Consider the following 57,671-nt stretch of genomic DNA (forward strand, 5'->3'; position numbering starts at 1 on the left):
TTAACATTCAATCGAGTGTTTCACCAAGACATTTGTCAGAAGACACAGCAAATCAAGTTCTTTACTACGTTGGTGAAGACTTCAGTTCAGAAGAAATAACACATCTGCCTGACCTTCAGTTTGGCTTCACAGAGATTACAAAAGGGAACCGAAACATCGCACTTGATTTTATTCGAGGGAATTTGGTTATCCCAAACAAAATGGTATTCCTGCCTAATACTGATCCTGAAAATTCTGAAGACAACAATCCAGACAATGATCTTTATGATAAGGTAACTTCCTACATTGAAGAAGCCAAACAGAAGAACGCTACTCTGTACGTATTCGGAGAACCTTGGGGACCCGAAAAAAACAAACCCGATAAATATTTTGATTTTGAACCTGGGCGTGGAATTCATAATATTCATATGAATCAAGGTAATGCAGGAAAATATGCTAAAGAAAATGGATCATGGCAAGACGGCGGAGTTTTAATTCATCACGAAAATGAAAACAGATGGGTGGCTATTTTCTTAGCATTCCAATCCCAATCTTGGTGTACTAACGACAAGGGAGATGCAACAAAGCCAGTAAGCGAGTGTGATCATATCAGTTGTGAGGCGAATAAAGAAAAGGCAGAAGTTTCGTGCTAAATTATTCTCTGAAATAAAAATCAGTAAAATAATGACGGCAACCTAAGAATATCGCTTTCTTAGGTTGCCGTTTTACATTTAGAACTCTGCGTCGTCTTGCTCGAAAAAACCGATAAGTTTCAAGGTATTTGCGACACTCTCCAATCCCTCATCGATTTTGCGCTTGATCGTGCTGTCACTGAGGGCTCGTCAGAAGAGAAGAGTAGCGTTTCCTTGCGTGAATAACCTTGAATGTATCTGTAATCAATCGCCTTGCGGGCATCCTCGTCTTTGATTAACCTCAGAGCTCTTTCCAACTGGTGTGTGTAAAAGTCATATCTTTTGTACACCCAACGCTGTTTCTCTATAAGAATCGTAGCGTTTGCCGTCTTGCCCGCAGCAGATCTGTTTTATTGAAGATACAAGTTACTTTATAATCACCCTCCCTCTTAATATGATTTCAAAGTTTCTTGTTATCTTTTTATTGATACACTTCCTATTGTTGGAGTCATTATAGACTGTGGTGCTCCCATCAAATATTCACCGAAGGTGAGAACATATGCGTCAGCTCTGTCCGGTGATTTTAATCATCGTTTCTTCATGTCCTTCTTACTTTCAAGTAGTATCTTACCCTTGCTCGTCATTGGCCATTTTCTTGTTGTCAATTGGGAAGTAAGTACATCGTCATCGGGTAATTGTAAAACCAATGAGTCGTTGTTCATATGATTGCTCATGTTTTGTTCCACCTGGCCTTTAATATACGCCCACATCTCAGCTCCTAGGTCCCCATAGTATCTTTCATAAAATGGTGATGTTGCCCAAGTAATACGTGAATAATATCAGCGTATTCGAATTCTCATTTTAACCAAAATAAGGAACATTACATTTATTAATTCTTCTCTTTTAAAGTAAACTTCTCAAAATTACAGATACAAAGCAACAAACCCTAAACAATACTTTTACCTTAGTAGTTACAGTCGGTATTCATGATTTATAATTTCGATTATTCGATGCCCTTCCATAAAATGCACCATTTCACCTCTGGCCATTTTAGCCCAGGTTGCCTTTTCAACAATCTTCCCGTCAACCATTTGTCCGAAATTACAGGAATGGTTAACTGAATCCAATGTCAAAGCCCAAAGTCCAAAGTCCATCCATTCACGTCGTGGTCCTTTGAAAAGAACTAAAAAACGAACAAACCCGCCCACTAATGGCCTGGCTTGTTCGTTACAACTCGAAAGATGAATTCATTTTTTAATACGGATCAGGAATAAGTAGATCAATGATTCCTTTAGAAAATTCATCTCTATTCTCCCTGACGTTATCCTATTTCCTGAAATCATTAATACGCTCAATCTTTTGAGCAAAATCACAAGCATGTTGAAAGTCTTCTTTCGTGTAAAGTTCAGTTAAAGTATTCGCCTCTTCCTGCCAATCGGGACCAAACTGTAAAAGATAATCCGTAAACCATTCATAGTAGGACCGGTTGGTTGGATTCAACAGGATCAATCTTTGATACATCTTCATCACACAGGGGATCGGCAGAAAGAAATGTGTAAGCTCAACATTGATCGCTTCTAGTAAATGATCAGAGTCGTTCGTATGATCTATCTCGGATATGAGTTAATTGGACAGAGAGTCTACGGCTTCCCGCTTCGTTATTAACTCTGCCTGATCTAACTTCGACCAATCTTGATTAATTAACTGATGTAGTTCACTCACTGTCTTTGTACAGTCAAGGTTATCGTCCGTTCTCTTCATTAAATTCAGTCTATTTCTCACGACATCTAATAAATTGACAATTCCCTCTTTTTCCTGTGGGTGCTCCTGAAGGTAATTCTCGCTGTAAATGACTAAATAGTTATAAAATTCATCATATTCCATGACTGCCATTACATCTTCAATATGCTGGAGGCCCTCCAATAAAACACACTTTCTGATCACCAATATACTCTTCCTCTTCTGGCATGTGATAGGATGACAATTGTACCTCCAGTGGACCTTAACCATAACCATGTCTCTCATGATCTCCGAAGTATGTTAAAGCTCTTGGAAAATCAATAATCCAGAAATAAGATTCGACTAATCTATCTATTTCAGCTTTTGTTGTCAATAATTTATACATCATCTATCTCTTCCTAAATATTAATCGGAATGCAGAATCAATATGCTTTATGTTTTCTTTGTCGTCATTTAGAAGTTAGTCTTTGGGGTTTTTATAACACCAATCCGGGTCATACGGTAAAGATTTCAGTTTTTGTATGTCCTCCCGGCTGTATACCCAATCATTGTCTGCAATCCAAAAATAATCATCAGGATTCAGGATGAGATATTCATAAATAAAATGAAGTATCAACTCTTGATTACCATAGATATCCTCAATGTGCCCGACTTGGCATAGTGATACATTAGGATCTAAACCCAAATCTTCGTGATAATAAAATTCAGTGCTTGGGCTACTAATGCTGTGAATATGGAAAATCAACGAGGATTCATTGTCCCAAGTAAATGACTTATGATTAATATTCAGCGTTGTATACAGGAACTCTCCTTCATTTGTATACGTCTTATTGTTATAAAAATAGAGAGCTACGTCCGAATGAAAAGCTGCAACAATAGTATCAGCTAGAAGCTGCTCTGGAGAATATTTATCTTTTTTCGTTAAAATAACTGCTGAAGTCCCCATTTTATTTAGCTTTCTCCCTACTTCCAAAGTGTAGCCTATCGAGTGAGACCACGTCCCATGCAAATTTGAATCTAAAGTCTATTCCCCACTTGAAATTTTATCTTGCAACCACTTTATAGCTTCTCCACCCACCAGAATATTTGGCTGTTCTGGCGTGCCGATATTGATGCTTTTTAATTGAATGATGGACTCATTCCATACTGGGTAGCCCCATGAGTTTCTGTAAAGAGATTACGCAACAATCGTTACATACCTTATACAATCGCGTTAAAAGGTGCATGACCTGTTTCAGCATTCCTTAATAAGGTTGGTTTTCTAAAACGTAAACTAGTTTCCAATTTGAATATAGCGGTATCTCCTTCAATTTCCACAAAAGATACATTAATCCATATGGGGGCTTTTGGAAAAAGCCCTCCTAAAACCCCAACAACATCTTCTAACAATAGTTTTTTACCACCAATATTCTCTTTAGATAACACAAGACGTTTCATCATTTCATCACCACCATCTAACATTTTCCCACGTTCCTCGACAGGCTCTATGACAAATTTAACCATATCGCTCGAAATGTTTCTAGCCTGTTTTATCTCATCAACTGCTTTAGATAAATTTGTTGAAAAAATCTCTTCATTCATTTGAGTAATCAAAATATTTCCTCCCACTATTTCAATTTAGTTGACTGCACTTTCTTTAATTTCCCTAAATCAACATAACCGTTGCTCGTTACTTCTAATTGATATCTCTCTAACCAAGCGTTTTCTGTCTTTATTCCAGCACTATTAAATATTTGCTCATATTTTTTTGGCTTGCTCAGTTGTTGGAGTATAGTGTCCTGATTCATTTGTTATTCTTCTAACATTTCCATTTGCGTCGACTTTTAGTTTTCCAGCAGCTTGAACATCAGCTCCATTAGCTAAATGAGAATGTCCTCGTCCAACCTTTAAGTTACCATTTACATCTATGACGAAGTCAACCTCTTTAATTCCATCTCGAATCTTAACTTGACCATTCTCCAAAACATATTCAAAACTCTTTCCTTGCTGAATCTCATTTGGATATCTGTTTTCAATTATTTGGGCAGGTCTAACATCTCCCGTCCCCTTAATACTACTAGTTTTCCTCACTTCAGCCGCTTCCAAATTCTTTTTAATCTTCGCCACAGCTGGATGAGAAGAAGGCAAACGAAACGGCCCTTTGCCACCCGGCATACTCCCGCGAACCATCTGAAATGCCATAAATAGCTGGCTGAACTTTAGAGAAGTCAACATGATCTGAGCATACTTATCGGATACAGGCTCACCTGTGAAGGGATGAATTCCATTTTCAAAGGCTTTGATCTGCATCGCATAAATATCTTCCCCTGGCGCTTCAGAATCCGTAGCTTGCATCCGATTGATATCCAAATGCCCCTGATCCTTCTTATATGCCTGGAGCGCAGCCTGATCCGTAACACCATTCTCGTTCACAGGCATCCACATCAGCTTCCCATACACATTGACTTGTGCCATCCGGTAGCCTTTATCCTCCAGACCCTCATCATTTCCCAAGGTCTTCATCATTGCTCCCGCACCCACAGCGCCAACAGCACTTCCAAGACTCACCTTTTCAGCATCGACATTCTCAAATCGCGTAGCGATCTCCTTGAGTTCCTTGGAGATGCCCACCATACTCTCCAGTGCTTTATCCAATATAGTACGCGACTGTTCAAACTCATAGTAGAATCGCTCCTGCGTCGCCCCCATCCACATCATCTGAACGAACATGATCTGTCTCGTCAGTTCACTGCGAATATGCTCCAACTGTTGTCTGGCCTGATCCACCTGATTGGATACATGATGTAGTTGCTCAGGATTCACCTTAATCGTACTCATCCGTTTTCACCGCTCATCTGATATATGATTAACCTATGTTAGCAGAAGTACTAGTACAATACATCCGCCTAACCTCCTGATTTCACTGCATGAACCTACGCTCAGAATGATCTATATCCGTCCTTCAGCCCCATACGATCTCTATGCAGGTGTATACATGTTCTTGAGGGTTGTCATTCAATTTGACGACTACAGGATACTGTAGCATTTTGCTGCGATGAGAAGTCAACTTTAACAATTAGTAGTATTAATGAATAAACTTGACTTTAACTAGAGATCGGAGTTACTATATGTTTATATAAATGGAATATATTTCATTTATATATTTATTTTGGAGTCTTATATTTTCAAGATTGGTAACAGGGTCTACCATTGCTAAGATAACTATGCGAAAAATTGAGTTTCACATTTTGTCTGCAACACATAATCATTGGCAGGCATTCATTTTACATATACATTCCTACTTCATAGAGTTTTCTAGCCTGTAGATTTCCACCATTTTCATAAGAGAGGAGGGCAAGAGGCTTTAAGCTGCAAGCAGGTCTATTTGTCGTAACCGCATGTTTTGTAAAAAAATACCCATAACAAGAAAGGTGGAATTTATTGCTATGAGAAAATTATTTAGTTTAGCTCTTATTCTTGTTTTAGTGCTTTCATTTAATGTTGCTGCTTATGCAGACGGTGACGTGAGTCAAGCCAAACCGTTGACAAAGGAAGAAATTATTAATTCCAAAGAATTCCGTGAAGCTGTGAAAGCGGCTAAGGCTGAATTTGAATCGCAGAAGGCTGATAATGCGGGTGGTCCAGTCCTATTTGCCCCTGCTCCGAAAGTATCTCACATTAATGTATACGGTGTCGTATCTCCAAATGGCGGTCAAGAAATTTACGGCTTTAATAACAACCCGCTCTCCACGACCAATGATCATGGTGGGGCTTGGATTCAGTGTATTACTTTCCAGATCGGTTATGACAGCAGTCACTACGGCAAACTCGCCGGCAATACAATGACAAACAACTGGTCTGAAGCTATTGATCTGGACGGTGATCGTGTCGTTGATGCTTTTGCCCATTCTTGGGTTTATGAATCCCCTAATACAACAGGCGGACAATTTGTAGGTACGGTCTATTCCATTAACATTCCAACACAGTGGACCGCTTGGATTAATGTTCGTTAACAGGAAAGATGTAATCTGAATATTGGAGGAATTGCTATCCTGGTTCTATCATGAGGAATACGGGGGGTAAGCCCAAAAGCTCATCAGCTTCGGACACGGATTAGATTCTTGATCAGGCGCAGGGATTTATCTCCCTGCGTCTTATTCTCATTGTGACCTTAAAAGGGCCGACTTTGTATAAAAACCCACCGTTGCACAACAGGCTACTTTCCCTCTGCTTGTATGAATACATACGTACTCTCGTCGGATCGTTCTTCTGAAAAGGCAAAGTTTAACCGATCAAAGTTTCTTACGTCCTTCACCTCTGCAATCTTATGCTCTGCCATATAACGTACCATTTCACCTCTGGCCATTTTAGCCCAGGTTGCCTTTTCAACAAGCTTCCCATTGACCATTTGTCCGAATACACAAGTAATGAACCGGGTTTCCTCACTAAGAAAAGGTAAAATATTTTTGCTATACTCTTTTGAAGCCAGATTTAGGATGTGGTTGCTTTCTGATTGAAGCTGCTCTGCGAGTTTGCTACCCCAGAATTGATAGAGCGATTTGAAGCCCGGACCTTGCAGCTTGCCCTGCATCTCCAACCGATAAGGGGTAACCCCATCCAAAGGCCGCAACATGCCATATAAACCGGATAATATACGTAAATGCTGTTGAAGATACTCTAATTCCTCATTTTGAAAAACACCCGGTGCCATATATTGATACTGAATGCCCTCGTAGGAATATATGGCTGGTGTCAGATTTGCTTTAATATTCATATTCTGAATCCGCTCCACGTTCTGTTCGGCGATTGCATCGTTACACTTCCACATCGCTTTGAGTTCGTCATAGGATAACTCTTGAAGCAGACTCAATAGCTGTTCTGACTCGTTTATAAATTGCGGCATCTGCGCGATAGCCATAAGGTCTGTATCAATCTTCATCTTTTTAGCTGGTGATATAATAATTCTCATCGTACTGATCCATCCTTAATCTACCGTTGTTTTTGTCGTTATCCATTGTACAGGATTGGACAGGTGAATCCAATGCCAAGGCTTAACTAAATCCCTCATGGTACCTTTGAAAAGACTCAAAATGAACAAGTCAGCCCACGATTGGACCGGCTTGTTCATTCGAATTCAACACATTCAATTGGTGAGAAAGCAAGGCGTGCATTTCAAACCGCTATTAGGGAGATACGCTACCCGCGCCACTATTTTGCTCTGTTTTTGTAGTTGGCAATTGAATCATTGGCGTATTTGATCCACTTACATATGGAAGGGCTCCATCCCATTTCTTGATGGTTTCATATTCAACGAGTTGACTCGATAAGGATTGTTGAAGCTCTTTGTTGGCTTTAGCTTGACCCTCTGCTTCGATCAATAGTTTGTCTGCATTACCTTGTGCTTCCACGCGCTTGCGCTCTGCTTCTTTCTTGGCGATCTCAAGTTCAGTCGTTTTACGTTCCAGTTCTTGAGATGCTTCGACACGTTTATCGATTGCTTCCTGAGTCTTGGCATCAGGTTGAGGAACACCTACAGTAACGTTCGATACAATAAATCCTAACTCTTTAACGTCATCAGAAAAACGTTGTTGCACATCCACTCCGGCTTCGGATGACTTTTCACCATAAACATCAATGACTGTAAACTTGGAGATACCCTTACGAGCTGCGTCACGGAAACGTGTTTTGAGATATGTATCCTCAATTTCTTGAATGCTAATTGGCCCAAATGTATTAAATATAGAAGATACTTTACTTGGTTCTACTTGGTAGTTGTAAGCAAAATCGATGGTGATATTTTTCCCGTCAGAAGTAGCAATCTGAATGTCTCTGTATTCCACCGTTTGAATTCGGATCGGATATTTCGTCACTTTATCAAACGCTCCAACGAGTTTCCACCCTTGACTCAGTGTACTATCTTTTACGCCTCCATTGGGTGAATACACGACCCCAACATATCCATTAGGAATTCGTGTTAAAAAGAAGGTCACCAGCAATACTCCCACAATAATAACTAATGCCACCGCAATTGCCCCTACCCTAAACGTCTTTGAATTTTTCATCACCATTCTCCTCTTGTTTGAATTTATTGTATTTCTTCAAAATTCTACTACCTATTTTATTGAATAGCGGGATCATTAATGCCCATAGAATAAATGCTAGGATAAAGATTAAAATGATTCCCCCAATAAATGGCATATTCGTCCTCCCCTCTATGGATGTAACCGAGTACAACCTCATCTGCACGGTAGGATCCACATAGTTATTTAACTTTATATACGCTTAATCGCATCCCATGCTAAACCCTCGTGGCCAAATTCTACTTTGCAAAATGCTGTGGTTCCATCTACATCTGTTAAATGTTACTTCTCCGTTCATCCAAATTTATAACCAACTAATTATATCCTCCTTTATATATACTTTGTAAATTCGTATTCGGTTTCAAGGATATTCAACGCTTGAAGTACTATTAGGTTAAGTAGTGAAGAAAATGGTGAGTGAGTAACGTCCAGTACCCGGTTATTCCTAATCCGAAAGTGATCATCATTTCATCTGGATATTATGAATCAGGAGTGAGTTGTCGCCCTTGCTCTTCTCTGTAGGTGTATGCAAATGATATAATATGGCACTCTTTATCCGTATGTATTTTTATAAAAAGCTTATTCCTATTGCTATAGAATATACAAATCAAAATCAAACTCTGCTTTCAAGTCATAGGCTATACTGATTGCCTTTTGCTCGATAGAAATCGCAGGGCTTTCATTATTCATGACCCTGATCGAGAAGCTAAACAGAAAATTCAAATTATGCTTCATTCTCAAGGTTTTCAACTTTTCAATATGTGGCTCCAAAAGATTCAGTAAGTAGTTCAATTGCTGATTGACATCAAAAGATTCCTGATAGTCCGTTTCCAAGAACCAACAGGTTTCTTTTCTGTACAAATCTCTATCATCAATCTTTTCTCCTTTTATATAGGTTCCTGATGGTTCGATTCCAATCTGTTCTGTGATTAACTTCGGTTCGAAATGATCTCCGGTAATGATAAATTCAGCCATCATATTCGTTTTCTCCATATACGATCCTCCTAACTTGTTCATATTGATTTATCAGAAACCACTGGAAGTATATCCCTTGTGACATCCAGCGGACTACAGTTGCCTCTTGACCCCTTCTGACTTGGTGATGACCTTTCCGTTTTGAATATTCACCCAGTTAGCATTCTGTGTACAGTAATAATCCTAAGTTAGAGTAGTTTTAACAAGATGGTCAGCTTGTCTAGTGGTTTCAGGCAACCGATACTTAGGTGAAAGTTCCAGTATCCAATTACATGAAGTTTCTAAAGAGATACGGTGACCAATTGACACGAAAATAGGCTTAACATTGTTTTGAGTTCTCAGTACCTTGCCAATTACTTCACTGTTATCGATTAAAGGTGAATAACTACCGCGTTGGGATTCGGGTTCTACAAATGTTCCTATCAATCTTGTTTTCCCACATCCGATCGTTGGTGTATCTAAAAGTACTCCTAAGTGGCAAGCCAAGCCAAACCTTCTTGGATGAGCGATGCCCTGTCCATCACAAACAATTAGATCTGGCTTAATTTTTATTCGCTTAAACGCCTTAACAATTGGAGGTAACTCTCTGAATGAGAATAATCCAGGGACATATGGAAATCTAACTTTATCTTCAATTACTACTGATTCTACTGGTTTTAGCGAATTAACATCCAAAATAACTACTGCAGCAATTAAACTATCACTTCGTTTACTATATGCTACATCAACTCCAGCAACATAATTCACCTCTGTAAATTCATCTTGTTTAATGACTTTTTCAGCTAAACTATATTGAAGGACAATGGCCTCTTTCTCGCTTATTTCCCATGGATGATTTAATATTTGCTCCATTATAATCACCTTTCAATTTGTTATCCTGTTATTGATTTATTGTTCAAGTAATCATTTATTCCCTTAGATGAGTAACCACAAGTAAATAGTATGTAGTGAAGTGGGCCAGAATGAATTTACTCACAGTTCCTATTTTCCATTTTTGAAAGTAACTTTAAAACCATCAAGAAACTGATGTTGATCTAATTTCACCATTCTTGAACCAAGAAATAGACTTTCCAGCAATTGCTCCATTACGCATACGTTTAAATCCTTCTATTTTACCATCTGCGTAATACGTGACATAAGCACCATCAGGAACTCCATCCACATAGTAACAATAGTGAGCCAAATTCCCATTTCTATATTTTTCGTAAACTAATCCTGTAACTGGATTTCCTCCATCTTCGATAGACTTATCAAAAATTTGATCCCCGTAATCTCCATCAAAACAAACATCTCCTGTAAATTCTAAACCGTTTAAAAGAACTTCTTCCTTCGATAGTATATTTATTTCCTCCATTATTGTGCACTCCCCTCTACTGAATAAAATTACTATAAGTCAGAAAGAACATAATTACAGTGCAGACATGTTTTGGTCTTGTCGTACTTCTATTGGATGATCGATCGGGTTACCTCTTTACTCAAGTTTAATTATAATATTACCCGTCCACTAAGTTTTTTCATCCCTGGCCTTAATTCCATCTTTATCTTTAGGTTTAGGTGCATTCTTCGCCTTAGTCAGTTTAACATTTGAAGACATAGAGGAATCTTTAGAAGCTGTTCCTTTCCACGGCATACTGGTCTCTTTCGAATCCACTTGAGAAGTGTGCGTCTATCTCTTCGAACTTCCAGTGGCCACTGTATTTTCTATGATTTCCACTTGTATCAGAGAACATATGACTGTCAATCTTCACAATTATCGGTACGGTACATCGTCTACTAACTTCATCCGCTGTACTTGCCAAGGAACACTGGATATTGCGCCTGCGCTCATATTGCCCAAGACCTGGTTGATTCGCTCTCCCAATTCCACTAGAGATGAAGGCATTATTGCTGAATTGTCTTGAGCTTGCCATCCTTCATAGCACTGCCCGTGGCTCTATCTGACCCATCTGCATGGCCGATCTTTTTACCGCTACCCACTTTTAACGATTAGGATGTATATCGCTTGTTGGCACAGGCGGAACAGAACCTAACGGCCTCTAGATTTTCTGTTTTTAAATTTTTCTTGCGGGTAATTCCCATTTTGATTGGTTTAACAGTAGGATGATAGTAAAAGTTTCACCTTCTCATCGGGTTTAGGTATAACAAAAAACAGGTCAATCGTAGTGGTCTCTGACCATACTTTACCTGTTTAATGTAATGCTATAACGTTATTTAGGACGACCATAACTTAACTTAACTTAACTATTTATCAGGCGTAATCACTTAGATGCCACTTAGGGAAGTGGTGGTTTTATAATACGTTATATTAAATGGAATTTCTACTTCGGTTTTAACTTATACAGACTTCTTTATCATTATTTTAAAATCCTTATCCATTATGACAAATTCATCACTAATTCTAACTAATAAATCAGAATAGTTCTCTTCTAACTTGTACTTAAGTTCAGTAATAGAGACCGAGAAATTAATAATTAAATAAAGCTCTGTAATCCTGTAACTTTCAGTATCAAGAAACATTGTAACCTTAGTGATATCATTATCTTTTCGCTCCACCTGATTTATACTGTAGGTTATGTTTTTGTTGTTATCTTCTTTCATATTTTTAGAACCGAATAAGCTGCCTAGATTGATATAATTTGGATTCCCTTTTCTAAATATTGAAACTAAATCAACTACCAAGTTATTAAAAGATTTTTCATAGAATTCTTTTTGTAAGGCATTCCATTCATGATCTATAAAAGTAAACCAATCTGGACTAATCGCCGAATTATCGATAACGCCAGGTATTGATTGCCTATATAGATCTGTCTTTAAGCCGAAAAATTCGTCATTACTTGTAGACATTATAAATACCTCCAATTTTATCAGCTATTGTTTCCATTAACATATCATTTACTTTGGCACTATGGCCTTCTTTCCAAAGTTGCATCATCTTAGGATCGTTTCTAAATAAATTCATAGTTTCTTTAAATATTTTTTCTACATCATAATACGGTACATTCCAGCCTGTTTCTCCCCTTTTCATACTGAATGTAAGGCCATTAGGAAGTGTTGCACGAATTTCAGCTGCATTATATGCTACGGCAGTTTCAATATCATTAAAACTGAGCATACCATTCGTTGGATGATTATGTGTGATTATAGCATCCGTGATAAGATCTTTATAGGGAGCAAAGTTAATTTTAGTGGGATGTTCATCTGTTATTAATTTGCTTAGTACGTTACCATTTTTTTTAAAAATTGCCCCGTATTCAAAGCCTTCGTTTTTAATCATATCCTCCAAATACTTAATAGTCGATGTAGTACCGTCTGAATTACCATTTGTCGAACCTTTATATCGTTCTCCTTCAGAAGCTTTCCCCGTTGCAGAAGCTTTACTTCTAGAATTATACGTAGGCTCCCTTTTCGAATCTGCTCCTGCCCTAGTTAGATCATCTTGTTGAACCTGCTGCTTCCAGGCTGCCCATGTATCACCTAGAGCTGAACTGTTCTTACTGTTAACCAGCTTGTCCGCTGCCTTATTTAACCCATGCTTGGCCAGCATAGCCAGGTTTACAACCATCAACGTAATACCCAACTTATCCAGCAAATCCTGATCCATTCCAAGAAACGTTGGATTCGTATTGGCGTTTCCGTTCTTCAGATCATTCAACTTCTCCGCGTTAACCACGATCATGGAGACGCCCAGCGCAGCATCCGCTACAGCCAGCATGTACAGAGATCCTCCACCTGTTGGTATCGCCGCTATAATTGCAACTACCCCGAATAAGATGTTGAATTCTGCAATCAATACTTGGGGACCAATAATAAGCTCTTCGAACGTATATCGGGATAAGTATACCGTTTTTTGGGTTTGTTTGCTCAAGTAGTCGGGCTTTTGCGGTATGCCATAGGCAAGTTCCATCTGTTCCAGCCAAGGACTGATCTTTTCCAATACGCCCCCGATTCCGGTAGCTTCCACGAACTGCTGGATCATCCCTGGCTTTCCGCTCGATCCAGCCGGTCGGGAGGATCCTTGACCGCTCAGCACTGGAGGAGCTGGCATCATCGCATGGATTTCCTCTGATGACTTGCCTGCTTGCCCCCCTTGTTCCATCACCTGTTTGGCTTGCTGCTTCCAATCGTACATCGCCGTTCGATCCTGGTCCATCTGGTCGTAAACCTTCTGCTGGCTTGCCAGTTCGGCCTGTTTTTCTGCTTTGCTTTTCTTTTCCGGCTCTGCAGCAGACTGATTGATATACTTTTGTTGATAGATTGTTTTTTGTTCATTGGAAGACATGGTGCTCAGCCAGTTCTTGGCTTGATCCTTCATTCCCGGATCACTCTTAGCCTTCTCGGCTACTTGATTACGAATATCCGCTCGCTGCCCATTCGTTAGCTGAACTGCAGCCTTGAGTTGGAGCGATAGATCGATCTCTTGTTTCGCAATTTCTCCTTGAGCGAGCTTATCTAGATACAACTCTTCCAGCTCTTCTTCGGTTAGAAGATCCACAAAGTCCACTTCGATCTTCTGGAAGTCAACCTTGGCACTCTGAATCCCCATCCGGTTACCGTTCAGGATAACATACTGGTCCGTATTCGTCTGGAGTACAATTTCCTGCTCAGCACGGATTCGAAGAGATTCGAGAACTCCCTCTTCACCCCCACTGCCGGCTTCAATCTGATTTCCTGCTACAACGAGAAGATCCTCGCTGGCATTCAGCGTGATATTTCCTCCATCCAGATGCAGGCTAACGGTCCCTTTCTCAAATAATACCCCGTCATCTCCCAGCTGCATTTTGGCCTCACCAGGCATCTCGAATACTTTTGTGGAAGGTTTCTGGAACACCGTCCGGCTCTTCATTTCCTCGCCGCCGCCACGAACCGAATTAATAGCCATCGCCTTTTTCTCTGTGCCACTGGGGAAATAGACCTTAATGCGAGCCCCCTCATCCGGCAGACAGTGAAAGATATTGTTGCCCTCTCCCGAATAAGGAAACCACCAATTTCCCTGCTGATCATGTGCATCATCGATATCTAAATGCACCTTCACCATGTTGTTTGCGCGTTTGATCACGCGTCCTTCCAAAGACATCCCTTGGAGTTTATCATTACGGCGGGATTTTCGGCGCAAACTCTGGCGTTTTACCAGCAAGTATTCATACTGTAATAAACCTGCTGAGTAGCTGATCACGGACTCGGAGACCACCCACATTTGTTTCTTAAATGACACATCATCGCCAACTTGGCAATACTGATCACTGGTTACTCGGTAGTTAACAAAATCGGCTTCCACTAGCCGCTCGGCATCCTTGCCTTCAGCATTAGCTCGAAGCTCTTCATAGACAGCTCGATCTTTCATGGCCTTGTAACGCCGGACATGTAGCTCTTTACCCCAGGATAAGTCCGGGACACCAAAGTAGACACGAGGTGCATCCATGGATACGTCCGGTAAAATGACCGTCCCCACTCTAGAAGCAAGTCGCTTCAGAAATTTCCAATCCGTTTCTTCGTACTGTACCAACAAAGCACCTATGGAAGCCTGGTCACTTGTCGCCATATTCTGGGCATCCCCTGAGGCATAATTCCGAACCAGCTGCCGAATCGCATCGGTATAGGTCAGATGCTTGTTCTGATACGAGCGACTCCGCGGCTTCATATCCATAATATATGTACGTGATAAAGCCTCCACTTCTAAAAGGGGGATACCGTCTTCCATCTGTATATCGACTTTGGTAATTCCTCCGGCGAACCACCCCTCCGGTCTGGCATCCGTTGGCTTCTGCAGAACGAGGCTGTCGTTAAAGGAACTCTGGAGGAGGCATTGCTCTGCCTCCTCTTCGCTCATGTGGGCTGTAAAAACACAACGTGTATGTGCATTGAAAGCTCGCTCAATTCGGAAACTGCGGAGGTCCTTGATCTTGTAGGGCCACTGCAGTTCAAATCCATCTCCCTGATAGTTAACATCCATTTCGATACCCTCCTCCGTTATGCCAGCCTTACCTTACAGCAAACTCCGGAGGAGCCGGATCCATGCCATTGGTTAACAAGCGTATCTGTCCTCCACACGTACAGAACAGGCAGGACTTACTGGTCAGGGCCGGTACTCCCTGAATGGACACATTGGGACTTCCATTGGTCCACTGGGGCTTTGCCCCTGCCAATGCCTCGATCAGTGCACTTAACGAAGGCTTTGACATCACTGTGCTTTGAGCAGAAGCCGAGGCGGTGGGCATAATTCCAGGGGCACAAGGGTAGATAGCCTGTCCACATGTTGGTTCTGTTGGATCGGGGTCAATAATGTACGAAGGATCCGATTTGGGTCCTGCGACACGTTCAGCTAACTTCATCGGATGCAGCTCACTCCGGCAATACCCGAAGGAGTAGAAGTTCCCGTCGATTTCCTGTCCCATTTTTGTATAAGGTATACCGTGAATCGTCCCTGGCTCAGAAGTGGACGTGGCACAATCCTCGACCGTTAGCATCGGGCTACCGTTTATGTACACCCCATTGGGCTCCAGCTTGTTCAGTACCTCCTCATGGGTTCCAAACGTACAATGCATATAGGCTCCTGCCGTTACATATGTATCTTCACTCCTCCAGGGGGAGGACAGCAGCTTGTTTAGCGTATCCTTCGTTAAGATTGTATCTGTAACTCCCATCTACATGTCTCCTTCTGTGATCTGAATCGGTCTGACGTTCAAACCATATATACCTGCCCGCAGTAGACGTTCTGCCAGTTCAAGACGAACAATCACCAGCTGAGTCCGATAATACGGAATGAGGAATGCAGGTTCTTGTTCAAGGCCGCTGAGATCAGCCATTATGCTCATAACCTGCCCGCTCTGGATCAAGGCTTGATCAGGCGCGATACACGTCGCCTTCGGCAGATCCATCCAGTGATAGAATGTCTGGTTATACTGTTCCAGGTTCATCACCACAACTCTTTTAGAAGTAATCTCAGGTGCAAGCTTCATGATGAGCTTGGATAACTCATCACCGAGCAGCAGCAAAGGATATTGCGCAAGGATACTGGCAGAAGAAAAGGGCTGACCACTCTTCACATAAACGACTTCCTCTTCAGCAGCATAGTCATAACCTTGAAGCATTCGCTCTGGCCATTGAAGGCTGGCTCCGTTGGAAGAAAGCTGTCTGTCATGTTCGATCACGTAGTAATTTGTTTCGCTCATGAATTTTTCTCCACCCATTCAATAGCAGCGCGCTGTTCAGCAGTTAACTGCACCCGAAATCGATCTTGTACAAGCATCTGGCTTCCTGCCAGATCAGCCCCGGTGAAATCTACCTGCTCCAGCTGTGCACCTGTAAAGTCACCCGCAATTTTCGCATATCGAAAACTTGCATGATTCAGATTGGCTCCCTGAAACTGGACACCGTTCATACCGTAGAACAGTCCATGTGTATCGACGAAGGTCTCGCGGCCACCCAAAGCACCATTGAATCTTGCCTTGCTCAGATCACACCCTCGAAAGTCCGCATCATACAAAAGCGTCTCTCCAAAGTTGACATGATCACACTGGCACCGCATAAACCGAGTTCCCAGTAGGCTCGTCCCCTCCATGTGGCTACTGCTAAGTTTCACTTCTTCGAACCGAGCGTAATTGAAATCTATTTCCCCATAATCCCCCTGCGTAAGATCTACACTCGCAATATGTTCATAGATGTATTCACTGGTCAGCTTGCTCTCCAGCCAACCCTTACAAGTTATCGAGCTGCGCTGCATCCCATTCATTCGGTATACCGATTCAGTCACTTCATGATCCTGAAATTCACCAACACGAACTTCAAATTCTATGTCCTTGTTTAAGTTCTGAAATGAATCTAGTTTACGAATGTCATCCATTGCATAACGGACAGCATGTACCATATAGACATGAAAAGGATACAACTGTCCTGTTTGCCATGCATGAAGGGCAACCTGATCAATCCGGTTCATATATCTCTTGCGACTGCTCTCACATTCCTCGAACCACTGTTCCATATAACGATAAATCCAGCTTGCATCGTATAGAAACCCGCTCGCGGGCATCTCCCCCTCACGGTACCGATCACTCGCGTGTAGCATATAAGCCGGATCTCCCTGATTCAGCCTGGTCCGCATTAACGATACGTGCAGCGTACTGCATGCCTGTAGCTCACCCTGTTCTTGTTGCAATCTTACCCGTTCACAGAAGGCGTCAAATAGAGGAACAATTCCCTGTACTATCTCTTGCCGATGCCTAACATAATAGGCGTGCAACTCCTGTATCTTGCTATTCCGAAGTGGCAGCACTTCCTGTTCCAAGAACTGCTGCCACAGCTCCATCTGATGCATGATCTAGCCCCTCACTGTCTTTATTGGTTCATTAAGATCTCAATCCCTTTAATGACAACCTGGCCTTGGTCGATGGTTAGACCGCCGTTTCCATCCTTGGTTGACAGATCTATTTGGTTAGCTAGCATGACGACGGACTCGGATACCATTTCAATCTGCTTACTTGCCTGAAGGGTAATCTTGTTCTCACAGTTCAGGATAATGGTTCCTGCACTGGTCAGCGTCAGAGTCGCTCCTCCTGTGGCTCCAGTAATGGTGATTTTGTCTTCTTCAAAGGTAATCTTCTGTCCAGTCGGTGTAAGTAGGAATTTGGTGTTGGGATTGGCCATCAGATCTTCTTTTAAATCCTTGTCATATTGCACAATGGGCTGCAATTGCTCCTGCTGAACAACCGTAGTGGTGATCCCTCCTCCACCACCTCCAGTTTGGGTAGTTTGGGCCGATGCAGGCGACGAAGAAGGTGATGAGATGGCCTCTTCCGGTATTTTCTTGCGAACAGAGCTCAGTGCAATGCCTTCCGCCTCCCTTGCATTAGGAAAGTAAAGACGGATACTATCCCCTTGCTCAGGCATACAGTACCACCCAGTCTGATCATCCGAAGCATACATGGTGGAGTAAGGGAACAGATTGGCCGTGGCCAGACTCCATTCCTGATCACAGTCCAACTGGACTTTAACCTCATCTCTCACGACGCCCATAATCTGTCCTGAAATGGATGCACCGACAAGGCGTGAGTTGTATCGCTTACGTTGATAAGCAGATTTCATGTGCCCGAGCACATAATGGTGGATAAGTAGCCCTTGCTGCATTTCGGTCCGAATTTCAAAGACGTTGAGTCTTTGCCCTTTAAACTGTACCTCATCCCCAAGTTGCAAAACTCGGTCATGTACCTTAACTTCATATCGGATATAAGCCTGTTCACTAAGGCCACTAGCACCTTGCGCTTCTTGTTGATAGGCCAGCATGTCCTTATACATGCGGTAATGCGTTGCTTCCAGCTTGCCTGCATCCCGTTGCTCGGGTATACCTAGATAGATACGAATGCGTTTTTCCGTTGATACAGGAATCAATACCGTATGATAATGAGACGCTAATCGCTGCAGAAACTCCCAGTCGGTCTCCTGATATTGGAGTGTATAAGCTCCAAGTTTTTTCTTTTCCATAAACGTATTGAATGTCTGACCGTCTGGATAGAGCCCGCTAATCTTCTGCATGACATCTGGAATCAAACTGGCAGCATTCTGAAAGGAACGTGTCTCGCGCTTAATATCCATGGCATGCGTATGCGAGACGGCTTCCGCCTCTAGCCAGTACACCTGATTTTCCACTCTGACCTGGAGCTTCAGAATGACACCGTGAAATAACCGCTGTTTTTGTCCATGTTCATCGGTATAAAACAATTCAACGGGAGTGCTCTCATCGGCCATACGTACGTATTGCTCTTCTTTTTCCTCTGGAATGACCCCAGTGAATCTTAACTTCCCGTGCTCATGAACTTTCATATGTATCGCAACTTGATGTATTCGAATCTCAAAAGGCTGTATCTGGAGTTGCTCGTAACTAATTGTCGCGAGTGTCATGACCTCTCACCTACTTACTTTTTTTTATTCTGATGCTTTAATTTACTATTTATCGACTTTTAACATATGTTTGTTTATACATTATCCTTAAATTCAATAAAAAGGATATAAAATAAGACTTTACTCATATTCCATAAATTCCTAAACGCGAATAAAAAAGAGCAGCGCGCTTGCTACTCCTCCTTTATTCCTACGCTTTGGATTCTTATTTAGGTATCATCTGTTAACAATCCACTTTTCAGCTTCTTCTTGTCGACCCAGAATATATCGCCCATGGCCGTGATTTCTCCCGAATCGTGAAGTAATTGCTTGTCTTAAATACAACTGTGGGACAAGGTAACTTTCATAGGCTGCCGTATTCTAAGTAATAATGACATCTGGAGTCAAATCCAATACCTTCTCTAAAGAGATGCTCCCCTCCAAGAACCAACAGAACCCCGGCAGCACGTCTGCATTCAGCAGCGCACAACCGGGGTTCACCATTATTTTAATTATTACTAATATCTCTTAACCTAACTCACCTTGTAAAATCATGCTGCCCAATGGTCAGAAGCGTTGGCCTGCTCTTACTCCACAACGATGTTGCAATCTTCGGATTATAATAATAGAGTGCTCCGTGTGTCGGGTCCGTTCCATTCAAGGCTTTACGCGCTGCTTGATAGGAAGTCTGGGTTGGCTTTGTATTAAACTGACCATCGTCTATGGCCGTGAACTGCCCTTTTTGGAAAATCACTTTCGGGATTGAAGACGGGAATGCATTTGAATGCACTCGATTCAATACGACCGCGCCAACAGCAACCTGTCCTTCAAAGGATTCTCCGCGTGCTTCCCCATGGATCAGCTTCGCGAGCTGGCGCAGCGTATTACCTTGGGCTGCAGCCTTCTTGTTCAGTCTGTTCAGTGTTGCCGGACCTGCAATCCCATCCGCACTCAGCCCCTGAGCCTGCTGGAACTTACGGACAGCACTTTTGGTAATAGAACCGTAATATCCGGTCAACCCAGCTTTGAAATACCCTAGTTCGTTTAATTGCTCCTGCAATTGAAGCACATGTTCACCGCGAACGCCCTGCTCCAGTTTCTGTGCTCCGGCAGACGGAGCTGCCATAGTAAGTCCAAGAGCCATCGCGAAGGCACCGAGAAGCACACTGACTCGTCCTGCTCTTTTGCCAGCCTTTCTCCCCCTGCGATGGGTGACTTTCCGGCTGATGGTAATAGGTTCCATGTGGTCAGTGCTTGTGTGCAAATCATGCAGATCAAGCCTCTCATCCCCGCTATCTAATCTAAACTCTTCATCAAGGCTGTAGATATAGCTCGTCATCTTCATCTGGTTCATTTCTTTCATCTCTCTAACAGGAGTAAGATCAATCACATCATACCTCCCATTTATCTCACTAATCCTATCGTTGCCATTATAGCTGTACATCACATTCATCCCGACATTCTCTATCACGCGTATCAGTTCACACACGCTATTCTGTCCACTCATCATTTGCTTTTCATTCATTTTATTCTTCTCATTCATCATATTCTTTTCAATCATTTCATACGTTTGATCCATTTCATTAATGTTCTTCATGATTAGATTAACCTCCACTTTTCTGAATCCAGATCCCACTTCTTCCCCCTGAATCCTCACGGCCCTACATCCCGAGTGTCATTATAGGATATAGAAAAAGTGACGTCTATCGGACCGATGGCGCAGGCGAAAATCCACTCCACACACAGCAAAAAGAGGCATGAGCCCATGGTCACGCCATGGTCATGCCTCTTCTTGTATCAACCTTCTGCCGCTTATCCAGCCCGTTATAGGCGTAGGCAGGCAGACCCGCACAAAAGTTGCGTTGTATTTATTGACATTTATTCAGCCAGTTCCAGACCCTTGGTTTCCCGGCCCAGGAACAGCACAGCCGCTGCCCCGATAAGGATGGTCACGAAGAAAATCGTGAAAATCAGGCTGATTGCAACTTCACGCTGAACCAACATACCAACCATTAATGGAGCAAGCACGCCCCCAATTCGGCCTACTGATGTGGCAAGACCCACACCTGTTGAACGAACGGAAGTGGGGTACAATTCCGGACTATACGCATACAGACCGCCCCAAGCTCCCAGATTGAAGAAGGAAAGACAGATGCCTGCGGTCAGAATCGTCGCTTCCGTTGTTGCCAGTCCAAAAGCAATCGCACTTACTGCTGTCAATGTAAGATAAACGACAAGTACAAATTTGCGGCCAAACCGCTCAATGAAGTACGCCGCCGTGAAGTAACCTGGCAGCTGTGCGATCGTCATGATCAGCACGTACTGGAAGCTTTTGACCAGCGTAAAGCCTTTTGCCATAACAACCGACGGCAACCAGAGGAACATGCCATAATAAGAGAAAATGACGGTAAACCACAAGATCCAGAGCATCAACGTTGTACGGCGATGAGGTGCTGACCATACCGTCGCAACCTTTTCGCGGAACGTGATTTTCTTAATCTTGGTATTGTTCTTGTAACGAGGAGGGTCCTGAATAGCGCGGCGCAGATACAGCGCATATAACGCTGGAACGGCACCAATGGCAAAAGCAATTCTCCAGCCATATTCCGGGATAACAAAGTTGGCAATGAGTGCTGATACAATCCAGCCGCCTGCCCAGAAGCTCTCCAACAGTACAACTGCACGTCCACGTTCTGCCGTAGGCATGGACTCTGAAACCAACGTAGATGCCACGGGTAGCTCCCCGCCGAGGCCGATACCTGCAATTAGACGTAGTACACACAATACGGCGAATCCGGTCGCCAATGCTGACAGGCCACTAGCAATCGTAAATACTAGCAGGGTCCACATCAAAATGGCCTTACGCCCGAAACGGTCCGCAAGTGCTCCCGCAAGCAATGCACCTAGCGCCATACCGATGGAGTTGATACTCGTAAGCACCCCGACTTGTCCCGGACTGAGACTCCATTCCTTGGCGAGTGCAGCCACGATGAAAGAAATCATGCCGACTTCCATTGCATCAAACAGCCAGCTCATGCCGGCACTGAACAGCAGCTTGCGCTGCTTGGGATTCCGCAATACTTCCAGTTTGCTCATGTCTTATAGCTCCCTTGATCTCTATGTAGTCATTCTGACACTAAACCATTATTATGCAGAATGATCCAGAAATCAATGCAAAATACGCATATCGTTGATCTTCTTCCCATCCCTTACCCTTTGAGTGAACCCGCTGTCAGACCTGCAACAAAATAACGCTGGAGCAACAAGAACAGCACGATCATCGGAATAGCTGTGACAAGCACACCCGTGAGCATCATTGGATAGTTGGTCACATATTCCCCGCGGAACTGCATGAGAGCGAGTGGTAACGTCAGCTTGGACTTACTGCTGAGCATCAGCATTGGAATGAGCAGATCATTCCACACCATCACAAGCAGGAACGTAGCTGTAGCCGCCAGCGAAGGAGCTGCCAGTGGCAGTGCAATTCGCGTATAAAGTCTCCACTCGCTCGCACCGTCCATACTGCCTGCTTCCAGTATTTCCGCATTCAGCATACGCATGAAGCCTGTCAGCATAAATACGGAGACGGGCATCAGCATGGCGGCCGATACGATAATTAGCCCCGTCAAGCTGTCCGACCATCCGAGCGTACGTGTGAGGGAATAGATCGGCAGCATGCTCACCTGGGAAGGAACGATCAGACCTGCCACGAACAGGGCAAACACAATCTTACCCACACTGCCGCCCCAGCGTACAATGGCATAAGCAATCATGCTGCTAAGCAGCAACTCAATCGCAACCGTACCCAGCGTTACGACCAGACTGTTCCCGAAGTATTGCCACATCGGCTGGTTGCTGAACATGCCTGTGAGATTATCCAGCGTAAACGGGTCCGGCCAGCTAAATGGACTGGTGAAGAAGTTACTGCTTGTTTTGAACGAGGATACAAATACAAAGTACAGCGGCACGATGATCAACAGCGCGTACACCAATAAGATCAGTCGATTAAACCATTTTAAAACCATATAAATCCCCTCCCTTCTGTTTTAAGTCTTTTATGTCTACTTCGGTGCCGTTCAGGTTCGCGTTCGGATGGGACTGAAACGACGAATACTTCTACATCCCTATCCCCGTCCAGTCATAACCTTCTCCTAAACGATACTTCCGCAGCACCTCAAGTCACTACGACACGATAAAATCAACAACTTGTTCTACATCTCATGCACTCACGACTCACGAACATGCGTCCAATCTTCAATAGTTTACCCGGTCGGCACGAAGCGCCTTGAACTGCAACAGCGTCAGCAGCGCGAGCAGCACCAGGAAGATCATCGAACCCGCAGAAGCGAGGCCAAATGAGTAGCTGCCAAAGGCGGTATGATAGATATATGTGGTCAAAATTTCAGTGGCGTAGTTCGGACCTCCGTCCGTCATTGTGAAAATGAGGTCAAACGCCTTGAACGATTGAATCGTCGTATAGGCCACAACAATCGTTGCCGAAGGTCCCAGCAGCGGCCAGGTCACGGTACGGAATACCTGCCATTTGCTGCCGCCATCCATACGTGCTGCTTCATACAGCTCCGCTGGAATGCCTTGCAGACCTGCGATAAACACGATCATCATCTGCCCGGCATGCGCCCAGACTTGTACAGCTGCAATCGAGTAGATAGCGATCTTGGGATCGCCAATCCAGTTGTGGGCCATTCTCCCCATACCTGCCTCGTTCAAACCATAGTTAATGAGCCCGATCGAAGGATCGTACATAAAAGCCCAGATCAAACCCACCGATACGGAGGACAGAATCGCAGGCAGAAAGTACAGCGCCCGGAGCGCGATGCGTGTCTTTGTGTTGCGTACCAGGAGCAGCGCCAGAACAAGTGAAATAAAGGTTTGCGCAATGACAACCGTTAACATGAACTCCACGTTGTTGCCAAAGGCTTTGCGAAATACGATGCTGCTGAGACTGTCCTTGTAATTATCCAGCCCTACAAATGCATACGACGGGGATACCCCGTCCCAATCCGTAAAGGAGTAGAACAGCCCCGTCAATGTAGGAAATACGAACAGTGCAACGTACAGCAGCAACCCGGGTAACAAAAACAGGGATAGCTGAATACGGTTCTTCATCGTTTATTTCCCGATATGCTGATCAATGATCGCTTGTGCCTGCTGCGCTGCTTCTTCAGGAGAAGTTCCGCTCAGCACGGCCTGAATGGAGTTCGTCACTGCTTTCTGATTATCTCCGTTCAGGATGGTAAACCGTGGCTGGAACACGGTCTTTTTGCTCTCCCAATCTCCGGCAACCTGAAGTTCAGGTGTATCGTACTTCACATCATTCACCGTTACATTCTGTCCCGTCTGGTTGGCATATTCGCCAGCTACTTCTGGATTACTCAGGAATTCGATGAACTTCTTCGCTTCTTCCGGATGTTTGGACTTGCTGTTCACCGCAAGCATGAATGTGGTGGTATGAACGCCTTCATACTTCGCCTGATCTGCACTTATGGTAATCGGTGCGAGTAATTTTTGCTCCAGATTCGGATTCTGCTGTTTGTTCTGAGCGAGTTGGTACGATCCACTTGCGAGCATTGCTGCTTTTTCCTGAATAAACAGCGCGCCTGCCGCAGGGTCTTTCGTCCCCAGTGCATCCTGCTGGAAATATCCTTTGTCGTTCAGTTCTTTGATCTGAGTTAATGTTTTCACCCAGAACTCATCCGTCAGTTTGGCTTCGCCAGCTTCTACTTTGGTAAAAATGTCGTCACTCGGCGCATTGTTCATCACCATCGTATTCATGAATTGGCCCGGACCAATGTCCGCTCCAGCAAAGGCAATCGGAATAATGCCATTGTCTTTCAGCGTCTGGCAGAGTGCCAGGAAGCCTTCCCAATCCGTCGGTGGTGTCAATCCATATTTTTCGAACAGCTTCACATTATAGATTGGATCGTTGTATACGAGTTGATAAGGGATTGCATATTGCTTCCCATCGTGCTGGCCTGCTTCAATTAACTTAGGATTGTATGCAGACAGAAACGACGATCCGGTCAGATCCGTGAACAATCCGGCTTTGGTGAATGCTTCGAACTGCGCACCCGGGAAGGAAGCAAATACATCCCCTACGGAACCGTCACCGATTTTGGATTGCACGGTGGATTGGTATTGATCGGAAGGTAGCGTCTGCATCTCCACATTAATGTTCGGGTTCTCTTTTTCAAATGCGTCAATGGTCTTGTTGAGTGCTTCGGAATCCTCTCCACGCCAGTGCATGAAGCTAATGGTCACTTTGCCTGAACCTGAGGAGCCGTTCTCTCCGGATGCCGCATTATCTCCGCCGCCGCAAGCCGACAGCAGGATGGACATGACCAGCATACTGACGAGGGGCAGGATATATTTTTGTTTTTTTCTCATGAAAGAAGACCTCCTGAAGATATTTGATGTAAGTTGCACGAATGTTTTTACACTGGGTACTCCGAGTGCAGTACCATCTTCCGATCGCTGTTATCCCCGGATTTTTTGAATTATTTTTTTCAATGGGAAAATCCGGTGATAAAGGCGAGCGCTCCGCTTCTTCAGATCGGTTCTGCTCTCTCCGTTAAAGTGTAAAAACAAGTTGAACTCACTTAATTGGTAGTAACTGATTGCTGTATTTGTCTTGTTTTCCACTTCTCACGAATGATGGGCATCACCGTGCGGCCGAAGATTTCGGCTTCTTCCAAATGCGGGTACCCGGATAATATAAATGTGGTCACACCCAGATCGCCGTATTCCATCAACCGGTCTGCAACCTGCTCCGCTGTACCCACGATGAGAATTGCTCCGCCGGAACGAACAACAGACAAACCTGTCCACAGGTTGGGACCTACGACGAACTGCTGTTTCTCGGACAGTTCCCGCAGCTCATTCTGTCTACGCTGGTTCGTTGCATCCGTCTCCGCGAAGGCTGCTTTGGCTTTTTCGATGGCTTCTGGTGGTACTTTGCTAATGATCTCCCAAGCGGCCGCCCAAGCTTCCTCTTCGGTATCCCGAATGAGTACCTGTGCCCGCATGCCGTAACGGAGCTGACGATCTTGTCCGGTTTCCTCTTTGATCTGTTCGCGAATAACCTCAATCTCTTCGATCTGCTCCTGAATCCAGTCATGCGGTTCTCCCCACATGAGGAATGTGTCTGCGTGTTCAACAGCGACACGTTTCGCAATCGGTGAACTTCCACCCAGGTAGAACGGTGGATACGGATTTTGTACCGTTTCAGGCATGCCTACCGGACCTTTGAAATTGTAATATTTACCCTTAAACTCCGATGGTTGATTGGCCGCACCTTCCCCATTTGCCTCAGCACCGCTTCCAGCAAATTCAGTCAAATTGAGTCCAGTCGATTGCGTCCATGAACGCTTCATTACTTCCATGTATTCACTCGCCCGTTCATAACGTTCATCATGGGCATAAGCCAGCGGGTCTCCCAGTTCCTCCAAATCCCGAACCGAACTGCCTGTCACCACATTGATCATGGCACGACCGCCAGACAACTGATCCAGTGCCGCCCCCATTCGCGCTGCTAATACAGGGGTGACCAGACCTGGGCGAATGGCAACAAGCGGACGCAGGGTTTTCGTGTGACTCATGACAGCCGAACCCACGACCCACGCATCCAGACACGCTCCACCTGTCGGGATCAGTACAAATTCAAATCCTGCCTTCTCCGCCGTCTGCGCCACATCAATCAGATAATCCAGGCTTGGTTCCCGCTCCGGGGCAACCCCTACATACTTTCCGTCTCCTGCTGTAGGCAAAAACCAGCCAAACTTCATCTCTTCCTGTTCGCTCACGCAAGTCAATCCCTTCTATGAATAAATAAAGTCTCATGTTAAAAATAAGGTCATTGCTCTGCAACTTAGCCGTTCCGGTTACGAATCGTTCTTTCGATCACTGTTATCTCCAGATTTTTTGATTCCCTTTTCCAAGGGGAAAATCTGGAGATAAAGGTGAACGCGCTGCTTCTTCAGAATCGATTTCGTCCCCTCCACTACGTTCGCACTCGTTAAACCTTATTTTTAAAGTGCGCCTAATTTCTAATCATTTTATAAGTACGAAAACATCCAAATGCCGATTAATTAACTTGGTTTAATAGGTATGGACATCATACCAATTGATTTGTCTGTGATCAATGTCATTTCGCGGCAATTTATTTTTGTCATTTTGTGGTGAATTCACAGGAATAAGCCATCCTGATCTTGAATATTTACAAAACCCACCTGTATAATAGGTTATAAGAGAAACTTTCAGAGATTACAAACTATACTTATATTAAAGAGGTGTTCCTGATGACCGAGAGCATGAAGGAGGACCACCACGAGTTTTTGGATATTATTTTTTTTACTCCGTCTGAATTTGAGAAAGCCGGTGGAGCATGGCCGATTCGAATCGGCCGTAATATAGCCAAGAGCAACTATCATATCGGCCCTCGAACGACACCTTTCCATTATTTAATCTTTGTTCTGGAAGGTGAGGGAACATTCATACAGAACGGACATCGTTACTCCTTGCGTGCCCGCGATGCCTTCTGCCTGTATCCACAGGTCACCCATGAGTACTGGTCCGATCCGAAAGAGTGTTTGCACAAAATTTTCATCGCCTTTGATGGAAAACATGCAGCAGAACTTTTGGCACGAATCGGACTCACCCCGGACTCGCCGCATCGTTCAGGTGTACTTACTCCGGAGACGGCAAGTGGCATGCGTGCTTTTATGGAAGAGGTTCGCAAACCTCAGGGAGGCGCAAGCGACCTGGGACGACTTACCCGTTTTCTCGGATTGTTTGACCGGATTGCCAAATCTCCCGCTACCCGAGTGCTTCAACCAGACTCTGCTACGCCATGGCTGCAAAGGGGCAAGGAGTACATGGATATTCATTTTGCCGGAGGTATTACCGTGGAAGGCGTTTCTTCACATGCTGGCGTGGATCGGACCCATTTTGCCAAACAGTTTCGCAAAGCCTATGGTCTGTCTCCTGTCCAGTACATTCAGCGTCTCAAAATGAATCAGGCCAAACGACTGCTTGTCCAGACCCCGTTAACGTTAACTGAAGTAGCGCACTCGGTGGGTTATCCCGACTTGTTCTCCTTCTCCAAAGCATTCAAAAAACAGGTCGGTCTGCCACCCAACCGATATCGAACAGCCGAGAACAATAAAAGCTGATTTGTGGCCAATCGCTCGCTACTGAAAGCTACCTAAAACTACCTAAAGCAAAAAGGCAAGCCTCCTTGACCGGAGACCTGCCTTTTCCTGTTTACAACTTACAACACTCTTTCTGTGAACTACTTCCCCCCGCTACTTCGTCTCCTCGCTCTTTCGAGCCAGCGGAATTCCGTTTTCCTTTGCATACCATGCTTCATAATGATGCACCGCGACACCTGCAAAAGAGGAATGAGAAGCACCGAGATCAAACACTTTCTTCATTTCTTCGTCCATGTTGGTAATCGATTTACTAAAAAAGGTTAGATGATCACCTTCATGCGTGTCCGCCAGCTCGGCTCCAACCCATACTTTCTTGCCAAGCTCATCCGCTTCGTCCAGCTCTTCCTTCGATAGATCATACATCTGCTGACCACGATCCCGATAGGCCATAATGGCCACCGCATCAAAATGGTCGATCACCCAGCGGCTGAATGTACCTCCGCCTTCGCTTTCTGCCGATTCACGCGCATCCAGCCAGAATGGTATCGCAGCGCTCATGTACAATCCGGCGTCATCACCTGCTTGGGTCCACGCCTTCATGTTCTCGCTCCACTCTGCAATAACGCTGTCCTGCTCGTTCTCCCAGCGTTTTAGCTGATACGGTTCCACATCCAGTTGAACGCCCTCAAAACGTTCATTTTTGGCAGAAGCTGCATTATAGGTTCTTACTTTTTCAATAAAAGCAAGTCCCTCTTCCCGCTTCTCCGTATAGGCCCAGTCTGCATGACCGTTCAGGGCGTGCACCTCGATCTCGGCCTGCCCGGCAGCCGCTATGAATTTGCGGTATGTCGCGTCTGGTACCTCATCCTGGATTTGCAGGAAAATAGTATCCACACCCTGCGCTTTGGAGAAGGAGATAATCTCCGGCGTCTGCTCGGCAATAATGGAAGCGTCCCACAGCCAGGTCGCTTTGTGTTCCTCATGTGAAAACCATTTGAGTAGCCAGGACAGAAGAAGCAGGCAGAACAGCAGGGCCAATATGGCCCATTTTGCCTTCATCGACAGTTTGCCCCACTTGTTCGTTATATTCCTCAGACGAGCAACGCTTCACTTGGCTCAAGCACGGGGTGCTGTACCGAGTGACCAATCTTGTAAATGTGTGGATGTGTGTACGTTTTGAACGCATTACGTGTATCCAGAATCGGTACACCCATCTCGGCAATATCAAAGTAAGGCAAATCGCTGTGGTTGGTGATCAGCACGATGCAATCGTACTTTTTGAATTGCTCCAAGTTGAACACTTCGCTGTATACTGTCTCGCCATGCTTGTCCAGGAACGATTCAGCATGTGGATCATAATAGCTGACATTGGCTCCACCTTCCTTGAACAGCTCATAGACTTCCAGTCCCGGAGATTCACGCAAATCGGCAATATTCGGCTTGTATGACATACCGAGCAACAGAATGTTGGATTTACGTACCGATTTGGAGTACTCGTTCAGAATGGTTGACGTTTTGTTCAGTACATAATATGGCATGTTGTCGTTGGTGGACTGGGCCAGCTCAATGAACTTGCTGTAGAAACGGAATCCTTTGGCCTTCCAGGACAGGTACATCGGATCCAGCGGGATGCAGTGGCCGCCGATGCCAGGGCCTGGATAGAAAGGCATGAAACCAAACGGCTTCGTCGCTGCCGCATCGATAACTTCCCAGATATCTATGCCCATTCGGTCGCACATCATCGCCATTTCATTGACAAAGGCAATGTTTACGCTGCGGAACGTATTTTCCAGCAGTTTGGACATTTCAGCCACTTTTGGCGAAGATACAGGTACAACCGTTTCAACGTATTTGCTGTACAATGCTGTTCCAAGCTTCAGGCAGGCTTCCGTTGTGCCCCCGATGACTTTCGGTGTATTAAACGTCGTGAATCGTCCGTTGGACGGGTCCACACGTTCAGGCGAGAAGCACAGGAAGTAGTCTTTGCCAGCTTCATGTCCGATCTTGTCCAGCTTTTGCTGAATCAGTTCTTCGGTTGTACCTGGGTAAGTGGTGCTCTCCAGCGTAATCAACATGCCTGGTTTCATGTGCAGTTTAATCTGATCCACAACCGTCTCAATATAGGACGTATCCGGGTCCTGGTTTTCACTAAGCGGTGTAGGTACACAGATGCTCAACGCGTCGATCACACGCAGCATGCTGTAGTCTGTTGTAGGCTGAAAACGGCCGCTTTGCATCACTTTTTTCAATTCCTCAGACGAAATATCGTGAATATAGGAATCTCCCTGATAGATACTATCCACTTTGGATGCATCCAGATCAATTCCGATTACCGTAAAACCCTGATTAACCATTTCCACCGCAAGTGGAAGTCCTACGTAACCGAGCCCGACCACGCCGAGCACCGCTTCTTTATTTTCAATCGCATTCAGTAATGTGTGGAATTGTTGATTCTCCATTATATTCCCTCCAGGCAGCGTATTAGTTTGGTTGATGACGAATCCATTTGATAGATGTTTGTCTATAGATGTACTTGTCTGTCTAATCGAAATGATTAACGGATAAAAACTATTATTTCTCTTGGCTTTGCTCGTGGTGATTAATGCAGGCAGCGCCGGATTCGGGCATCCAGCTCCACAGGTGAGAACGGCTTGGTCATATAATCATCGACTCCGCTGCGGAAGCATTGACTGATTGTCTGTTCAACACGCTGTTCCGTCAACACGACGATTTTGGGAGGCTGCTCCACATCCAGGTTCTGGATATGTTGAATGAACGGCAGACCATCAATGCCATACAGATTCAATTCGGTCAGCACCAGATCGGGCGTGATTTTCTCAATCAGTTCCAGTGCAGCCAGTCCGTCCACCGCTTCATAGGTTTCGTACCCCTGCATCTTCAATCGCAATTGCAGAAACTCGCGTATCGTCGGATCGTTATCCACAATCAAAATTCGTTCCGGCTCGTCTGCCGTCTGGTCCAGCGTGTAGATATGAATTTCCGACGGGTCTACCAGCTTCGCGGACTCAGCCATGTGCTGGATGGTTGCCTTGGAAGGACGCTCACCTGCCGGGAAACTTGCCAGCGTGATTTGCGGATCGGCACCAGGTACCGTCTGCTGCAATTCATGCTTGATGCGAAGTCCCTCATAATGAACCTCATCCAGTGTCAACCCTGGCAGCAGGACAGCAATCGCCTGTGTGGCTCCATCCTCCCAGACCTGGAACCCAGACTCATTGGTCTGCTCCAGATGTGTCCTGACCTGCTGCACCGGCTGAGACTGCCCTGCACAATGGATGAACATTAAGCCGCATGTCTCGGCACCCGTTTCCTTCAATCCCTGTTCTACACTGCGGTACACATTAACGGCAGCCTCACGCTGCAATGTCGCCGTAATTGGCATGTTCTTTTCCACCCTTCTCCTTCGGTTATCTATACAAGTTCAACTTAGTTGAACATCTATATGGTTTCTGCTGTATTACATTGATTACGCTGTGCCTAGGCTGCTTCGCTTGTCTTCTCTTCCTCGGACCAGCTTTGGCGTGTCATGGTACCCCATGAGTTGTTGTTTTGCATGAACTGGATATGCCCCTGCAATCTCCACAGCACGCCGAGCTGATGATAGCCGACGAATTTCAGGGCAGAGTAGAACAGCATTTTGACCAGATCGGACAGCTTGTTATACCGCTTGAATGCAATTTCCTCGAGCACTAGGGCTCCCACACTCAGCAGATAACCACTCACAACGTTGAGCAATCCAAACAGAAGAAGTATCGGCCACTGGGTCATATCCATCAGTACATATCCCGTGAGAGCGAGAAGTCCGGTAATTCGGAAATACGGATTCAGCGCTTCAAAAAGGATATTGTATGGCATAGTCAGCATGCCCATGACTTTATATTTCGGGTTGAACAGCATGCCGCGGTTCTCGAGCATGTTCTTCAGATTTCCGCGTCCCCAGCGCTTGCGCTGACTGGACAAGATCCGGTAGGAATCCGGCGCCTGTGTCCAGCACACGGCTTCAGGGCAGAAGGCTACGCGGTATTTCAATTTGTTCTCCAGCATATAACGGTGAAGCTTGATAATAATGTTCATGTCTTCACCCGGATATCCGTCCCGGTATCCACCAACCGCGATAACGGCATCCTTGCGGAACATGCCGAAGGCACCCGAGACGATAATCAGACCATTCATGTGACTCCACCCGATCCGTCCGCCGAGAAAAGCTTTGAGATACTCGATGGACTGGAACATCGGCCAAATTTTGCGAGGCAGTGAAACGTCCTGCACTGCCCCGTTTTCGATTTTGCAACCATTCGCTATCCGTACATCCCCGCCAATCGCTACGGTCTCTTCGGGATTCTCCATATACATGCGTGCCATGCGGATCAGGGCATCCTTCTCCAGCAAAGAATCGGCATCAATGGAAGAGATCAGCGGATAATGGGACAGGTTGATTCCTGCGTTGAGAGAATCGGCCTTCCCGCCGTTCTCCTTGTCAATGACATACAGGTCCGGAAATTCCGGATTGTGATAGATCCCGCGAATCTTCTGACAGGCAATCTTGCCCCGAATCTTTGTGTCTGGTACCGGCTTCAGACGATATTCTTCCAGCAGCACCTTCAAGGTAGTATCGCTGGAGCCATCATTCACTACGATGACTTCATACGTTGGATAATTGAGCGTCATCAGACAGTTCACATTTTCGATAATCGTCAGTTCCTCATTGTAAGCGGGCACCAGCAAGGAAACCGATGGCACCAGCTCCGAGCCTGACAACGTATTGTATTTGGAATACTGCGACCGTCTGAAGATCGTCCAAATGTTACGGAATGATAAGGCTAGAATGGAAAAATAGAGCGTATTTACGGCAACGACATAATAGATTGCCACCATGCCGTAGATTAACAGTAGATCTCTAAGCAGTGTAATCCCCTCCTACCGCAGCCACACCTGTACGTTTCTTGCTAATTGTCCGGTTCCCACGTACGGGACCGAAGTACCGATCATACAGCAGCCTTTTTTTGTTATGTGCAATCATCTGGTCAACGGCTTTGTGGTCTGTTCCTGAGTGCTGCATCGTGCTCTCAATCTGTTGCATTGCAATTTCGCGTTCAGCACCTGTACCCTGCACGGCGGCCTGACACAAGGCTTCGAATCCCGGTTCGCCCAGCTTGCTCAGGCTCTCCGCACTGTTATAGCGTACGCCCCAGTCTTCATCACGCAGCGCTTTGCGCAGCAGTGGAATGCTGCCTGCCGCATGTTTTGAACCGAGCGCCTGAACCACTTCGGCACGGACCTCCGGGTCCGAATCCTGCATGAGCTTCAGAATGGTCTCGTCCTGAAGTGCCGGACTTGCGCTAAGATACAGCTTCACCGCTTCGGCACGCACATCCTGATGTTCTGCGCCAAGGAGTCTGTCGAGTGCAGGCATTACTTCGGGTACAGCCTGTCCCCACATTGCAACCAGTCCCACTTTGACAAAATCAGGATTACGATCTTCCAGCAATTCAAGCAAAATTCTGCTGGTATCCAAACTGGTTTCGAGCAAAATATCTGCTGCCAGATGATGAATCGATTTTCCTTTGGTTAACAGCAGGGCAAGCATGTCTTTCAGTTCACCCTGACGGGTGGTGCATCTGGCGATTGAACGACCAATCATAATCGCCATTGGGCCAGGCTTCTCATCCTTGAGCAATTCCATCAAACCTGGAACGGCCTCTGGACAACGCATACCTCCCAATCGATAAGCTGCATCAATCTGGCGTCCGTAACGAATACGACTCAGTTCCTTCAGATCATGCTCTACAAACCCGGCTTCACGGCAGAGCGCAATCAATTTGTTGCGATACTCTCCCTTGAACTGGTCAATCCATTCAATAAGCTTGCTCTGGATGACCCGACGCTCGAGCGGAGCCAGCTTCCCGGGTGGCAATCGGAGGAGGCTGTCCTCAGTCAGCGCCGTCTGCAGATACGTAAAGTAATCACGCTGCTTTAATTTATAAAATTCAATCTTGCGCCGTTTGCCGTTGTGGGACATTTTCATGGCAAACAGCAGGATCACACCCACAGCGACGAGCGCTGTGCAGATGTATAAAAATAGATAAGCCAAAGCCAAATTCGGAAACATGTGAAAAGGTCCTCCTTTATACTCATTTATTCGGTCTGAAAACTTGGAATTTGTTCATACCGTTTCTTCATTTCCCCGTAGCTCAGTTTCAGTCGCTCACTGTACTGTACCTGCTCCCAAGGCTGCCAGCTGTACACAGGCAATGTCTTCACATCCAGTGTCTTCTGTTCACCACCAGGCCAAGAGATATTGCCAGTAGAACGATCCATTAACCACGGAACCAGAGTCACACCCTTGACTGCGACAGTTTCGAATTCCCGTCCACCCTTCAGTGCTCCATACTTGATCGCTTGCAGTGAACTTGGGTCACCGAATCCAAGCAGCATCCATGGAATACGCATCTCCACCTGATTTCCGTTATACTGCCAAGCGGTTAACGAATCGGTATCAGACTGATCTGGAGCTGTCGTTCCCCGCTTCAATATACCGACCTTCTCATTCATGAACGGTTGGGCGGAACGGGTATCCGGTGGGGTCATTCGCAGGCTGACCGCCAGATTCCATGGATGGAATGGATCTGCCGCGTTCTCTTGCTCCTCGGGCAGCATCCCGTAACCTTCCTTGCCATAGAGGCGTCGGTTAAAGTCATAATCCTTGGCGATCTCCACTTGTGATTCATCATCCTGTCCCAGTGTAATCACCGTTTCGAGCCCATCACTGAGCGTTCGATCCGGAAGTCTGGTGCCCGGCTGATTACCACCAGCCAGCGTATCCGTTCCGATGCGCAGCAAGGTCTGGTCCGGGTCAAAAGGTTGATCCAGCGTCATGCCAATGTACAGGTAGGCTTCATCATGGGTCATCTTCATTTCCTTGATGCCATCCACCTTGCCTTGCCAGAGAGTGACCTCTTCCTTCTTCAGCGCATTCCAGTCATCCAGCTTCCCGTCGATGGTCAACTGTTCCTGTTTACCCGGGTCCATGGCGAGCAGACCGAACATCTTTTCATTCGTGAGCACGTTCAGCCAGTAGGAGCGGCGATCGGCCGGAATTTCCAGCGGCATCGTGTTCCAGGTTTTTTTGAACCATTCATCCTGCCACATGAACAAAATCGCTCCTGCATACCCTTCGTCATAAATATCCTGAGTCAGCGATGCGTCGATCTCTCCTTGCTCTGCCTCGTTATGTCCCCCTTGATTGCGGCCTCCCATACCCAGATGGGAAATCCCAAGCGAAGACGGTACACCGTACTCTGTAACCATTACAGGCATATCGGAAAACTCGGCTTTGAGCTTGCGCAGATAGCTTTTGTACGTGTTGTACTTGCCGTTCTCATCCTTGATGGTCTGGAGTGTCTGGTCCGTATGGAACAAGTCCGGGTAATAAGGGTACACATGGTATGCTGCAAAATATCCGCCCTGCCATTCTTGGGGTTGAATATGTCGCGCATCCACACTCACCAAATCCTCTTCAAACAGCGGCTCGCCCGGATGATCCAGCACATCGGTGGTTACCCAATTGGTGAAGGTCATCGGATGCTCCCACCCATACTTCTTCTCCAATACGGCAGTATAGTCCAGCAGCTCCGCCAGCCAATTCTCGAATGGTGATGCATCCTGCGTCCCGGAAAAATGAACACCCTTGTACTGCGGCACATCCGGATGGCTTTCATTCGTGTTGTTCACCATCGAAGGGTCCCACTCGGTACCCACATGCCAAGCCATCAGGTATTTTCCAGCATTCGTCTTGTATTTGCCGCTCGACTCTCCGGGTCTATCGGGAATGTCTGCATCCCCGTATACAGCGGATACCGCCTTCTCAATCTCTTGCTTGAACGTTTGTTCAATATCGTCAGCATAGGCATCCTGCTTCTCAATCAACTTTTCTTCCGGCGACCATATGCCCTGTATAAAATATAACGGTTGCTCCCGGCCGCGATTATATTCGACTAATGCTGTGTAAAAGATTGGCTCATGTACCGTATACACCCGGATGACGTTGGCTCCCAGATCCTCTATCTGCTGGAACCACCGCAAGTAATCCTCTTTGGTCAACGGGAATTCGCCCGGGTAATGTCCCGGTGAGGTTGCGCCCAGATTTACACCTTTGACGAACATCTCCCGCCACGTCCCATCGGGTCCGTATTCCATGAACCGGTCTCCATCAGTCTTGAATTTCATCTCCGTGCCGTTCTCCGCTGTGTACGTAACGAGCTGGGGCTGCATGTAGTGCCATCCGGCCAATATTCCGCCTGTCACTACGGCCGCTCCTGTCAACATCGTCAACAACCAGCGTCTTCGTCTTCGTCTGCTCATGGCTCTTAATTGCTCACCTCTCTAGTATGCATCCAGCTTCACCTGCAAATCTTAAATGACATGAAGTTCTGAGGGAATTCCGCTTCGGATGTCCGCTTTGGGTAGAGATGTCAGCGGTGTAGTTCTCACTATAGCTCTAAGACTCTGCATTTGTAACTAGGCTGATGGAAGCAAACATGAACTGCAACATTCTGCCCATAATTCGTAAAAAGCACCATCAACTTGCATCCATGAGCCCTCTTGGCCTCTATGCTCCATGGACATGAATATTTGCCACTTTATCGTCCTCTTGAGGTTCTTCCAGCCTGGCACATCTCTACCCGTTATTGTTATATGCAACGCGGATTACGAGATCTGTTTCCGCTTGAACGCTTACCCCATTAAACGCAAGGTAAATGTTAAAGTTGCGGACCTTTTTACAGTATTAACCATAAAGATTACAAAATTGATACTATAGTCCGATAACGCATCAGCGAAAATCCGCGTCCTATCAAGGTTTTCTGAAAAGTGCAGAAAATGAAAAAAGGACATCAGTCCCCCCCTATAGGACTGTGCCCATTTATATTACTTTTACACAAAGCCGAATGAACACCCAGTCATCACCCGGAAGTCACGGATCTCTTACATGAAATGTAAAAAACTACATCTTATTTCCTAAATTTTGACTCTATTAGGTCTGTTCAATAATTGTGTCCAATTTGCAAAATAATTCCGGTTGCCGCATCTGACATTGTCATATATGCTTATAAAACAGGAACACTTGTTCCATACTGTAAATAAACTGTAAATAACACTCACTGAATGGATCCCATTTCCGTACAGAAGCAGCTGGATCATCTATAAAAGGAGAGAAGTACTATGCCCCGCAAAGACGGACGTGTCATTATGCTGGCCGATTGCCAGTCATTTTATGCCAGTGTGGAAAAGTCTGCACATCCTGAATACAGAGACCGTCCGCTTGTTGTTGCGGGAGATCCTGCACGCCGTTCAGGCATTATTCTGGCAGCCTGCCCACTCGCCAAGTCCTATGGAATTACTACAGCAGAACGACTGGGTGAGGCTCTCGCCAAATGCCCCGATGTTGTCGTCATTCGTCCCCGGATGGCCGAATATATTCGTGTTTCCCTGCACATTACCCGTATCCTTCAGTCCTATACCGATCTGGTTGAACCGTATAGCATTGATGAACAATTTCTCGATGTCACCGGAAGTTTGGACCTGTTCGGCAGTCCTGAAACGATTGCCCGCAGCATTCAGGACAGGGTCATGGAAGAGACTGGCGTCTATATCCGCGTCGGCATCAGCGACACCAAGGTTGTCAGCAAGATGGCCTGTGATCTGTATGCCAAAAAAGTCCCGGGAGGCATCTATACGCTGCCCCGCAAAGACATGCAGACAACATTGTGGAAAAAGCCTGTTCGAGACATGTTTATGGTCGGTTCCCGGATGGGGCAGCATCTCTATAAGATGGGGATTCATACGATCGGTGATCTGGCGCAGACTCCATTGTCCCGGCTTAGAGAACGTTGGGGGGTAAACGGTGAGGTACTGTGGCGTATTGCCCGCGGGATCGATGATTCTCCGGTAAAACCCGGGACATATGCTCACCAGCAGCAGGGCATCGGACATCAGATGACATTGCCTCGGGACTATGAATCATGGGCAGACATCAAGGTGGTGCTGCTCGAATTGGCAGAGCTGGTCAGCCGGCGTTCCCGGGACAAATCGCTCATGGGCAATGTCGTCTCTGTAGGCTGTCGGGGGCATGATTACGATCGTCCCACCGGCTTCTCCCGCCAGATGAAGGTAAATGAACCTACCAACATCACCGATGAAGTATACGATGCGGCAGCAGCTCTGTTTCTGCGCCATTGGGACGGATTACCCATTCGCCGCATTAGCGTGTCATTGACCGGACTTGTGCCCGATTCCGAAGTACAGCTGTCCTGGTTTGATGACCGGGAACGCAAAAGAGAACTGGAACGTGCCACGGATGACATCAAACGCAAGTTCGGAGATACCGCGATCATGCGGGCCTCCTCGCTCTGCTCGTCCGCACAGGCACAGGACCGTTCTCATAAAATTGGAGGTCACTATAAATGAGTAAAAAATTACAGCAAAACGGGATCTTTGAATCCTCACGCATGATGCTGCCCGAACACCGGGAAGCCTACATCATTCATCAGGAGCAACTCGCTCCCCGTATTCGCCCGTCCCTGGATGCCCAGGCAGCGGAAGAAATGTCCCGCTTGCTTAGCAACTCCATGCTGCTTGGGGATGCAGTCACCATCACCCTGTTCCATGAACATGATGATATCCGCTTTACCGGGCAGGTGCTTCGACTGGACTCCCCTTCCCGTACGCTTAAGCTGCTAACAGAGACCGGGACCCGGGACATTCAGATGAATCTCATTACGGATGTGGTACTTGCGAATGAATGATGAATGATGACGAATGAACTTGATATAAAAGGAGCCCCCCATGAACTCCGCGTTGCGGATATACCGGAATAGATGCAACATGGAAATGGCCATGCAGGACCCTTTTCCTACACGATCGGATGCAGAACGGAAGCAGTCGACAAGTCGCATTCATATCGGACCATTTCGTTCCAAAGAAGCAAAAGGTCAGATTGGTGATTCATTGGCTGCTCCAGAGGGTAAGGGGAAGACTTCGTTAGAACAAACTCCAGTCAAATTCATTGGAAAGACGTTCGAGCAGATGCACACCTGCAATGCTGTTTCCTTTCCGATTCAGAGCCGGACCTACAAGACCGATACCAAACTGGCCTGGAACCAGGGTCAGGATTCCGCCCGACACTCCACTCTTGGCAGGCAGCCCGACCTGAATCGCAAATTCACCTGATGCATTATACATACCGCAGGTGGTCATGAATGTCTTGGCGATCTGTACATAACGGCGAGGAATAAGCTCATTCCCGGTGATGGGATCTGTCCCGTCATAGGCAAGCACCAGTGCCATACGGGCCAGGTCCGAACAAGTCACCTCTATGGAGCAATGCCTGAAATAGACGGCAAGCACATCCTCGACGTCATCCTTGAGCACACCGTTATGCTTCAGAAAATAACCAAGCGAGCGGTTCAGATGGCCTGTATCCGATTCGGATTGAAATACCGCTTCGTTATAACCCAGCCGATCATTATTCGCCAGCTTGCGGAAAAATTCCAAAATGCGCCGTGATTTCTCCTCCTTGCAATCTCCGGCAATCAGGGACGATACCGTGATCGCACCTGCATTGATTAATGGATTAAACGGAATACCCGGTTCCACCAGTTCAAGCTTGATCATCGAGTCGTAATCATCCCCGGTGGGTTCTTTTCCTACATTAAAAAAGACCGCTTCCTCCCCATGATCCATCAGGGCCAGAATGAGTGTAAATACCTTGGAGATACTTTGCATCGTGAACGGGACACCACAATCCCCGGCTGATACGTCATTTCCTTCGGCGTCCATGATATGTATCCCCAGTTCATCCTGCGAGGCCTTGACTAGCTCCGGTATATAGGAAGCTACTTTCCCCTGTCCAGTGTGCAGACGGCTGGTCTCCAGCCATTCCGGCAGTAACAAGTTCAGGCGTTCCATTGCAGCATTGCTCATCTCCATCTCCTCCAAATCTCTGTATGAGCATTCTGCATACACCCGAATGAAGAAGCCATTCAAAATGATACAAAATGCCGGGATAGGTATGTATTACCCGCAAGCCTGATCCCTTACCGCTTCACCTGAAGATTCAGCTCCAGAATCTCGCCGGGCAGCCCATGATAGTCCCCAACCCATGTAGATACAAAATTCTGTCTAAGCAATATTCGACGGGATGCCGCATTGGACGGATCGATAACGGCATAGAGTACAGCCATTCCTGCCGCCTGTGCCTGAATAATCAGCCGAGCTGCGATAGAAGTCCCGTGTCCTTTCCCCCAATATTCCGGCAAAATCATATAACCCATTTCCGCCCGGGACGGATCAGATTCATCCGGGATCAGTTTGGCGTAGGCCATCCCTATCCCATCTTCACCAGATATCCGATAATATCCGCAGTCATTCCCCTGATTATAATTCACCATGGATTCAAACTCCGCTATAGCCTCATGCTCAGGAAGAGCACGTTCGGTAATCTGTTGCATCACTTCAATATTGGATACAAGAGCATAATAATCCGCAAAATCAGGTTGTGCATATTTCATGAAATTCATGACGGACATACCTCCTCTTAATGGCTAACAGGGACTCACTCTTTTTGTTTCACCTAGAGTATACCAGAAGCAAAGTATGCATTGCACACAACCCCTTCATGTACCGGAGCCTTCGCCTCTTTGCTTCATTGGGTTCAAAAAAAGCGGCCTCCTTAGAGACCGCTCAGCTTGCTTTTTATAAAATAGAACTTCGTCCCCGCTACACTCAGCTTGCCCGGGATGAAGGGTTAAGATTCATCTGCTGTTCACGTTGACGTGTACGACGTCCCTGACCCGGAGGCGTTATAATCAACGCCAGCAAGAGCGAGACAGCGCAGAGTACAGCGATCACAATAAAGGTAAGGTGGAACCCGCCTAACAGGGCGCTGATAAACGATCCGGCCAAGGCACCAAATCCAAATCCTTGATAGATGACGCCGTAGTTTTTGCTCTGATTTTTCAGTCCAAAGTAATCCGCCACAATCGCCGGGAAGACTGTAATGTTGCCACCAAAGCAGAACGCGATAGCAGCCACACAGGCGAAGAAGATGCCAAAGCTTAGAGGTACCAGACTCAAGGTCATCACGGCAACAGCTGTAACCAGCAGGGCTCCGGCAATGACTTTCATCCGTCCTACTTTATCCGACAGCGCACCCAGAATAATACGTCCAGCGGTATTAAAGATCGCAACCATCGCCACGGCATTCGCCGCTGTAGCCACGTTAAGCCCTGCCAGCTGTACACCGATATCTTTCACAATGCCAATCAGATACAAACCACTCATACATGCCGTGAAGAAAATAACGAAGAGCATGTAAGCTTCTTTGGTACGCAGCATCTCTTTGACCGTATAATCCTGACGTGCTTCTTGTTTCTTCGCACCCTCGTTGCTGCTCGCTGGAGCCTGTCCGCGAACAACCGCTTCACGGATCAGGAACGAGCCGCCCACAATCAATACCAATACTATCATGCCCCAGTACATAAAGGCTTGAGCAGGACCAACGGCACTGATTAATGCCGAGTTCACATATTTGAACAACAGACTGCCTGTACCAAAAGCACCGACCGAAATCCCCGAGATCAGACCTTTTCGCTCAGGGAACCACTTGATCAGGTTGGACAGGGAAGTAATATACGCCGTACCATCCGCGAATCCAACTACAAATCCGGCCAGGATGTAGAGCAGTGTCAACGAACTCACTTGAGAACTGAGCACGAGTCCCAGACCAAGCACCACACCGGCTACCCGAATCAGGCGACGAAGCCCCCATCGTTCTTGCAGTCGCCCTGCAAATAATGTGGCAAATGCCAAAGCAAAACTGGTAATCGAAAAAGTTATCGCGACCGAGCTGACGTCCCAACCGAAACGATCAGACAACGGTTGATTAAATAAACTCCAGGTGTAGATGGTTCCAAGACCCATTTGTACAATGATGGTTCCCAGTACAATAAGCCAGCGGTTCATTTTCATAGATGTAACTGTTGATTCAGGTGTTGATGAAGCGGATGAAATAGCTGCTTTCATCGTGATCTCCCCTTTGCCGATGTCTAGAGCATTTTGCATCATTCGATTCCAAGCACTAACGGGACAATATGTAGACGAATAAGAACATTTCGATCTGCATATTGCTGATTACAACCGTTCTTTGGATTGATGCAAAATGCTGCATTGAATGCGTTCACAAGCTAATCATACATGAAAGGGGATTCATTACACCGATTTGAGCATGAGTTGCATCAGATGCGGAATGAAATGCCTCTAGATGCGCATGAGCTGCCTGAATTCCTTGACCTTGCCCCGGCTAACAGGCACTTCAGCCTCCAGATCGCGCAAACGAAGCAGATACGTATTGTTAAACCAAGGGACAATTTCACGGATTTGAGACAAATTCACCACGTAAGAACGATGGCAGCGGAAAAAGGTTTCCTGCGGCAAACGCCCGTGAAAATCCGAAATGCTGATCGGCATCGTAAACTCACCGTTTTTGGTATATACCTTCGTTACTTTCTCTTGTGCTTCCGCATAATAAATATCGGCAGTGTCTGTCACAATAATATTGTCATTGCGAAGCAAATTGATGCGTCTCTCCGTCTGGGCATTCGATTCCCGATCCTGCATGCCGGATACAGACCATTCGTCGTTCACTTGTGCCGTATGCTGAGCCTGTCCATCGTCGTTGCCACGTTCACGCACCTCTTGCTCATGATCCCGTTTGAATGCCGTTTCGAGTTTCTTCAGCATCGTGGCAATTCGCTTTTCATCATACGGCTTCAGAATATAGTCAAACGCCTCCAGCTCAAAGGCCTCAGCCGCATGTTCCTTGTACGCCGTAGTGAATACGATATAGGGCTTGCTCGCAAACTTCCCAATATGATGCGCCAGCATCATGCCATCCAATGAAGGAATGTTAATATCAAGGAAAATAACGTCGACTTCCTGCTCCTGCAGAAACTTCAGCACATCCAGTCCATCTTCCAGACAATCTACCACTTCAATTTGGCTATGTTCCTGTATCAAATAATTCAGTTCCTCACTTGCCGGAATCTCATCTTCAACAATAAGAGCTCTCATTGGCCATTCATCACCTTGTCACTGCATCTCCTTTGGGTACATCAAATATAATATCGGTGCCTTGCTCCAGCCGGGTAATCGTTAATCCTTGTCCATAAATGAGCTTCACCCGCCGATGCACATTGTACAACCCGATCTGGTTGCCAGGCATCCGGTCATGGTATACCCGGTCAATAATATCCGCTCCAATCCCTGCACCTGTATCACTGACCCCAATTCGCACAAAGTCAGGATAGTCCTGTACCCGAATCCGTACGTTTCCGGGTCCTTTGACCTTGAGAATGCCGTGAATGATGGCATTTTCCACAAGGGGCTGGATGACCAGACTTGGGATATGCACAGCTACCTCATCAATCTCATAAATGACGTTAAGCCTGCTGCCAAAACGTGCCTTCTCAATTTCCACATAATTGCGGACCTGTTCCAGCTCCTTGTGAATATCGATAAGTTCATCCGACAACTCCAGATTATAGCGCATATATCCGGACAGATTCACAATCAGTTCGCGCGCCCGATCCGGCTTGGTGCGAATCGATGAAGCAATGGCGTTCAGCGCATTGAATAGAAAATGAGGATGGATTGTGGTCTGCAATGCACGCAGCTCCGCTTTATTGGCGGCAGCCTTGATCTCCTCCACACGTGATACTTCCATCTGGGTGGAGATAATCTGGGACAGGCCCACAGCCATTGTTTGCAAAGGATACGTAATCTTGTACGCTTTGCGGTAATAGATTTTCAGCGCACCCGTCACTTCTCCCCGCTCTTTGAGCGGGATGATGAGGAGGGAGTGGATATCCGGCGTTTTTTCGTCAATTACATCATTGCTGATCGTAATCTCTCCGCTGGAGATTGTCTTCTTCGTCATCTCGCTAATAATTTCATTGCCGATGTGATATCGTTCCTCACCAAATCCCACATAAGCCAGTACATTTCGGGTATCTGTAATCGCAACCGCATCGGCCTGAATATCCTCCTGAATAATCCGGCAGATTGTCCGCAGAGAGTCCTCATCAATGGAACGGAAGTAGGGCAAGGTCTTATTGGCAATTTCCAGCGCCAACTTGGCCTGACGAGCCGCAATCATTTCCTTTTCCCCTTCCACACTCTGCACCAGCAGAACGATCAGCCCAATGTTCATCTCACCCAATATCATCGGGAGTGCAATCTTCGAGACGATATCGGCACCCAGTGGATCGGGATAGGAATACAGCAGGATAAGCAGCATCGTAAGTGCTTCACAGATCATTCCGGCCGCAATACCAATCATCCAGCGCTTCGACTTGGGCGTATACTTATGTATATACCCGGAGACCAGACCTGCTAGGATACTCGTGATTAGACACGGGATGGCCGTGACCCCATCCATATCGATCAAATACCGATGTACCCCAGAGACAATTCCAGTAATGATGCCCACAGGCGCTCCGAATAAAATGCCGCCAGACATGATCGCAATAATGCGCACATTCACCAGCGAACCTTCCACATTAATGCCGGTATACGTGCCAAAGATGGCAAATGCACAGAATAACAACGTAACCGCAATGTATTCCTGCCATCTCAATGTTCCCTTTTGCAAAATCTGTCTAAACCGCGGTACCCTCGACAGAAAGAATAAAAATATAATCAGCAGTGCCGCCCGTTCGAACAAACCCAGCAGCATCGTAAACATCTCCGTCAATCTGACTTCCTCCACATCCATCAAAAATAAACGCCCTCATCGCAGCAGCGTTTTCCTCACCTTGAGTTCCATATATGCTCGTATGAAACAGTTTACCGTTCCCCCTGGAGGAAAGCAAAGTCAATCCTGTGAAAATAAGAGGTAGAAGCACCGGCCGGACTTATTCTCCTTTTTGACAGACGCTAAGGAATCGGTAACACCTTATCACTCCATTTAGCGAGGAATACAAATTCTAACGAACCTCAGCCACGCTATTCCAATAAAAACCCGCAATAAATGGCATGAAACAGGCAAATAACGACTCTACGATTCGTTAAAATATCGAACCTTGGGAATTGACTCAATAGCGTGCGCTCAGTTCGTTAACCTAGATAATTTTTCGTGAAGTACGTTTCTATCATGATACATGTAATCATTTATCATTTATCATGTATCACGCATACTTGCCTGCCTTAAATAATCAAAAGGGCGGTCCACAGTCATCTTCCTGACTTATGGACCGCCCTTCCACTATAATTACATCATACACATTCGATGTAATTTGGTTTTATAAAGTGAAACTAATTTACACAATAACGGAGAGGACAGAAAAAACCTGAAGAAGCGAAGCGTGCGCCTTTATCCCCGAATTTTACCCTTTGAAAAAGATAATTCAAAAAAATCCGGGGATAACAGCGCTCGGAAGGTTGTTCTGTCATCGTAGTGCCCCGTGTAAATGAAACTGTTTCATTTTATTCCCACCCAACAATACATCGAATCCTATCTAAACATGCCCCATAGCTTAATCAAATGAAACGTATTGTTCGGATCGATCTTCTGCGCGAGGACAAATGCTACGAATTGTTCCTCCTGAGCCGCAGAAAAATTCTCATTCATAATGACCGCTGATGATTTGACCAGCCTTCTCACCTTGGCCTTATCCTGCAGATCCGATTTGGTGACCCCATCGATCAGCTTTTTGATACGCTCTTTGACAGCGGGATTTTTCATCTTCGTTTTAATCCGCTCTACCAGCTGCGGACTGATTCCATATTGTTGATAACCCAAAACGTACAGCACCTCCTGAATAATGAACTCACTTCTTATTCATATGACAGGAGGGCCTGTACACTTGACATTTTCCCACGGAAAATGTGGAATACCCCACATCCACAGCCCCAATTAATCGATCAGATCACCCTGGAATACTTGCTGCTGCTGCAAAAAGTCACGTAAAGGAGCGTAGTCCACAGACGTCCAGAAGCTGGCGTCCGCAATCAAACTGGATACATCATCGCGGGCCTGCTCCAATACGGCAAAATCCCCCACCATGTCAGCAAGCCGGAACTCGGGTAATCCACTTTGCTTCGTACCAAAGAAGTCTCCCGGTCCCCGCAAATCCAGATCTCGACGCGATACTTCAAATCCATCTTCCGTTTCCGTCATGACCTTCATGCGCTCCTGCCCCACCTCTGTCTTGGGGTCGGCAATGAGCACACAATAGGAGGCATGAGCGCCCCGGCCGACCCGGCCACGAAGCTGGTGCAGCTGCGACAGACCGAAGCGGTCCGCATCCATAATGACCATCAGCGTTGCGTTGGGTACATCGACCCCGACCTCCACAACTGTTGTGGAAACCAGAAGCTGAATTTCGTTGCTGTAAAAGTCACGCATCATCTCTTCCTTCTCGGCAGCCGTCATCCGTCCATGCAGCAGACCGACGCGGTACTTCGGAAAGTTCTGCTGCATCTGGATATGCAGATCAATCGCATTTTGTACATCCAGCTTTTCTGATTCTTCGATAAGCGGACAGATCAGATACGCCTGTCGCCCCTGGTCCACTTCTCGCGAAATAAAGCCAAGAACCCGGTCCATCATGTCATGCTTGACCCAGTACGTCGAGATTGGAATTCGCCCCTTGGGACGTTCCGAGATGGTGGACACTTCAATATCACCAAAAGCCGTGATGGCCAGCGTTCTCGGAATGGGCGTAGCCGTCATCGTTAACACATCCGGGTTGTACCCTTTACGCCGCAAAATGCTGCGCTGATTCACACCAAAACGATGCTGCTCATCCGTTACGACAAGACCCAGATCACGGAAAAATACATCCTCCTGAATCAACGCGTGTGTACCCACCACGATATCGATCATCCCCATCTGCAAGGATGCGATCAGATCTTTGCGCTTGCGTCCATTCACACTGCCCGTCAGCAGCCCCACAGTGACGCCAAAAGGTTCAAACAGCTTTTGCAATGAGCGCATATGCTGTTCTGCCAGAATCTCCGTAGGCACCATCAGAGCCCCCTGAAACCCGGAACGAACGGTTGTATACAGGGCAATCGCCGCAATAACCGTCTTACCTGAGCCTACATCTCCCTGCAGCAACCGATTCATCGAATACGGTGAACGCATATCATGCAGAATTTCAAGCTCTACCTTCTTCTGGGCATCGGTCAATTCAAACGGCAGACTGCGAACAAACTCACGAATCGTCGTATTATCCGTTGTATGCACGACACCATCCATGCGATCCCGGTTCAATGCCCGGTAAGCCTGCATCTTGAGTTGAAACAAAAACAGTTCCTCATACACCATCCGCTGTCTGGCCTGCTGGCCTTCCCGATTATCCTGCGGACGATGAATTCCGGCAATCGCCTGTTTGCGGGGCATGAATCCATATTTCTTCATAAGTGATTGAGGCAGAATTTCGGGGATCATGTCTCCGAACTGAACTAACCCCTGATTGATCGTTTTACGCATCCAGGATTGCGTAAGCTTGCCGGTTACGGAATACACGGGTTGCAGCGTGCCTGAACGCCCTTCCCCTTTATCCGGGAATTCCGAGTCTGTTACGGTCATTTGCATACGCTTTTGTTCCCATTTCCCGGTTATGACAATCTCCCGGTTAGGCGTAAGCTGATCCTTTAGAAAATGCCGATTAAACCAGGTGGCTGAAATCATCCACTCTTCCGTCATCACCTTACAGGTAAGGCGTGACTTTTTGCCATAGCGCTGCAACACCGGGATGCCCATCACTTTACCCTGCACCGTAATTTTGTCCCCATCCTTCACTTCGCTGAGCGAACGCAGGCGATAGTCCTCATAACGGAACGGATAGTATTCAAGCAGGTCTTTTACAGTAGAGATGCCAAAGGCGTGAAGCTCTCCCTCTTTGAGAGCACTCACGCCGCTAATTTGTTTAACCGATATTTCTTCCCATTTCATGTCTAATCCCTCATTCCGGAACAGGCCACATAAAGATGGCAATTACGCCTGGCCCAACATGGCTGCCAATGACGGCTCCAATATTGGTATACACCACTTCATTCAGTGTAAAGTGCCCACGCAACTGCTCTGCACAAGCAATCGCTGATCCAGGGTCTGCGGTATGACCTACCGCCAGATTAACACGTTGACCCGCCAGATCCTGCTGAAACAGCTCGATAATGCGTGCCATCGCTTTTTTGTGACCTCTGACTTTCTCCACTGCGTAAATAACGCCTTCCTCATCAATGGACAAGATCGGTTTAATATTCAGCAATGTTCCCAAAATGGCCGCAGCCTTGCCAATCCGACCGCCTTTCTGCAAATACTCCAATGTATCTACGAGAAAAAACAGCTTGCGGCTCTGCTGCATGGCAGCTACAGCAGCAGCAATTTCCGCAGCGGATTTGCCTTGTTCGGCAAGCTCTGCAGCCTGTACAACCAATAAACCATATCCATAGGATGCAGACTTCGAATCCAGTACCGTTATATCGCCTTCACGTTCCAGCAATGATTTGCCGAGCAGTGCCGATTGATAGGTCCCACTCATGCCGGAAGACAAATGAATCGAGACAATCGGTCGCTCCGGGTCCTCATCCAACAGTGAATTATAGATACTCATAAAGTCGGTGGGAGAAGGCTGTGAGGTTGTAGGCAACACAGATGCCTTCTCCAATTTTGCATAGAACTGTTCCGAAGTCAGATCAACGCCGTCCGCATAAGCTTCTTCGCCGAACAAAACACGCAGCGGAACAATATGAATCCCGTATTTACGGATCAATTCTTCCGGTATATCTGCGGTGCTATCGGTTACGATTGCAACCTTTTGGCTCATGAGATCCCCTCCTCTTTGCTTAAGTGCTATTAGTGCATGTTCAAAAAGTTAACAATTCAGCACCGAGAAGGTTGCGAGAACCTGAAGGAGGAGGAGCGGAGTGTAGGCAAACCTACATGAGCACCGGACTCCGAAGGTGAACGCAAGATTCGATGTCGAGTTCGCTTCGTGGGCTACTTCGTGATCAATTGGGAACTTTTTGAACAACCTCTATTAGGACTCTACAGAGAACAGATAATAATACACCGGCTGTCCTCCAAGATGCACCTCTACCTCAGCATCAGGATATTGTTCTTCAAGCCATGCTACAAGCGCAGCGGTGATCTCAGGTGCAGCCTCTTCCCCTTCAAGGATGGTCACCACTTCATCTCCGCTTTCCAGCATCTGTTGCAGCAAACCTTCACATGCATGCAGCATGTTTTCATCCGTTGCCACAATTTTGGAATTATGGATACCGATGTAGTGTCCCGCTTTGATATCAAGCTCATCATATTGCGTATCTCTGACCGCATGAGTCACTTGACCGGACTGTACCCGGCTAATCGCTTCAAGCATATGGTCACGGTTGGTTTCCGCAGACTCATCCTCCTGGAAAGCAAAAGCCGCTGCCATGCCCTGAGGAATCGTTTTGCTCGGAATCACCGTAATTCGGCGCTCATCTTCAAGCAGCTCCCGAGCCTGCTGCGCAGCAAGTACAATATTGGAATTGTTCGGCAAAATAAATACCTGTTCCGCTGCAATTGAACGCACAGCTTTCACAAAATCTTCAGTGCTTGGATTCATCGTCTGTCCACCAGACAGAACAACATCCACGCCGAGACTCTTGAAAATCTCTGCAATTCCGTCACCGGAAGATACCGCGATAAAGCCATATGGCGCCATCTCATCTGCTGGTGGCTCCGCTTGCTCCAGACTGCGCGTTGCTTCAGGCGGGATCTCTGCGAACAGTTCAGGCGAAGGGGCTATGTCCATGCCTGCCGTCAGCAGATCACGATGCTGCTCACGCATATTGAGAATGTGAATTTGTGTAATTTCTCCATAACGGAGGGCCAGGTTTAATACATCCCCAGGTGTCTTGGAATGCACGTGAACCTTAATCACTTCATCGTCAGCAATAATAATGATGGAATCCCCATTAACTGACAACGCTTTCCGGAATGCTTCATCATCGAATGCAACGCCTGCATTCTCTCCCAGCTCACGATTAATAAAGAACTCCATGTCATACAGGAACTCAATATCTTCCGTTTCCAGTCTCGCCTGGGCAGACATGGGCATCTCTGGAACGATGACATGCTGTGCAGTTTTCGCAGAAACCACCTCTGCCGGTACAGCTGATTTCAAAGCAGATGCCGCTGCGGATGGTTGTACATCTTTTTGCAAGGATGCCCGACTGACTCCGTCACTTTGCAGCAGAACCTCCATAAAGCCCTCGTAAATATATACAAGCCCCTGGCCACCTGAATCCACAACGCCAACCTGTTTCAATACAGGCAGCAAGTCCGGAGTCGTTGCCAGTGCTTCTTTTGCTTTTAACAAAACTTCATTCATTAATTCAGTAATATCATTCGTCCGTCTTGCGTAGTAGCTGGCATGTTTCGCCGCTTCCTTGGCTACGGTAAGAATGGTCCCTTCAACAGGCTTCACTACAGCTTTATAAGCTGCGTCCACACCGTTCTGCAGGGCTGCTGCAAACTGGAGCGTATTCAGTTCCTCGTAAGGAGCTGCTGAACGACTGAATCCACGGAACAATTGAGATAAAATTACTCCCGAGTTCCCCCGCGCACCCATAAGCAGACCTTTCGATAAAATACCGGCAGCTTCTCCGATGGAGGCAGAACTCTTGCGTTTAATCTCTGCGACTCCTGCACTCATTGTCAAATTCATGTTCGTTCCCGTGTCACCATCCGGCACAGGGAAAACATTCAGGGAATTGACGTGCTCTGCATGCTGTCCAAGTTGTTCCGCTCCGGCAAGTACCATTGCGGTGAAATCTGTTCCATTTAAAGAACGTATACTCAAGTGAGAATTCCCCTTCCTAGCTTGATACACGAACATCCTGCACCAAGATGTTAACTGGTCTGTTCATGCGCTAACGCTTATCGCGTTATTCTTCGTCCATACCTTGTCCGGCACAGGCATACAATACATAATGTCAGCCGGATTAACGGTCTGGGCGGCCGGGCTACAGATATCCTGCAATCGCTGTAACCCCTAATTCGAGGCATACGGATATGCACCGGTATCAAGAGCCGGCATGAATGCCGCATGGAGACTGGTGCCATTGATGGAATGCCGCAGCTCACAGCGTTGCCAAAAAAGCAGACTACCAATCCTAAGGCCTGTTTTTTCTCCGGCTTCTCCGCGGCAACAGCCTGTTCATCGCTGTATTATGGACTATTCAACATTGTACTATATTAGACAGGAGAAATAAATAAAGTTTTTGGATCAGTTGACGAAGCTTTTTTCAATATGATATTATATTCAAGTATTGTTTTATGCAGGTTTAGTAATGGAAATGATCCGGCTATGCCGGCTTGAACAACGCCATTAGCTACTGGAACCTGACCATTGCGGTCAGGAAGAACAATTTAGCCCATATGGAATGACATTCATGTCTTCTGAGGGCAACTGGTTATTTTAGGATAGGAGGTGTAATCTATGTCTCGCAAATGTTATGTGACAGGTAAGAAACCGGGCACCGGTAACCACGTATCCCACGCTAACAACCGTAACCGTCGTTCTTGGGGCGTAAACGTTCAGAAGGTCCGCATTCTCGTGAACGGTAAACCAAAACGTGTATACGTAAGCACCCGTGCACTGAAAGCCGGTAAAGTGACTCGCGTATAATCACGCACAGCTACTATAAATCGGGTAAGCAAAAAGCACCTAGTTCCTTGCAGGTGCTTTTTTGGTATTCAGAAATAAAATCATGAATACACACATTAGCATGTGAATGGCCGCCGCATGGCGCTTCGCAGGTCCGAATTCCAGATGATCCTGAAGCCAAAGCGGCGGTATTCGCCAATGGAACCTTTTAATCATGTCAGTTCTTTTGAAACGTATTAAGGATTGCCTTTACAAACCCTCCCAAAAACTTCGGCAGTTTGAATGTGTAAAATTTCATACTTCACCCTCCCCATCATGCTCATGCATCCGCCGTATCCTATGCTCCAGGCCTTCTTTACCTTAAACACGACAAAAAAGGCTACATGAGAAACCTGCTCATGTAACCATATTTATGCGGAACTCCCTGTCCCTATTCCACAATGACGAGCCTGGTTATCAGGTGAATTAGGTTTGGGCAGGGATATATTGATAGGCAGCGATCATAAACACACTCAGTAAGTAATACAGTATGCCGAATATAACAAAAGTAACCCGAAGTCCCGTACGCTCAAATTTGCGGAAGTACATAATGACAACACCAACCCCAATCAATGACGTAATCGCATTATATGGGGATTGGATAACCGCAAACAAAGCAAGCACCAGCCCTGTAACGAGACTCGCAGCCATTGTCCACAGCGTCTCCTTGAGGTTCATGCTCAGCCTCCGTAGCTGCTGCGAATTTCGGCAATTGCGGCAGCACGGTCTTCACGACCAAATACAGCACTTCCCGCAACGAGTACATCCGCTCCAGCTTCCACCACAAGTGGAGCCGTGTCGGCAGCAATGCCGCCATCTACTTCAATGTGCACGTCATGACGTCCTTTTTCATTCAGCCAGCTGCGAATTTGCTTAATTTTGTTCATGGTACCCGAAATGAAAGCCTGTCCGCCAAAACCCGGATTTACGGTCATGACAAGCACCATATCCACATCGTCCAGCACTTCCTGAATAGCACTGGCCGGGGTCCCCGGATTAAGGGCAACACCCGCCTTAACTCCCTGTTCCTTGATCAGATGAATAACGCGGTGCAGATGCACACAAGCCTCGGCATGAACTGTAATAACCGCAGCGCCAGCTTTCGCAAATTCCTCTACATAACGCTCCGGATTCTCAATCATCAAATGAACATCAAGCGGCAGGCTTGTATGTGGGGCGATCGCTTTTACAATCGCAGGTCCCAGCGTAATATTAGGGACGAAATGACCGTCCATGACATCAACATGAATCCAGTCTCCGCCAGCCGCTTGGGCTTCCGCCACTTCCGCGCCGAGACGGGCAAAATCTGCAGATAAAATAGATGGGGCAATTTTAATCATGTTAGTACCTCCGCTTCTTGTCTTTCATTTCTGTAAGGAATTGTTCGTAATGGTGATAACGGCTTTCGGAGATCATTCCCTCCGCCTTGGCTGCTAATACACGGCAGCCCGGTTCATGTGTATGGGTACAACCCCTGAACTTACACTGATCGGCATATTGAGCGAACTCCCGGAAACAAGTGGATAACTCCTCCACACCAATCTCCAGAAAGTCCAGTTGGCTGAATCCCGGCGTATCGGCGACAAAGCCACCATTATCCAACGGTATGAGCTCCACGTGCCTGGTGGTGTGTTTCCCTCGGCCAAGACGCATGCTGATTGCACTGGTCTCTAGGGTCAGACCTGGCATCAAGGCATTCAGCATGGAAGATTTACCCACACCGGATTGCCCGGAGAATACGCTAATCTTGCCGGCAAGACGCTCCTTCAGCTGCTCATTGCCTTCACCAGTTCGTGAACTGGTAGAGATAACTTCATATCCGATCTGCTCATACAGCGCCTTTACTTCAGCCACTGTATCACGAGCATCGGTTTCCGGATTAGCCAGGTCCTGCTTGGTAAGGACAATCAGTGCATCCAATCCGGCTTGTTCGATATGTACCAGGAATTTGTCCAGCAGATTGAGGTTCATGTCCGGTTCCTTAACGGAAAATAGCAGAACAGCCAAGCTTACATTGGCCACAGGGGGACGAATTAACTCCGTCTCACGTTTTCGAATCTCATCTACTGTTCCTTCCCCGTTCTCAGTCAGCATATAGCTGACACGGTCACCCACAAGTGGTGAGGTACCCCGTTTTCGAAAGATGCCTCTGGCCCGGCATTGAACGGCGGAGCCTTCAACCGAAGGCACCCCGCTGTCTTCCAGTGGCATGACATAATAGTAACCGCTTAGCGCTTTAACGATGATACCTTCTGGCATAGCTCCGTCGCCCTCCTTTAATTTACAGTACACGCACCCTGAACGTCAGCAATAAGCCGTCCTTATGGACGGCTCGATGCGTTAACGACTTCCTTTTTCTTGTTATCTTTGCCTTTGGCTTTGGAGGGACCCTTTTCCTTATTCATAGCCGAAGTATCTCCCTCTTCGTTGTCCACTTCACCATCCACAGGTGTATCAGGCTCACCCTCCTGGTTAGGATCTACCGTTTCTTCGTCAACTTTGCCTGGATCGGTTTCATCAGGCGGCGGCTGAGCACCCTTCTCAGGCTCGATGGTAGGCACAACAACCGTTCCATTTTTGGCCTCGCTATAGGAGACCAAATACGTATCCAGGAATTGATCATCCCGATAGACCGAAACCACACCATCCACATTTGGAGCCAAAATAAGCGGAATGGTCAGCAATTGGGCAGACTTGATGGTCCGGGTTCCCCATTCTTGATTCTTTCCACGAGCATCCTCAAAAGTAATTCGAATTTTGCTGCTCTTTCCTTCTTCTTTTGGTGAAACGTTGATGTTATAGTCGTAGTTCAATGCCTCTGGCGGATATCCTGTACTGATGAAAATGGTGATTTTATCACCCGGATTCACCTCTGTACCGGCTTCCACAGGCCATTGCTGCGTAACTTTCCCCTGTTCAATCGTATAGCTTGGTTCTTCCTGTACCTGAGCAAGCACCAGCCCGGCAGACCTGATCAATTCCTCAGCTTGGCTGCGGGTCTTATTTTTCAGATCAGGCATTTTGACGGTTTTAGCGCCTTTGCTAACAGTCAAAACAATTTCAGTCTCTTTAGGATCGAATTCTACATCGACTCCAGGAGTTTGGGATATCACGTTCCCGGATGCAATGTCATTGGAGAAATCATCCTTGCGTTTGATCTGATCCTCGTTGATGCCCAGAGCAATCAATTTTTTGACAGCCTCATCATAGGTATCCCCTTCAACACTGATCATTTTGGTCAGTTCTTTTTCAGCCCCAACACTGAGCTGCACCTCAGAGCCTTCCTTGACCACATCGCCTTCGTTTCGGGTCTGGTCAAATACAATGCCAGGGTCCACACCTTCCTTGTATTTCCGGATGACCTCGGTACTGACCACAAGTCCTTTATCCTGCAACATTTGACGAGCCTTTTCCTCAGTTTGGCCAATCACATTGGGTACCGTAACATCAGGCACAACTAGCATGCCTTTTACGTACCATACGACCCCAACCATGGCGATGAGAATAAGGACTGTCAACGAGATCAGTAGCGCCGGCTTTTTCCAGTTCTTCGTTTTGGGCTTGCCTTTGTTATGATCATCGTCAGAATCCATCACAGGTACAGCACCTGTTGACGTTACGCCACGCGGCTCCGGCTTGATCGCTGGCATAACGCGGGTCTGATCGATATCATCCTCATCCGGAAAATCAATCTTTGTTTCATTGCGTCGTTCCGGCATCAGGCAGGTTTCGAGATCTGTCTGCATTTCTCTGGCCGACTGGTAGCGCTCCTGCGGATTTTTGCGCATGGATTTCAGAATAACGTTCTCCACGCTCTGCGGAATCAAAGGATTGAATTTTCGTGGTTCATCGAACTCTTCCTGTAAGTGTTTCAGCGCAACACTGATTGGACTCTCTCCCAGGAACGGAAGCTGCCCAGTCAGCATTTGATAGAGTACAATACCTAGAGAATATAAGTCCGACTTCTCGCCAGTCACGATGCCTTTGGCATGTTCCGGCGAGAAATAATGTACGGAACCGACCACCGAGCCGGTCTGTGTAATCGTTGTGGACGTAACCGCGCGGGCAATCCCGAAGTCCGTTACTTTCACACGGCCATTACGACCAATCAATATATTATGCGGTTTGATGTCCCGATGAATGATTTGATTATGATGTGCATGATCGAGGGCATCCGCAATCTGGGAAGCGATTCGAACCGCTTCGTCTACCTGCAGAGGCGCCCGTTCTTTAATAATTTCATTCAGGTTTTTGCCTTCGACGTACTCCATGACAATATAATGCACGTCATCTTCCTGCCCCACATCGTAAATACTGACTACATTAGGATGGGACAGTGATGCTGCGGACTGTGCTTCCCTGCGGAAACGACGAATAAACTCTTCGTCATGCACAAATTGCTGCCTTAGCACTTTGATGGCTACGTTCCGATTGAGCAAAAGATCCTGGGCCTTATATACGAGAGCCATGCCTCCACCGCCGACACGCTCGATTACTTCATAGCGTCCGCCTAGCTGGTGCCCAATCATGACTCACACCCCGTTTCCGATACCGCGGAACCTTCCTTTTGCAATTCAAACAGTGCAACCGTAATATTGTCATCTCCACCGGCAAGCAAAGCCAGCTGAAGCAAACGGTCTGCCCGATCTTCCAATGCCAGATCCAAATTACCTGCGACCTGAATCAGTTGCTCATTGCTGACCAGGTTACTTAAGCCATCACTGCAGAGGAGGAGAACCTCGCCCTCTTCCAGCTTGATTGTATCCAGATCCACCTTCACTTCGGCATCTGTGCCAAGTGCACGTGTCAACACGTTGCGACGCGGATGATGAGAGACGTCTTCTTTGCTGATCTGACCATTTTTGAACAATTCATTCACCAGAGTATGGTCTTCAGTCAACTGGATCAAATGTTTGTTCGCAATTTTGTATGCCCTGCTGTCACCGATGTGACCGATAACGCCCTCCGTATCATTTAATAAGGCTGCTACCACAGTCGTACCCATGTTATGGTATTTGTCATCCGTGGATGCGGTGCGGAAGATGACTTCGTTGGCATGCAAAATAGCATCGCTGAGTGCGGCTGATAAAGACGCATGTGACAGACCTGGTTCAAGCGTCCCCAGATCCTGCACCAACGTCTCTACCGCCAGGCGGCTCGCCGTATCTCCTGCAAGATGTCCGCCCATACCATCGGCAACAATACCCAGTATATAACCTGTTTCAAGATTTCGAATCCAGGCTGAATCTTCATTCACCGAACGCACCCGTCCGATATGGCTCACATGAACTGTTTTGATCAAAACGTTCTCACCTCAACTCCATATGCTTTGCACGAAGCTGGCCGCAAGCGGCAGCAATATCATGTCCCTGTTCACGACGAATGGTTACATTCACACCCTGCTCCGAAAGAATTTTCTGAAAATTGAAAATATCACTTCTGGATGTTCTTACATACTTCCGCTCAGGTACA

General features: G+C 46.5%; 53 protein-coding genes and 2 pseudogenes (2 of these 55 cut by a window edge). 6 read left to right on the top strand and 49 right to left on the bottom strand.

Annotated features, from left to right (window positions below):
* Positions 1-632, top strand: the 3' portion of a protein-coding gene (locus JNUCC31_RS03695; protein WP_192268642.1) for a YukJ family protein. 142 nt of this gene lie to the left of the window's left edge; the window shows 632 of its 774 coding nt (coding positions 143-774); its start codon lies beyond the left edge, outside the window; its stop codon occupies positions 630-632.
* Between the two features lie 1,305 nt (positions 633-1,937).
* On the opposite strand, the gene JNUCC31_RS33090 is transcribed toward JNUCC31_RS03695, so the two are convergent.
* From JNUCC31_RS33090 to JNUCC31_RS03715, 6 genes and pseudogenes are all read right to left on the bottom strand, one after another.
* Positions 1,938-2,138 (bottom strand): hypothetical protein, encoded by a 201-nt coding sequence (locus tag JNUCC31_RS33090; protein WP_228469488.1) that lies wholly within the window; start codon positions 2,136-2,138, stop codon positions 1,938-1,940.
* A gap of 96 nt (positions 2,139-2,234) precedes the next feature.
* Complete coding sequence (gene cdiI, locus JNUCC31_RS34195) at positions 2,235-2,636, bottom strand: ribonuclease toxin immunity protein CdiI (protein WP_488656253.1); 402 nt, start codon at positions 2,634-2,636, stop codon at positions 2,235-2,237.
* 175 nt (positions 2,637-2,811) lie between these two features.
* A complete protein-coding gene (locus JNUCC31_RS03700) occupies positions 2,812-3,297 on the bottom strand; it encodes a hypothetical protein (protein WP_192268644.1) in 486 nt (161 codons plus the stop codon).
* A 254-nt stretch (positions 3,298-3,551) separates the two neighbouring features.
* Positions 3,552-3,932: a hypothetical protein gene (locus JNUCC31_RS03705; protein ID WP_192272709.1), complete on the bottom strand. Its 381-nt coding sequence runs from the start codon at positions 3,930-3,932 to the stop codon at positions 3,552-3,554.
* A 26-nt stretch (positions 3,933-3,958) separates the two neighbouring features.
* A pseudogene (locus tag JNUCC31_RS03710) lies at positions 3,959-4,373 on the bottom strand (hypothetical protein); the annotation flags it as partial.
* A gap of 534 nt (positions 4,374-4,907) precedes the next feature.
* A pseudogene (locus JNUCC31_RS03715) lies at positions 4,908-5,168 on the bottom strand (WXG100 family type VII secretion target); the annotation flags it as partial.
* A 608-nt stretch (positions 5,169-5,776) separates the two neighbouring features.
* Here JNUCC31_RS03715 and JNUCC31_RS03720 point away from each other — a divergent pair.
* Positions 5,777-6,343, top strand: a complete 567-nt coding sequence (locus JNUCC31_RS03720) for a DUF4879 domain-containing protein (RefSeq protein ID WP_192268646.1) — start codon at positions 5,777-5,779, stop codon at positions 6,341-6,343.
* Between the two features lie 203 nt (positions 6,344-6,546).
* On the opposite strand, the gene yaaA is transcribed toward JNUCC31_RS03720, so the two are convergent.
* The 20 genes from yaaA to JNUCC31_RS03810 form a co-directional block, all read right to left on the bottom strand.
* On the bottom strand, positions 6,547-7,299 hold the full coding sequence (gene yaaA, locus JNUCC31_RS03725) for a peroxide stress protein YaaA (RefSeq protein ID WP_192268648.1): 753 nt from the start codon (positions 7,297-7,299) through the stop codon (positions 6,547-6,549).
* A gap of 214 nt (positions 7,300-7,513) precedes the next feature.
* Positions 7,514-8,392, bottom strand: coding sequence for a prohibitin family protein (locus JNUCC31_RS03730; RefSeq protein ID WP_192268650.1), 879 nt, complete (start codon positions 8,390-8,392; stop codon positions 7,514-7,516).
* Complete coding sequence (locus JNUCC31_RS03735; protein WP_165980223.1) at positions 8,370-8,528, bottom strand: DUF8570 family protein; 159 nt, start codon at positions 8,526-8,528, stop codon at positions 8,370-8,372. The genes JNUCC31_RS03730 and JNUCC31_RS03735 overlap by 23 nt, the downstream gene beginning before the upstream one ends.
* 473 nt (positions 8,529-9,001) lie before the next feature.
* Entirely contained in the window at positions 9,002-9,403 is a 402-nt protein-coding gene (locus tag JNUCC31_RS03740; protein WP_192268652.1) for a DUF4279 domain-containing protein, read from the bottom strand.
* Between the two features lie 165 nt (positions 9,404-9,568).
* Positions 9,569-10,237, bottom strand: a complete 669-nt coding sequence (nfi, locus tag JNUCC31_RS03745; protein ID WP_192268654.1) for a deoxyribonuclease V — start codon at positions 10,235-10,237, stop codon at positions 9,569-9,571.
* A 163-nt stretch (positions 10,238-10,400) separates the two neighbouring features.
* Entirely contained in the window at positions 10,401-10,739 is a 339-nt protein-coding gene (locus JNUCC31_RS03750) for a toxin-antitoxin system YwqK family antitoxin (protein ID WP_192268656.1), read from the bottom strand.
* 150 nt (positions 10,740-10,889) lie between these two features.
* A complete protein-coding gene (locus JNUCC31_RS33100) occupies positions 10,890-11,036 on the bottom strand; it encodes a hypothetical protein (protein ID WP_228469492.1) in 147 nt (48 codons plus the stop codon).
* A gap of 99 nt (positions 11,037-11,135) precedes the next feature.
* Entirely contained in the window at positions 11,136-11,267 is a 132-nt protein-coding gene (locus tag JNUCC31_RS33755; protein WP_267132498.1) for a hypothetical protein, read from the bottom strand.
* 452 nt (positions 11,268-11,719) lie between these two features.
* Entirely contained in the window at positions 11,720-12,229 is a 510-nt protein-coding gene (locus tag JNUCC31_RS03755) for a hypothetical protein (RefSeq protein WP_192268658.1), read from the bottom strand.
* On the bottom strand, positions 12,216-15,335 hold the full coding sequence (locus tag JNUCC31_RS03760; protein ID WP_192268660.1) for a hypothetical protein: 3,120 nt from the start codon (positions 15,333-15,335) through the stop codon (positions 12,216-12,218). The genes JNUCC31_RS03755 and JNUCC31_RS03760 overlap by 14 nt, the downstream gene beginning before the upstream one ends.
* 28 nt (positions 15,336-15,363) lie before the next feature.
* The gene (locus JNUCC31_RS03765) at positions 15,364-16,026 is read right to left on the bottom strand and encodes a PAAR-like protein (protein WP_192268662.1); all 663 of its coding nucleotides are present in this window, start codon (positions 16,024-16,026) and stop codon (positions 15,364-15,366) included.
* Complete coding sequence (locus JNUCC31_RS03770) at positions 16,027-16,554, bottom strand: hypothetical protein (protein ID WP_192268664.1); 528 nt, start codon at positions 16,552-16,554, stop codon at positions 16,027-16,029.
* A complete protein-coding gene (locus JNUCC31_RS03775) occupies positions 16,551-17,696 on the bottom strand; it encodes a pentapeptide repeat-containing protein (protein ID WP_192268666.1) in 1,146 nt (381 codons plus the stop codon). Before JNUCC31_RS03775 ends, JNUCC31_RS03770 begins: the two co-directional genes overlap by 4 nt.
* A 20-nt stretch (positions 17,697-17,716) precedes the next feature.
* Positions 17,717-19,276 carry a contractile injection system protein, VgrG/Pvc8 family gene (locus JNUCC31_RS03780; protein WP_192268668.1) on the bottom strand — a complete coding sequence of 520 codons (1,560 nt, stop codon included), beginning with the start codon at positions 19,274-19,276 and terminating at the stop codon, positions 17,717-17,719.
* A 517-nt stretch (positions 19,277-19,793) separates the two neighbouring features.
* Complete coding sequence (locus tag JNUCC31_RS34020) at positions 19,794-20,381, bottom strand: cell wall hydrolase (RefSeq protein WP_192272711.1); 588 nt, start codon at positions 20,379-20,381, stop codon at positions 19,794-19,796.
* Positions 20,382-21,133: 752 nt separating this feature from the next.
* The gene (locus JNUCC31_RS03790) at positions 21,134-22,351 is read right to left on the bottom strand and encodes an MFS transporter (RefSeq protein ID WP_192268670.1); all 1,218 of its coding nucleotides are present in this window, start codon (positions 22,349-22,351) and stop codon (positions 21,134-21,136) included.
* A 113-nt stretch (positions 22,352-22,464) separates the two neighbouring features.
* A complete protein-coding gene (locus JNUCC31_RS03795) occupies positions 22,465-23,280 on the bottom strand; it encodes a carbohydrate ABC transporter permease (RefSeq protein WP_192268672.1) in 816 nt (271 codons plus the stop codon).
* 229 nt (positions 23,281-23,509) lie between these two features.
* Positions 23,510-24,382 carry a carbohydrate ABC transporter permease gene (locus JNUCC31_RS03800; protein ID WP_192268674.1) on the bottom strand — a complete coding sequence of 291 codons (873 nt, stop codon included), beginning with the start codon at positions 24,380-24,382 and terminating at the stop codon, positions 23,510-23,512.
* A 3-nt stretch (positions 24,383-24,385) separates the two neighbouring features.
* A complete protein-coding gene (locus JNUCC31_RS03805; RefSeq protein WP_192268676.1) occupies positions 24,386-25,660 on the bottom strand; it encodes an ABC transporter substrate-binding protein in 1,275 nt (424 codons plus the stop codon).
* A gap of 212 nt (positions 25,661-25,872) precedes the next feature.
* Positions 25,873-27,057 carry an LLM class flavin-dependent oxidoreductase gene (locus JNUCC31_RS03810; RefSeq protein ID WP_192272713.1) on the bottom strand — a complete coding sequence of 395 codons (1,185 nt, stop codon included), beginning with the start codon at positions 27,055-27,057 and terminating at the stop codon, positions 25,873-25,875.
* A 513-nt stretch (positions 27,058-27,570) separates the two neighbouring features.
* Here JNUCC31_RS03810 and JNUCC31_RS03815 point away from each other — a divergent pair.
* Positions 27,571-28,443 carry a helix-turn-helix transcriptional regulator gene (locus JNUCC31_RS03815; RefSeq protein ID WP_192268678.1) on the top strand — a complete coding sequence of 291 codons (873 nt, stop codon included), beginning with the start codon at positions 27,571-27,573 and terminating at the stop codon, positions 28,441-28,443.
* A gap of 132 nt (positions 28,444-28,575) precedes the next feature.
* Here the strand turns inward: JNUCC31_RS03815 and JNUCC31_RS03820 are convergent, their stop codons facing one another.
* From JNUCC31_RS03820 to JNUCC31_RS03845, 6 genes are all read right to left on the bottom strand, one after another.
* Positions 28,576-29,481, bottom strand: coding sequence for a hypothetical protein (locus JNUCC31_RS03820; RefSeq protein WP_192268680.1), 906 nt, complete (start codon positions 29,479-29,481; stop codon positions 28,576-28,578).
* Between the two features lie 32 nt (positions 29,482-29,513).
* On the bottom strand, positions 29,514-30,881 hold the full coding sequence (locus JNUCC31_RS03825) for a nucleotide sugar dehydrogenase (RefSeq protein WP_192268682.1): 1,368 nt from the start codon (positions 30,879-30,881) through the stop codon (positions 29,514-29,516).
* Positions 30,882-31,021: 140 nt separating this feature from the next.
* The gene (locus JNUCC31_RS03830; protein WP_192268684.1) at positions 31,022-31,825 is read right to left on the bottom strand and encodes a response regulator transcription factor; all 804 of its coding nucleotides are present in this window, start codon (positions 31,823-31,825) and stop codon (positions 31,022-31,024) included.
* Between the two features lie 95 nt (positions 31,826-31,920).
* A complete protein-coding gene (locus JNUCC31_RS03835) occupies positions 31,921-33,318 on the bottom strand; it encodes a glycosyltransferase family 2 protein (protein WP_192268686.1) in 1,398 nt (465 codons plus the stop codon).
* Positions 33,319-33,340: 22 nt separating this feature from the next.
* On the bottom strand, positions 33,341-34,552 hold the full coding sequence (locus tag JNUCC31_RS03840) for a HEAT repeat domain-containing protein (RefSeq protein WP_192268688.1): 1,212 nt from the start codon (positions 34,550-34,552) through the stop codon (positions 33,341-33,343).
* A 26-nt stretch (positions 34,553-34,578) separates the two neighbouring features.
* Positions 34,579-36,804 carry a hypothetical protein gene (locus tag JNUCC31_RS03845; RefSeq protein ID WP_192268690.1) on the bottom strand — a complete coding sequence of 742 codons (2,226 nt, stop codon included), beginning with the start codon at positions 36,802-36,804 and terminating at the stop codon, positions 34,579-34,581.
* Between the two features lie 858 nt (positions 36,805-37,662).
* Here JNUCC31_RS03845 and JNUCC31_RS03850 point away from each other — a divergent pair.
* On the top strand, positions 37,663-38,907 hold the full coding sequence (locus JNUCC31_RS03850) for a DNA polymerase IV (protein ID WP_192268692.1): 1,245 nt from the start codon (positions 37,663-37,665) through the stop codon (positions 38,905-38,907).
* On the top strand, positions 38,904-39,245 hold the full coding sequence (locus JNUCC31_RS03855; protein WP_192268694.1) for a YolD-like family protein: 342 nt from the start codon (positions 38,904-38,906) through the stop codon (positions 39,243-39,245). Before JNUCC31_RS03850 ends, JNUCC31_RS03855 begins: the two co-directional genes overlap by 4 nt.
* A 235-nt stretch (positions 39,246-39,480) precedes the next feature.
* Here JNUCC31_RS03855 and glsA read toward each other — a convergent pair whose 3' ends face one another.
* The 9 genes from glsA to JNUCC31_RS03900 all read right to left on the bottom strand — a co-directional run bounded on the left by glsA (position 39,481) and on the right by JNUCC31_RS03900 (position 51,353).
* Positions 39,481-40,422: a glutaminase A gene (gene glsA / locus JNUCC31_RS03860; RefSeq protein ID WP_192268696.1), complete on the bottom strand. Its 942-nt coding sequence runs from the start codon at positions 40,420-40,422 to the stop codon at positions 39,481-39,483.
* A 113-nt stretch (positions 40,423-40,535) separates the two neighbouring features.
* Positions 40,536-41,018, bottom strand: a complete 483-nt coding sequence (locus tag JNUCC31_RS03865) for a GNAT family N-acetyltransferase (RefSeq protein WP_192268698.1) — start codon at positions 41,016-41,018, stop codon at positions 40,536-40,538.
* A 205-nt stretch (positions 41,019-41,223) separates the two neighbouring features.
* The gene (locus JNUCC31_RS03870) at positions 41,224-42,468 is read right to left on the bottom strand and encodes an L-lactate MFS transporter (RefSeq protein ID WP_192272715.1); all 1,245 of its coding nucleotides are present in this window, start codon (positions 42,466-42,468) and stop codon (positions 41,224-41,226) included.
* A gap of 288 nt (positions 42,469-42,756) precedes the next feature.
* The gene (locus JNUCC31_RS03875; RefSeq protein WP_192268700.1) at positions 42,757-43,569 is read right to left on the bottom strand and encodes a LytR/AlgR family response regulator transcription factor; all 813 of its coding nucleotides are present in this window, start codon (positions 43,567-43,569) and stop codon (positions 42,757-42,759) included.
* 10 nt (positions 43,570-43,579) lie between these two features.
* Positions 43,580-45,232, bottom strand: coding sequence for a sensor histidine kinase (locus JNUCC31_RS03880; RefSeq protein ID WP_323374387.1), 1,653 nt, complete (start codon positions 45,230-45,232; stop codon positions 43,580-43,582).
* A gap of 777 nt (positions 45,233-46,009) precedes the next feature.
* Positions 46,010-46,297, bottom strand: a complete 288-nt coding sequence (locus JNUCC31_RS03885; RefSeq protein WP_062324270.1) for a stage VI sporulation protein F — start codon at positions 46,295-46,297, stop codon at positions 46,010-46,012.
* Positions 46,298-46,411: 114 nt separating this feature from the next.
* Positions 46,412-48,457 (bottom strand): ATP-dependent DNA helicase RecG, encoded by a 2,046-nt coding sequence (gene recG / locus JNUCC31_RS03890; RefSeq protein ID WP_192268702.1) that lies wholly within the window; start codon positions 48,455-48,457, stop codon positions 46,412-46,414.
* A 10-nt stretch (positions 48,458-48,467) separates the two neighbouring features.
* Entirely contained in the window at positions 48,468-49,331 is an 864-nt protein-coding gene (locus JNUCC31_RS03895) for a DegV family protein (protein ID WP_192268704.1), read from the bottom strand.
* 213 nt (positions 49,332-49,544) lie between these two features.
* Entirely contained in the window at positions 49,545-51,353 is a 1,809-nt protein-coding gene (locus JNUCC31_RS03900) for a DAK2 domain-containing protein (protein WP_192268706.1), read from the bottom strand.
* A gap of 639 nt (positions 51,354-51,992) precedes the next feature.
* Between JNUCC31_RS03900 and rpmB the strand changes: the two genes are divergently transcribed.
* Positions 51,993-52,181, top strand: coding sequence for a 50S ribosomal protein L28 (gene rpmB, locus JNUCC31_RS03905; RefSeq protein WP_024631107.1), 189 nt, complete (start codon positions 51,993-51,995; stop codon positions 52,179-52,181).
* Positions 52,182-52,220: 39 nt separating this feature from the next.
* Here rpmB and JNUCC31_RS33110 read toward each other — a convergent pair whose 3' ends face one another.
* The 8 genes from JNUCC31_RS33110 to rlmN form a co-directional block, all read right to left on the bottom strand.
* Positions 52,221-52,376, bottom strand: a complete 156-nt coding sequence (locus JNUCC31_RS33110; protein WP_228469496.1) for a hypothetical protein — start codon at positions 52,374-52,376, stop codon at positions 52,221-52,223.
* Position 52,377: 1 nt separating this feature from the next.
* The gene (gene spoVM / locus JNUCC31_RS03910) at positions 52,378-52,458 is read right to left on the bottom strand and encodes a stage V sporulation protein SpoVM (protein WP_019424875.1); all 81 of its coding nucleotides are present in this window, start codon (positions 52,456-52,458) and stop codon (positions 52,378-52,380) included.
* 167 nt (positions 52,459-52,625) lie between these two features.
* A complete protein-coding gene (locus JNUCC31_RS03915) occupies positions 52,626-52,877 on the bottom strand; it encodes a hypothetical protein (protein WP_192268708.1) in 252 nt (83 codons plus the stop codon).
* Positions 52,878-52,879: 2 nt separating this feature from the next.
* Complete coding sequence (rpe, locus tag JNUCC31_RS03920; protein ID WP_053784310.1) at positions 52,880-53,539, bottom strand: ribulose-phosphate 3-epimerase; 660 nt, start codon at positions 53,537-53,539, stop codon at positions 52,880-52,882.
* A 1-nt stretch (position 53,540) separates the two neighbouring features.
* A complete protein-coding gene (gene rsgA, locus JNUCC31_RS03925) occupies positions 53,541-54,458 on the bottom strand; it encodes a ribosome small subunit-dependent GTPase A (RefSeq protein WP_192268710.1) in 918 nt (305 codons plus the stop codon).
* A 62-nt stretch (positions 54,459-54,520) separates the two neighbouring features.
* Positions 54,521-56,728 carry a Stk1 family PASTA domain-containing Ser/Thr kinase gene (gene pknB / locus JNUCC31_RS03930; RefSeq protein WP_192268712.1) on the bottom strand — a complete coding sequence of 736 codons (2,208 nt, stop codon included), beginning with the start codon at positions 56,726-56,728 and terminating at the stop codon, positions 54,521-54,523.
* Complete coding sequence (locus JNUCC31_RS03935; RefSeq protein ID WP_192268714.1) at positions 56,725-57,501, bottom strand: Stp1/IreP family PP2C-type Ser/Thr phosphatase; 777 nt, start codon at positions 57,499-57,501, stop codon at positions 56,725-56,727. The genes pknB and JNUCC31_RS03935 overlap by 4 nt, the downstream gene beginning before the upstream one ends.
* Positions 57,502-57,508: 7 nt before the next feature.
* Positions 57,509-57,671, bottom strand: the 3' end of a protein-coding gene (gene rlmN / locus JNUCC31_RS03940; RefSeq protein WP_062324423.1) for a dual-specificity RNA methyltransferase RlmN. It continues 878 nt past the right edge of the window; only the last 163 of its 1,041 coding nucleotides appear in the window; the start codon falls outside the window, past its right edge — the gene reads right to left on this strand; the stop codon is at positions 57,509-57,511.

It is taken from the genome of Paenibacillus sp. JNUCC-31 (assembly GCF_014844075.1).
Classification (GTDB): domain Bacteria; phylum Bacillota; class Bacilli; order Paenibacillales; family Paenibacillaceae; genus Paenibacillus.

Coding starts and splice junctions, on each gene's coding strand:
- JNUCC31_RS33090 (WP_228469488.1), bottom strand. CDS start 2,138: ATGAAGATGTATCAAAGATTGATCCTGTTGAATCCAACCAACCGGTCC.
- cdiI (WP_488656253.1), bottom strand. CDS start 2,636: ATGAGAGACATGGTTATGGTTAAGGTCCACTGGAGGTACAATTGTCAT.
- JNUCC31_RS03700 (WP_192268644.1), bottom strand. CDS start 3,297: ATGGGGACTTCAGCAGTTATTTTAACGAAAAAAGATAAATATTCTCCA.
- JNUCC31_RS03705 (WP_192272709.1), bottom strand. CDS start 3,932: ATGAATGAAGAGATTTTTTCAACAAATTTATCTAAAGCAGTTGATGAG.
- JNUCC31_RS03720 (WP_192268646.1), top strand. CDS start 5,777: ATGAGAAAATTATTTAGTTTAGCTCTTATTCTTGTTTTAGTGCTTTCA.
- yaaA (WP_192268648.1), bottom strand. CDS start 7,299: ATGAGAATTATTATATCACCAGCTAAAAAGATGAAGATTGATACAGAC.
- JNUCC31_RS03730 (WP_192268650.1), bottom strand. CDS start 8,392: ATGAAAAATTCAAAGACGTTTAGGGTAGGGGCAATTGCGGTGGCATTA.
- JNUCC31_RS03735 (WP_165980223.1), bottom strand. CDS start 8,528: ATGCCATTTATTGGGGGAATCATTTTAATCTTTATCCTAGCATTTATT.
- JNUCC31_RS03740 (WP_192268652.1), bottom strand. CDS start 9,403: ATGGAGAAAACGAATATGATGGCTGAATTTATCATTACCGGAGATCAT.
- nfi (WP_192268654.1), bottom strand. CDS start 10,237: ATGGAGCAAATATTAAATCATCCATGGGAAATAAGCGAGAAAGAGGCC.
- JNUCC31_RS03750 (WP_192268656.1), bottom strand. CDS start 10,739: ATGGAGGAAATAAATATACTATCGAAGGAAGAAGTTCTTTTAAACGGT.
- JNUCC31_RS33755 (WP_267132498.1), bottom strand. CDS start 11,267: ATGCCTTCATCTCTAGTGGAATTGGGAGAGCGAATCAACCAGGTCTTG.
- JNUCC31_RS03755 (WP_192268658.1), bottom strand. CDS start 12,229: ATGTCTACAAGTAATGACGAATTTTTCGGCTTAAAGACAGATCTATAT.
- JNUCC31_RS03760 (WP_192268660.1), bottom strand. CDS start 15,335: ATGGATGTTAACTATCAGGGAGATGGATTTGAACTGCAGTGGCCCTAC.
- JNUCC31_RS03765 (WP_192268662.1), bottom strand. CDS start 16,026: ATGGGAGTTACAGATACAATCTTAACGAAGGATACGCTAAACAAGCTG.
- JNUCC31_RS03770 (WP_192268664.1), bottom strand. CDS start 16,554: ATGAGCGAAACAAATTACTACGTGATCGAACATGACAGACAGCTTTCT.
- JNUCC31_RS03775 (WP_192268666.1), bottom strand. CDS start 17,696: ATGCATCAGATGGAGCTGTGGCAGCAGTTCTTGGAACAGGAAGTGCTG.
- JNUCC31_RS03780 (WP_192268668.1), bottom strand. CDS start 19,276: ATGACACTCGCGACAATTAGTTACGAGCAACTCCAGATACAGCCTTTT.
- JNUCC31_RS34020 (WP_192272711.1), bottom strand. CDS start 20,381: ATGGCAGCTCCGTCTGCCGGAGCACAGAAACTGGAGCAGGGCGTTCGC.
- JNUCC31_RS03790 (WP_192268670.1), bottom strand. CDS start 22,351: ATGAGCAAACTGGAAGTATTGCGGAATCCCAAGCAGCGCAAGCTGCTG.
- JNUCC31_RS03795 (WP_192268672.1), bottom strand. CDS start 23,280: ATGGTTTTAAAATGGTTTAATCGACTGATCTTATTGGTGTACGCGCTG.
- JNUCC31_RS03800 (WP_192268674.1), bottom strand. CDS start 24,382: ATGAAGAACCGTATTCAGCTATCCCTGTTTTTGTTACCCGGGTTGCTG.
- JNUCC31_RS03805 (WP_192268676.1), bottom strand. CDS start 25,660: ATGAGAAAAAAACAAAAATATATCCTGCCCCTCGTCAGTATGCTGGTC.
- JNUCC31_RS03810 (WP_192272713.1), bottom strand. CDS start 27,057: ATGAAGTTTGGCTGGTTTTTGCCTACAGCAGGAGACGGAAAGTATGTA.
- JNUCC31_RS03815 (WP_192268678.1), top strand. CDS start 27,571: ATGACCGAGAGCATGAAGGAGGACCACCACGAGTTTTTGGATATTATT.
- JNUCC31_RS03820 (WP_192268680.1), bottom strand. CDS start 29,481: ATGAAGGCAAAATGGGCCATATTGGCCCTGCTGTTCTGCCTGCTTCTT.
- JNUCC31_RS03825 (WP_192268682.1), bottom strand. CDS start 30,881: ATGGAGAATCAACAATTCCACACATTACTGAATGCGATTGAAAATAAA.
- JNUCC31_RS03830 (WP_192268684.1), bottom strand. CDS start 31,825: ATGCCAATTACGGCGACATTGCAGCGTGAGGCTGCCGTTAATGTGTAC.
- JNUCC31_RS03835 (WP_192268686.1), bottom strand. CDS start 33,318: ATGGTGGCAATCTATTATGTCGTTGCCGTAAATACGCTCTATTTTTCC.
- JNUCC31_RS03840 (WP_192268688.1), bottom strand. CDS start 34,552: ATGTTTCCGAATTTGGCTTTGGCTTATCTATTTTTATACATCTGCACA.
- JNUCC31_RS03845 (WP_192268690.1), bottom strand. CDS start 36,804: ATGAGCAGACGAAGACGAAGACGCTGGTTGTTGACGATGTTGACAGGA.
- JNUCC31_RS03850 (WP_192268692.1), top strand. CDS start 37,663: ATGCCCCGCAAAGACGGACGTGTCATTATGCTGGCCGATTGCCAGTCA.
- JNUCC31_RS03855 (WP_192268694.1), top strand. CDS start 38,904: ATGAGTAAAAAATTACAGCAAAACGGGATCTTTGAATCCTCACGCATG.
- glsA (WP_192268696.1), bottom strand. CDS start 40,422: ATGAGCAATGCTGCAATGGAACGCCTGAACTTGTTACTGCCGGAATGG.
- JNUCC31_RS03865 (WP_192268698.1), bottom strand. CDS start 41,018: ATGAATTTCATGAAATATGCACAACCTGATTTTGCGGATTATTATGCT.
- JNUCC31_RS03870 (WP_192272715.1), bottom strand. CDS start 42,468: ATGAAAATGAACCGCTGGCTTATTGTACTGGGAACCATCATTGTACAA.
- JNUCC31_RS03875 (WP_192268700.1), bottom strand. CDS start 43,569: ATGAGAGCTCTTATTGTTGAAGATGAGATTCCGGCAAGTGAGGAACTG.
- JNUCC31_RS03880 (WP_323374387.1), bottom strand. CDS start 45,232: ATGCTGCTGGGTTTGTTCGAACGGGCGGCACTGCTGATTATATTTTTA.
- recG (WP_192268702.1), bottom strand. CDS start 48,457: ATGAAATGGGAAGAAATATCGGTTAAACAAATTAGCGGCGTGAGTGCT.
- JNUCC31_RS03895 (WP_192268704.1), bottom strand. CDS start 49,331: ATGAGCCAAAAGGTTGCAATCGTAACCGATAGCACCGCAGATATACCG.
- rpmB (WP_024631107.1), top strand. CDS start 51,993: ATGTCTCGCAAATGTTATGTGACAGGTAAGAAACCGGGCACCGGTAAC.
- JNUCC31_RS33110 (WP_228469496.1), bottom strand. CDS start 52,376: ATGATTAAAAGGTTCCATTGGCGAATACCGCCGCTTTGGCTTCAGGAT.
- spoVM (WP_019424875.1), bottom strand. CDS start 52,458: ATGAAATTTTACACATTCAAACTGCCGAAGTTTTTGGGAGGGTTTGTA.
- JNUCC31_RS03915 (WP_192268708.1), bottom strand. CDS start 52,877: ATGAACCTCAAGGAGACGCTGTGGACAATGGCTGCGAGTCTCGTTACA.
- rpe (WP_053784310.1), bottom strand. CDS start 53,539: ATGATTAAAATTGCCCCATCTATTTTATCTGCAGATTTTGCCCGTCTC.
- rsgA (WP_192268710.1), bottom strand. CDS start 54,458: ATGCCAGAAGGTATCATCGTTAAAGCGCTAAGCGGTTACTATTATGTC.
- pknB (WP_192268712.1), bottom strand. CDS start 56,728: ATGATTGGGCACCAGCTAGGCGGACGCTATGAAGTAATCGAGCGTGTC.